50 protein-coding genes (1 of these 50 running past the window's edge) are annotated in these 57,671 nt (G+C 39.5%); 30 read left to right on the plus strand and 20 right to left on the minus strand.

The window, feature by feature from the left end; translation table 11 throughout:
* The 3 genes from MTP09_RS07940 to MTP09_RS07950 all read right to left on the minus strand — a co-directional run.
* On the minus strand, positions 1 to 54 hold the 5' end (the start) of the coding sequence (locus MTP09_RS07940; RefSeq protein ID WP_243547716.1) for a TolC family protein. The gene continues 1,281 nt to the left of window position 1, outside the view; only the first 54 of its 1,335 coding nucleotides appear in the window; it begins with the start codon at positions 52 to 54; the stop codon falls past the left edge of the window.
* Positions 54 to 650, minus strand: a complete 597-nt coding sequence (locus tag MTP09_RS07945) for a TetR/AcrR family transcriptional regulator (protein ID WP_243547717.1) — start codon at positions 648 to 650, stop codon at positions 54 to 56. Before MTP09_RS07945 ends, MTP09_RS07940 begins: the two co-directional genes overlap by 1 nt.
* A gap of 194 nt (positions 651 to 844) precedes the next feature.
* Positions 845 to 1,057, minus strand: a complete 213-nt coding sequence (locus MTP09_RS07950) for a T9SS type A sorting domain-containing protein (RefSeq protein ID WP_243547719.1) — start codon at positions 1,055 to 1,057, stop codon at positions 845 to 847.
* Between the two features lie 250 nt (positions 1,058 to 1,307).
* Between MTP09_RS07950 and MTP09_RS07955 the strand changes: the two genes are divergently transcribed.
* A complete protein-coding gene (locus MTP09_RS07955; RefSeq protein ID WP_243547721.1) occupies positions 1,308 to 2,261 on the plus strand; it encodes a helix-turn-helix domain-containing protein in 954 nt (317 codons plus the stop codon).
* 145 nt (positions 2,262 to 2,406) lie between these two features.
* Here the strand turns inward: MTP09_RS07955 and MTP09_RS07960 are convergent, their stop codons facing one another.
* Positions 2,407 to 3,051 (minus strand): DUF6266 family protein, encoded by a 645-nt coding sequence (locus MTP09_RS07960; RefSeq protein WP_243547723.1) that lies wholly within the window; start codon positions 3,049 to 3,051, stop codon positions 2,407 to 2,409.
* A 618-nt stretch (positions 3,052 to 3,669) separates the two neighbouring features.
* Here MTP09_RS07960 and MTP09_RS07965 point away from each other — a divergent pair.
* From MTP09_RS07965 to MTP09_RS07985, 5 genes are all read left to right on the plus strand, one after another.
* Entirely contained in the window at positions 3,670 to 3,975 is a 306-nt protein-coding gene (locus tag MTP09_RS07965; protein ID WP_243547725.1) for a helix-turn-helix domain-containing protein, read from the plus strand.
* A gap of 189 nt (positions 3,976 to 4,164) precedes the next feature.
* Positions 4,165 to 5,379, plus strand: coding sequence for a hypothetical protein (locus tag MTP09_RS07970; RefSeq protein ID WP_243547726.1), 1,215 nt, complete (start codon positions 4,165 to 4,167; stop codon positions 5,377 to 5,379).
* A complete protein-coding gene (locus tag MTP09_RS07975) occupies positions 5,379 to 5,876 on the plus strand; it encodes a hypothetical protein (protein ID WP_243547728.1) in 498 nt (165 codons plus the stop codon). Before MTP09_RS07970 ends, MTP09_RS07975 begins: the two co-directional genes overlap by 1 nt.
* A 41-nt stretch (positions 5,877 to 5,917) precedes the next feature.
* A complete protein-coding gene (locus tag MTP09_RS07980; RefSeq protein WP_243547730.1) occupies positions 5,918 to 12,592 on the plus strand; it encodes an RHS repeat-associated core domain-containing protein in 6,675 nt (2,224 codons plus the stop codon).
* A gap of 9 nt (positions 12,593 to 12,601) precedes the next feature.
* The gene (locus MTP09_RS07985) at positions 12,602 to 13,060 is read left to right on the plus strand and encodes a hypothetical protein (protein ID WP_243547731.1); all 459 of its coding nucleotides are present in this window, start codon (positions 12,602 to 12,604) and stop codon (positions 13,058 to 13,060) included.
* 61 nt (positions 13,061 to 13,121) lie between these two features.
* On the opposite strand, the gene MTP09_RS07990 is transcribed toward MTP09_RS07985, so the two are convergent.
* Together MTP09_RS07990 and MTP09_RS07995 are read right to left on the minus strand one after the other, a co-directional pair.
* Positions 13,122 to 14,339 carry an IS4 family transposase gene (locus tag MTP09_RS07990; protein WP_213188435.1) on the minus strand — a complete coding sequence of 406 codons (1,218 nt, stop codon included), beginning with the start codon at positions 14,337 to 14,339 and terminating at the stop codon, positions 13,122 to 13,124.
* Between the two features lie 166 nt (positions 14,340 to 14,505).
* Positions 14,506 to 14,841, minus strand: a complete 336-nt coding sequence (locus MTP09_RS07995; protein ID WP_243547732.1) for a helix-turn-helix domain-containing protein — start codon at positions 14,839 to 14,841, stop codon at positions 14,506 to 14,508.
* Between the two features lie 155 nt (positions 14,842 to 14,996).
* On the opposite strand from MTP09_RS07995, the gene MTP09_RS08000 reads away from it, so the two are divergent.
* The 5 genes from MTP09_RS08000 (at position 14,997) to MTP09_RS08020 (ending at position 21,570) form a co-directional block, all read left to right on the plus strand.
* Positions 14,997 to 17,351, plus strand: coding sequence for a CHC2 zinc finger domain-containing protein (locus MTP09_RS08000; protein ID WP_243547733.1), 2,355 nt, complete (start codon positions 14,997 to 14,999; stop codon positions 17,349 to 17,351).
* 88 nt (positions 17,352 to 17,439) lie between these two features.
* On the plus strand, positions 17,440 to 18,348 hold the full coding sequence (locus MTP09_RS08005) for a tyrosine-type recombinase/integrase (protein ID WP_243547735.1): 909 nt from the start codon (positions 17,440 to 17,442) through the stop codon (positions 18,346 to 18,348).
* A 13-nt stretch (positions 18,349 to 18,361) separates the two neighbouring features.
* The gene (locus MTP09_RS08010; RefSeq protein ID WP_243547737.1) at positions 18,362 to 19,252 is read left to right on the plus strand and encodes a tyrosine-type recombinase/integrase; all 891 of its coding nucleotides are present in this window, start codon (positions 18,362 to 18,364) and stop codon (positions 19,250 to 19,252) included.
* Positions 19,253 to 20,112: 860 nt separating this feature from the next.
* The gene (locus MTP09_RS08015) at positions 20,113 to 21,102 is read left to right on the plus strand and encodes a hypothetical protein (RefSeq protein ID WP_243547739.1); all 990 of its coding nucleotides are present in this window, start codon (positions 20,113 to 20,115) and stop codon (positions 21,100 to 21,102) included.
* 9 nt (positions 21,103 to 21,111) lie between these two features.
* The gene (locus MTP09_RS08020; protein ID WP_243547731.1) at positions 21,112 to 21,570 is read left to right on the plus strand and encodes a hypothetical protein; all 459 of its coding nucleotides are present in this window, start codon (positions 21,112 to 21,114) and stop codon (positions 21,568 to 21,570) included.
* A gap of 61 nt (positions 21,571 to 21,631) precedes the next feature.
* Here the strand turns inward: MTP09_RS08020 and MTP09_RS08025 are convergent, their stop codons facing one another.
* Together MTP09_RS08025 and MTP09_RS08030 are read right to left on the minus strand one after the other, a co-directional pair.
* Positions 21,632 to 22,849, minus strand: coding sequence for an IS4 family transposase (locus tag MTP09_RS08025; protein ID WP_213188435.1), 1,218 nt, complete (start codon positions 22,847 to 22,849; stop codon positions 21,632 to 21,634).
* Positions 22,850 to 23,015: 166 nt separating this feature from the next.
* Entirely contained in the window at positions 23,016 to 23,351 is a 336-nt protein-coding gene (locus tag MTP09_RS08030; protein WP_243547732.1) for a helix-turn-helix domain-containing protein, read from the minus strand.
* 155 nt (positions 23,352 to 23,506) lie between these two features.
* Between MTP09_RS08030 and MTP09_RS08035 the strand changes: the two genes are divergently transcribed.
* From MTP09_RS08035 to MTP09_RS08090, 12 genes are all read left to right on the plus strand, one after another.
* On the plus strand, positions 23,507 to 25,861 hold the full coding sequence (locus tag MTP09_RS08035; RefSeq protein ID WP_243547733.1) for a CHC2 zinc finger domain-containing protein: 2,355 nt from the start codon (positions 23,507 to 23,509) through the stop codon (positions 25,859 to 25,861).
* An 88-nt stretch (positions 25,862 to 25,949) separates the two neighbouring features.
* Positions 25,950 to 26,858 (plus strand): tyrosine-type recombinase/integrase, encoded by a 909-nt coding sequence (locus MTP09_RS08040; protein WP_243547735.1) that lies wholly within the window; start codon positions 25,950 to 25,952, stop codon positions 26,856 to 26,858.
* Positions 26,859 to 26,871: 13 nt separating this feature from the next.
* Positions 26,872 to 27,762: a tyrosine-type recombinase/integrase gene (locus MTP09_RS08045; protein WP_243547737.1), complete on the plus strand. Its 891-nt coding sequence runs from the start codon at positions 26,872 to 26,874 to the stop codon at positions 27,760 to 27,762.
* 860 nt (positions 27,763 to 28,622) lie between these two features.
* Positions 28,623 to 29,630 carry a hypothetical protein gene (locus MTP09_RS08050; protein WP_243547741.1) on the plus strand — a complete coding sequence of 336 codons (1,008 nt, stop codon included), beginning with the start codon at positions 28,623 to 28,625 and terminating at the stop codon, positions 29,628 to 29,630.
* Positions 29,627 to 30,148 carry a hypothetical protein gene (locus tag MTP09_RS08055; protein WP_243547743.1) on the plus strand — a complete coding sequence of 174 codons (522 nt, stop codon included), beginning with the start codon at positions 29,627 to 29,629 and terminating at the stop codon, positions 30,146 to 30,148. The genes MTP09_RS08050 and MTP09_RS08055 overlap by 4 nt, the downstream gene beginning before the upstream one ends.
* 125 nt (positions 30,149 to 30,273) lie before the next feature.
* Positions 30,274 to 31,644 carry an RHS repeat domain-containing protein gene (locus MTP09_RS08060; protein WP_243547745.1) on the plus strand — a complete coding sequence of 457 codons (1,371 nt, stop codon included), beginning with the start codon at positions 30,274 to 30,276 and terminating at the stop codon, positions 31,642 to 31,644.
* Positions 31,645 to 31,654: 10 nt separating this feature from the next.
* Positions 31,655 to 32,137 carry a hypothetical protein gene (locus MTP09_RS08065; RefSeq protein WP_243547747.1) on the plus strand — a complete coding sequence of 161 codons (483 nt, stop codon included), beginning with the start codon at positions 31,655 to 31,657 and terminating at the stop codon, positions 32,135 to 32,137.
* Between the two features lie 66 nt (positions 32,138 to 32,203).
* Complete coding sequence (locus MTP09_RS08070) at positions 32,204 to 33,139, plus strand: hypothetical protein (RefSeq protein ID WP_243547749.1); 936 nt, start codon at positions 32,204 to 32,206, stop codon at positions 33,137 to 33,139.
* Between the two features lie 3 nt (positions 33,140 to 33,142).
* Complete coding sequence (locus MTP09_RS08075) at positions 33,143 to 33,505, plus strand: hypothetical protein (RefSeq protein WP_243547751.1); 363 nt, start codon at positions 33,143 to 33,145, stop codon at positions 33,503 to 33,505.
* A gap of 72 nt (positions 33,506 to 33,577) precedes the next feature.
* On the plus strand, positions 33,578 to 33,904 hold the full coding sequence (locus MTP09_RS08080; RefSeq protein ID WP_243547753.1) for a hypothetical protein: 327 nt from the start codon (positions 33,578 to 33,580) through the stop codon (positions 33,902 to 33,904).
* Between the two features lie 183 nt (positions 33,905 to 34,087).
* The gene (locus tag MTP09_RS08085; protein WP_243547755.1) at positions 34,088 to 34,483 is read left to right on the plus strand and encodes a hypothetical protein; all 396 of its coding nucleotides are present in this window, start codon (positions 34,088 to 34,090) and stop codon (positions 34,481 to 34,483) included.
* Complete coding sequence (locus MTP09_RS08090) at positions 34,477 to 34,749, plus strand: hypothetical protein (protein WP_243547757.1); 273 nt, start codon at positions 34,477 to 34,479, stop codon at positions 34,747 to 34,749. The genes MTP09_RS08085 and MTP09_RS08090 overlap by 7 nt, the downstream gene beginning before the upstream one ends.
* Positions 34,750 to 35,089: 340 nt before the next feature.
* Here the strand turns inward: MTP09_RS08090 and MTP09_RS08095 are convergent, their stop codons facing one another.
* The 6 genes from MTP09_RS08095 to rsmG all read right to left on the minus strand — a co-directional run bounded on the left by MTP09_RS08095 (position 35,090) and on the right by rsmG (position 46,586).
* Positions 35,090 to 36,199, minus strand: a complete 1,110-nt coding sequence (locus MTP09_RS08095; protein WP_243547759.1) for a serine hydrolase domain-containing protein — start codon at positions 36,197 to 36,199, stop codon at positions 35,090 to 35,092.
* Positions 36,200 to 36,424: 225 nt separating this feature from the next.
* Positions 36,425 to 37,525, minus strand: a complete 1,101-nt coding sequence (locus tag MTP09_RS08100) for a serine hydrolase domain-containing protein (RefSeq protein WP_243547762.1) — start codon at positions 37,523 to 37,525, stop codon at positions 36,425 to 36,427.
* 320 nt (positions 37,526 to 37,845) lie between these two features.
* Positions 37,846 to 42,504, minus strand: coding sequence for a DNA polymerase III subunit alpha (dnaE, locus tag MTP09_RS08105; protein WP_243547764.1), 4,659 nt, complete (start codon positions 42,502 to 42,504; stop codon positions 37,846 to 37,848).
* Positions 42,505 to 42,688: 184 nt separating this feature from the next.
* Complete coding sequence (locus tag MTP09_RS08110; RefSeq protein WP_243547765.1) at positions 42,689 to 45,418, minus strand: PD-(D/E)XK nuclease family protein; 2,730 nt, start codon at positions 45,416 to 45,418, stop codon at positions 42,689 to 42,691.
* Positions 45,419 to 45,479: 61 nt separating this feature from the next.
* A complete protein-coding gene (locus MTP09_RS08115; RefSeq protein ID WP_243547767.1) occupies positions 45,480 to 45,896 on the minus strand; it encodes a hypothetical protein in 417 nt (138 codons plus the stop codon).
* A 54-nt stretch (positions 45,897 to 45,950) separates the two neighbouring features.
* Positions 45,951 to 46,586 carry a 16S rRNA (guanine(527)-N(7))-methyltransferase RsmG gene (gene rsmG, locus MTP09_RS08120; protein WP_243547769.1) on the minus strand — a complete coding sequence of 212 codons (636 nt, stop codon included), beginning with the start codon at positions 46,584 to 46,586 and terminating at the stop codon, positions 45,951 to 45,953.
* A gap of 102 nt (positions 46,587 to 46,688) precedes the next feature.
* Between rsmG and MTP09_RS08125 the strand changes: the two genes are divergently transcribed.
* The gene (locus MTP09_RS08125; protein WP_243547771.1) at positions 46,689 to 47,888 is read left to right on the plus strand and encodes a pyridoxal phosphate-dependent aminotransferase; all 1,200 of its coding nucleotides are present in this window, start codon (positions 46,689 to 46,691) and stop codon (positions 47,886 to 47,888) included.
* Between the two features lie 63 nt (positions 47,889 to 47,951).
* On the opposite strand, the gene MTP09_RS08130 is transcribed toward MTP09_RS08125, so the two are convergent.
* Positions 47,952 to 48,731 carry a zinc ribbon domain-containing protein gene (locus MTP09_RS08130; RefSeq protein WP_243547773.1) on the minus strand — a complete coding sequence of 260 codons (780 nt, stop codon included), beginning with the start codon at positions 48,729 to 48,731 and terminating at the stop codon, positions 47,952 to 47,954.
* A gap of 3 nt (positions 48,732 to 48,734) precedes the next feature.
* On the minus strand, positions 48,735 to 49,832 hold the full coding sequence (locus MTP09_RS08135; protein WP_243547775.1) for a Nif3-like dinuclear metal center hexameric protein: 1,098 nt from the start codon (positions 49,830 to 49,832) through the stop codon (positions 48,735 to 48,737).
* A 128-nt stretch (positions 49,833 to 49,960) separates the two neighbouring features.
* Between MTP09_RS08135 and MTP09_RS08140 the strand changes: the two genes are divergently transcribed.
* Positions 49,961 to 50,800, plus strand: coding sequence for an ion transporter (locus MTP09_RS08140; RefSeq protein ID WP_243547778.1), 840 nt, complete (start codon positions 49,961 to 49,963; stop codon positions 50,798 to 50,800).
* Positions 50,801 to 50,866: 66 nt separating this feature from the next.
* Here MTP09_RS08140 and MTP09_RS08145 read toward each other — a convergent pair whose 3' ends face one another.
* The 3 genes from MTP09_RS08145 to MTP09_RS08155 form a co-directional block, all read right to left on the minus strand.
* Positions 50,867 to 51,919 (minus strand): peptidylprolyl isomerase, encoded by a 1,053-nt coding sequence (locus MTP09_RS08145; RefSeq protein ID WP_243547780.1) that lies wholly within the window; start codon positions 51,917 to 51,919, stop codon positions 50,867 to 50,869.
* An 84-nt stretch (positions 51,920 to 52,003) separates the two neighbouring features.
* Positions 52,004 to 52,513: an FKBP-type peptidyl-prolyl cis-trans isomerase gene (locus MTP09_RS08150; RefSeq protein ID WP_243547783.1), complete on the minus strand. Its 510-nt coding sequence runs from the start codon at positions 52,511 to 52,513 to the stop codon at positions 52,004 to 52,006.
* A gap of 219 nt (positions 52,514 to 52,732) precedes the next feature.
* Positions 52,733 to 53,806, minus strand: a complete 1,074-nt coding sequence (locus MTP09_RS08155) for a branched-chain amino acid aminotransferase (RefSeq protein ID WP_243547785.1) — start codon at positions 53,804 to 53,806, stop codon at positions 52,733 to 52,735.
* Between the two features lie 84 nt (positions 53,807 to 53,890).
* Between MTP09_RS08155 and mnmD the strand changes: the two genes are divergently transcribed.
* The 4 genes from mnmD (at position 53,891) to MTP09_RS14555 (ending at position 55,711) form a co-directional block, all read left to right on the plus strand.
* On the plus strand, positions 53,891 to 54,568 hold the full coding sequence (gene mnmD / locus MTP09_RS08160; RefSeq protein WP_243551617.1) for a tRNA (5-methylaminomethyl-2-thiouridine)(34)-methyltransferase MnmD: 678 nt from the start codon (positions 53,891 to 53,893) through the stop codon (positions 54,566 to 54,568).
* Between the two features lie 142 nt (positions 54,569 to 54,710).
* Entirely contained in the window at positions 54,711 to 55,127 is a 417-nt protein-coding gene (locus MTP09_RS08165) for an NUDIX hydrolase (RefSeq protein ID WP_243547786.1), read from the plus strand.
* 52 nt (positions 55,128 to 55,179) lie between these two features.
* Positions 55,180 to 55,434 (plus strand): hypothetical protein, encoded by a 255-nt coding sequence (locus tag MTP09_RS08170; protein WP_243547788.1) that lies wholly within the window; start codon positions 55,180 to 55,182, stop codon positions 55,432 to 55,434.
* A 61-nt stretch (positions 55,435 to 55,495) separates the two neighbouring features.
* On the plus strand, positions 55,496 to 55,711 hold the full coding sequence (locus MTP09_RS14555) for a type II toxin-antitoxin system RelE/ParE family toxin (protein ID WP_396022253.1): 216 nt from the start codon (positions 55,496 to 55,498) through the stop codon (positions 55,709 to 55,711).
* A 123-nt stretch (positions 55,712 to 55,834) separates the two neighbouring features.
* On the opposite strand, the gene MTP09_RS08175 is transcribed toward MTP09_RS14555, so the two are convergent.
* The gene (locus MTP09_RS08175; RefSeq protein WP_243547790.1) at positions 55,835 to 56,536 is read right to left on the minus strand and encodes a DUF4294 domain-containing protein; all 702 of its coding nucleotides are present in this window, start codon (positions 56,534 to 56,536) and stop codon (positions 55,835 to 55,837) included.
* 57 nt (positions 56,537 to 56,593) lie between these two features.
* Here MTP09_RS08175 and MTP09_RS08180 point away from each other — a divergent pair, with 57 nt between their 5' ends.
* Positions 56,594 to 57,670 carry a M42 family metallopeptidase gene (locus MTP09_RS08180; protein WP_243547792.1) on the plus strand — a complete coding sequence of 359 codons (1,077 nt, stop codon included), beginning with the start codon at positions 56,594 to 56,596 and terminating at the stop codon, positions 57,668 to 57,670.
* Position 57,671: the final 1 nt, after the last annotated feature.

Raw genomic sequence — 57,671 nt, forward strand, 5'->3', positions numbered from 1 at the left:
CTGCGCCTGAAACAGTCCTCCGCAAAGAACAAGACCGATTAATAATTTCTTCATTATTTTAAATTATACTTTTTTAATTCTGTTTTGCCTTTTTCGGTGGTAATGGCGTTCATATAAAAATCCATTACTACCATTCTGAACTTTTCCATACTGATTTCGGCCGTATCGATAAACATCGAATTATGATAGGACATCATGACCTGAAAGAAAACCGAGGCATATACTTTTGCATCAAAATCTTTGCGGTAAAATCCCTGTTCGCGGCCTCTTTGCACATTATGCTCTAATACCGCAACAAATTTGTCTGCAAAAGCCAGCATGTGACTATTGAAAATCGCCGGATAATATTTTATGAGTTGCTTTATGAGCAGCGAATTGTTGGATTCTACGGCTCTTTCGATATGTTCGTCGCGGCAGAACATTCTTTCGATAGCGTTCTCCACTTTTATATCGAGTTCGGCAATTTTTTCGATGATATTATCGAGGTTGTATTTCAGGACGTCTTCCAGAAGCGCTTCTTTATTGGCGTAGTTCTGATAGAGCGTTTTTTTGGAAATACTGAATTCCCTTGCAATCTCGTCCATCGTAAGGGTTTTTGCACCGTTTTCGATGAAGAGTTCTGATACTTTATGTAAAAAATCTTTATCCATCTTAAAGTTTTATGGGTGCAAATATAAAACATTGGAAACTAATAAACCAAAAACGTTTCCAAGTTTATAGTTTTTTAATATATGTTTTGCATAGCACCTTATTCATATTTCTAAATAATCGCGTAATCCAACCGGTTTAGAAATAAAAAAACCTCCAAAGAATTTCTTCCTGGAGGTTAGCTAGATTAAAAAAACTATTTCTTGATGATCTTAAAAATCACACTTCCAATTTTAAGGATGTACATCCCTGCAGACATCGTGCTAAAATTCGTTTCGTTTTTTCCTTTACTGATTTTCATGGTTTTTATCAAATGTCCGCTTGCGCTGTAAATCTCGGCGTTTGTGATCCCGCTGCTTCGATATATAGTTAAGTCTGCAATATGATTTGGATAGATGGTCCAAATCAATACATGATGTCTTTCATCCCTATCTACAGTTTCAAGAGAAACCGCTCTTTTTCACGATTCTTTTTATTTTGAGTTTTCATGGTTATCATCGTTCGTTAAATAGTTTTTCTTTTTTCTCCACAAAGTTCTACTTCATTAGTATAAAGTTGTTATTCAATACACATTATTTTTTAATCAAAACGCATTAACCTACATTTTTAATTAAATTTGTAAAAAATAAATCCTGGAAAACGTTTTGGTCATTGAAGAAATGCAGGATATCCCCTACTCTGAGATCATCAGAAAAAATTGTGAGGACGAAATGCAGATCTTCAATTCTGATCTAATCGGCAAAGGAGAAACTGCGGTGATCCCGCTAAAGGAAGATATTACGATGATTTATTCTTCCGGTGTCCCCGCACAATCGTACCGGCTTCTGTACAGCCATTATTATTATGACAAGATCATGCTCTGCATCTGCCTTACTGGACAAGTACAACACGACAACGGCGAATGGCTGCACACGAAAATAGGAAATGGGCAATCGTTTATGTATGGTGTGGAACGGGACCGAACCTATGTGCAGATGGAAAAGGGCAAAAAATACGAGCAGGTGTCGCTTGTTTTCGGAAAGAAAAACTTCTACGAATGCCTCGACCGTTTCTTCGATGAGTTCTCTAAAGAGGAAAGACAAATCTGCATCGATGCCTTTTTCTCAAAAAATACCACTGGCAAGCTGTTCGACATCTCTAACGAAGTGCGTGTGATTTGCCGACAGATCCTGAATTGTCGCCTCACCAGGAATTACCGACGTGTTTTTCTGGAATGCAAACTTTTCGAAATCCTCGCCTACTATTTCCAGAGTATTACTCAAACTCCCACAAAACAACTGGTTTTTTCTGCCGACGATGTCGCAAAATTGCAGCAGGCAAAAAGACTTCTTAACGAGCAAACACAAATCCTGAATTTCACTGTTGACCAGCTCTGCCGCGAAGTTGGGTTGAACCGTTTCAAATTGAACTTAGGTTTTCAGTCGATCTTTAATACCTCAATCATCAAGTTTTACCGTAGCGCAGTTTTGGCAAAAGCCCATAATGAGCTTCTTTCCGAACAAGACAAAAGCATCGAGGAAACAGCACTTAACTATGGGTACGGAAGCGTACAGGCATTTTCCAACGCTTTTTTTAAGGAATATGGTTACCGTCCGAGTAAGTTGAAGGGGTAGGTTTTTCTTGCCATCTGACCAACAGGAATTTGTTTTCCTTACGGAGTTACCACAAGCGACAATCGTGCAGTAGTAGCGAAACAAAAAGATCCGGCAAAATGAGTTCAATGCTTTTGCCGGATCAAGGGGGCTGTACACCGCCCTACTAACTTACCACCACGCTGCCCGCATAGATGGAGTTGGATACCGCAGAATCGTCGTCTGCAAGGAAGGCGAGCCAGACGTGCACGGTCTTTCCGGACCAGTCGGGAGTGAGCGGCGCTGTAAAGGTGCCCTCGAGCCGGGTTGCGACATTCTCCATGAAGACCGATGTGTTTTCGCCCTCGGCAGCATAGAGGATCTGTGCGCGGTCGGTCTGCAAGACAGGGTTGCCACCGGAGTTGTCCATCCACTGCAGCGTGAACGAGTTTGCAGCAGCGGAAGTGAGCCCTGTGGCGATTGCCTGCGTTCGGCTACCCCTTGCGAAACTGATGTCGCCATAGACAGGGACGACCTGCATCAGTGTGTAGTCGAGTTCGAACGCGTTGAGCAGATTCGCCATCGCCATGTTGTAGGGCGACTTCATCCCGATCTTTCTTCCAAAGTACTTCGTGGCGAAGTGCTTGTAGGAGGTTAGAAAACTGTACGCCTCCCTCATCCTCTGCTGTACGAGCAGCTGTCGGGGGTTGGTTGTCTGCCCCTGCTTTCTGGGGCGGTGCCGGAGGATTTCTGTACCTCCCACGTTGGCTACAACTAAACGGCCGGTGCGGCCGTAGGAGCCGGATAGTAGTGAGTTAGATAATTTTCCCATCTTTTTAAATTTTGGGAGTTAATACTGGGGTAAAGGTAGGGCGGCAAGTTGCGGGTTTCTTTCCTCTTTCCGCTTTTTTCCGAAACTTTCCATTACGTGTCAGTATATTGTTGATTATCAATAGATTTCTATACTTTCTATTGTTTTTCTTTATCCTTTGCTTATCCCTTGCTTATGCTTTGTTTATCCTTTGTATATCCTTCCGCTATCTTTCCGCTATGGTTTGTATATCCCTTCGCTATTTTTTTCTATGGGAAATTGGGAGGGATTGAAATGGATTGGAATAGATTGGAATAGATTGAATGCGCCTCGTGGCGCATTCGTACAGAGGTTTTACAGATTTTTTGGGATATTGTGGGGATAATGAGAATATTTTTTGGGGGGGTGTTCGCGGATGAAGATGTTGGTTGAATGCGCCTCATGGCGCATTCGTACAAGATTGGTGGAAATTTTTTGGGATTATGGGGATAAGGAGGATGTTTTGGGGGTTGGGAATTGGGTTGTGGATGGATTGAACGCGCCTCGTGGCGCATTCCCACAAATGGATGAAAATACCGTTAAAAGACGGTGGTTTCGTGTGGATAAAGTCCTTAATTTCGAATGTTCAAACTAACGACCATGGAGACCATGATATCATTTAGCGTGACGCAGCTTGAACAATTGCGCAGGGAGCAGGAACTGCTTTTGCGGAGGATTAGCAGTGGGACCTTCCCCCTGGATGAGACAATGATTGTTGACGAAATAGAGGTTGCCAAATTCCTGAACGTAACCGACCGGACGATGCGTACCTACCGAAAGGAACGCTTTTTCCGCTATATCAAGATCAGGGGACGGATCCTCTATCTGAAGCCGCTTCTTTTTGAGGATTTGGTGCGGCTGAGTATGACAGCCGGAAGCCCCGCAGACTCCAAAAGGCCGCATTAAAATGACCAAATACCGCGTATTGCATACAAAGTGTCTATCCATCGGTGTTTCAGCGATTTAACATAAAATTAATGTTAAAATATTTGTGGGCATCAAAAAAAGTACTGTTATTTGCCACCATATTTATTAACATTTCTTTAAGATAAATTTCGCTTATCGAATCTTTAACATCCACTATATAATTAATTTATGAAGAGAATTTTACTATTATGCTCGCTCGCATTTTCCACGCTGTATTATTCGCAAATTCCAACAGGGACGAGGAATGATGCAGGACTGCAAGGCGACGCGGGGGCAACCAACGGCTTTTTTGAGACTAATAAGCCAGTGAACTACCCTGAAGGGGCTACAGACTGGTGGCACCTGCTCGACGTAAGGCACAGCAACCCATCCAACAACCACGCGATGCAGTTGGCTGCTGCTTTTTGGGGGCAAAACCTCTATTTCAGAAATACGAACAACAGCTCATCCACCCCGTGGAACCGTGTACTGACAGAGGACAGCGAGGGAAAGGTTAGAATCGGTGGAAGCACCACGGTGGACAAGGTTGCCATCACCGGTTCGCACACAGAGTCCACCGTCCTGCTCCAGGCGAATAACGGTGGAAACCCCAATGCCTACCTCACCCTTTGGGCATCCGAACCGGGGGCGAGCTACACAGGGACGGGGATCGGGAACAATGTAAGGAACTACTACAACGGATCCCCCTTTCAACGGATCGCCACCGACCGTAGGGGATCCTTCATGCGACTCCTGGACAACCACATCAGCTTGGGCATCGTGCCGCAGAGCGGGATCTATAAGGAGGCACTCAATCTGGGACCCGACGGTGCCGGTTTCTCGGGGAATATTCATTCCGTGGAGGGGCACCTGCTCTCCAGCAAGACCACCAACGAGGGCGGATCGCTTGTCCTGAGCAACAACAATAAGACAGGGCAGCAGTACCGGACATGGATTATGTACAATATGACCGGACCCTATACCAACTCCCTGCAGTTTTGGAACTACTCGGCAGACGGAACGAAATCTGTACCACGTCTAAAGATATCCGATGAGGGGGATATGGCGCTTTACGGAAAGTTTGAGGCGAAGGAGGTGAAGGTTACGGCATCGCCTACCGCGGACTTCGTTTTCGCGGACGGCTACCCGCTTCCCAAGTTGGATGAGGTTGAGCAATTTATCAAGAAAAACAGACACCTCCCCGAGGTGGCGTCCGCAAAGGAAATGGAGCGGGACGGCGTGAACGTGGGCGAGTTCCAGATCAAGCTGCTTCAGAAGATCGAGGAGCTCACGCTCTACACCATCGAGCAGGGAAAGATGCTGAAGGAGCAGCAACGAAAGCTTGAGGAGCAGCAACGGAAGATCGAAGCTATGGAGAAACTCGTTGACCAAAGTAAGGAGTGATGGGAAAGAGACAATTATTATTGACGCTTGGTCTCTGCTGCGGACTACTCGGCGCGCAGATCAAGCCCACCGGCATCCCGCAACCCACGGGGGGCAACGTCTTCAGATACGACGATGCGGGAAACCAGGTTTTCAGGGGGTACGTGTGTTCCAACTGCCCTATGGGAAATAAGGGTGGTGAAACCGAACCCTCCGCCCAACCAGAAGCCACCGCAAGCAGCAACCCCGACGAAGACCTTTGGAGCGAAATCCAGGTCTACCCCGTTCCGGTCAGGGACATCCTCACCATCGCTTGGACCGACCTTGCCGACCAGCTGATTGACGAGGTGGGCATGTATGAACAGAACACGGTACACTGGAAGTTCCAGCAGAAAAACCTCCCCAACCTTAACAGACAGGTACAGGTCGACATGACCCACTACTATATGGGCGTGTACGTGCTTACCTTCCAGCTGAAGGACGGCAGGACGATATCGCGGAACATTATCAAGCTTTAGCCCGGGGGAAACCTACCCCCTAACTTTTCAACCCAAAATCCATGAGGAAACTATACCTTCTTTTCTATACGTTGGCGTCACTGCCCTATTTTTCACAGACCATCCTGAACCAGCAGGAGACGGCGAGCAGAACCGTTGAGGATCCCAACGCCGTGGTTCTTGCGCAGGGGTTCCGTGCCACCTCCGCCACCAGCAACCCCTTTGTGGCGAAGATTGGCACTCCCGCAAATCCGGGCGACCAGCCGGTGGATTCGGGAGCGGGAAGCGGAAATCCTTCGGGACCGGCAGGAGACATCGCATTAAAATTTCATGATACCCAGGGGAATATCGAGGTGAACGGCGGCGGGCAGCTGCAGTTTACCCTACCCATTGCATTGCCGCCGGGCGTAAAAAGTGTAGCGCCGCAAATTAATTTGGTTTACACCAGTGGTTCGGGAAACGGAATTGCAGGATATGGATGGAATATTTCGGGGATCACTGCAATTTCGCGCATAGGCAAGAATATTGAAAAAGATGGCGCGATAAGGGGAATCCAGCTGGATTACAGTGACTATTATAGCTTCAACGGGCAGCGGCTGATCCTGAAATCCGGCGAGTATGGTAAGGACGGCGCGGAGTATGTGACGGAGAAGTTTTCGAATGTAAAGATTAGGAGCGTGGGGGCTGTTTCCGGGCAGCAATGGCAGGGGCCGGAATATTGGGAGGTGACCTTTGAGGACGGATCGCAGGCGTGGTATGGGGCGACTCCTAATGGAGGTTATGTTTCTGCGAGAACCCCTGTGGAATATAATATCGTGAAGTGGAGGGATGCGCAGGGGAATTATATTAGCTACAGCTATACACAGGCCAATAATGTGGCGGTAATTTCGAACATACAGTGGGGAGGAAATGAAACGCTTGGGAAGGGACATTTCAATGAAATTCAACTCGCTTATACTGGTAGAGATTTTAAAGAAGAAAATTATGTAAACGGTATATCACTTATCCAGCAAAGGATACTTACAAGTATTACGGTGAATGCTAATGGTAGCCCATTTAAAAAATATGAAATTGATAATACTTTTAAAAATGGTACCAATTATAATTTTGTAAAATCAATTACTGAATATAATTCAAATAATGAGGCTGCAAATCCTGTAACTTTTAGCTTTCCAAATAACACCCAACCAAACCCAGAGGTAATTACTATTCCTAATGCTGATGCTTTTGACGGGGTGAAATTTACAGGGGATTTTAATGGAGATTCTTATCTTGATTTTGTAATGTCAAACGGATTAGTAAAGTTAGGTGCTTTTGACGATAATTTCGTCAGTATTTCTACTGGCAAGCATTTTAATAGTGATGCAGTAGTCGTGAATACCTTATTAGATGAAGAAGGACAAATATACAATGGAAATGGTATTGTTCAGTATGAATCAGGGAAAATAGTTGGATATATTTTTAGGAATAACAACTTTGTAAAAGTATTTGAAAAATTGGTTTACAATCAATCTGATTGCCAGTATCAAGGTGGTGGTGTTGGTTGTAGAATATATAGTACATTAAATGAAGGAGATATAGATGGTGATGGAATTTCTGATATTTTTTTGACTTTAGAAAGGGAAGAGTGTAATTGGGTTTATATCCCAGGATGCGAAGAAAAAACTAATGAGATTGATAATAAATCAGTACCTCCTTGTTATGAATTGCGATGTGATACCTACCCTATTGGAAATTTTATAATAGATTTAAAAAATTCAAACAATTCTATATCAACATTTACAGTCGCATCTGGAGTGCCGAATGCTTATTATGCAACACAAAAATATATGGATATAGACGGAGACGGTAAAGTTGACATAATCAACATTTCTAACACGTCTTATGTGGTTTTAGAATATACAAAAGTAGCAGCTAATCAATATCAAAAGAATGTAAAGTTTTCAGGTAACCTAAATGAAGTAAAAGATACTGCATTTCCTGTTTTATTTGGTGATTTTAATGGTGATGGAAAATTAGATTTCGTCATTCCTATTACAGAAAACAAATCGAGTGGTAAAGATGATTGGAGATTTTATATAGGAACGGGAATAGGTTTTAAAACCTATGTGAAGCAGGATTTTATGTGGTATCATAAACCTTATACTGATTGGAATAATGGTTATGCTTTAATTTTTAGAGTTCACCACTATTCAATTAGCGATCTTAATCATGATGGAAAATCTGATATTATTCATACCATGTCAAAAAGTAGTGCTGATATTTACACAGGTACAAGAAGATATTATTCATACGTAATTGAGGCAAGACAACAAAATGGCATTGATAATTTGGGCAATATTAGTTTTCTTTCACCTCCTTTGAAAACCTATCAGGGAATAGTGAACGACATTTATGATTTAACGCAATTTACACCTTTAACCGCACCAATAAAATCTGGTAATAACCAATATGATATGTATTTGTATTGGAAAAATACAGTGGTGAGGTATAAATCTGAAACTCCTGTAATAGAACTATCAAGAATAAACTCAATTCATCAATCGGGAAACAATACTTATGTTGAATATAAGGAATTACTAGCTGATTTCTATAAAAATCCTGTAAAAATGAACTATCCTTACTTTTCTTTTGAAAGGATAGATCAATCTTTTGCAGTTTCCCAGTTAAGACAACTTCTTCCTGCCGGAACCCGCAAACAAGATTTTCGTTACCGAAGCATGATCACCCATCTCCAAGGAAAAGGCATGATCGGTTTCCGCCAAACTGCACGATCTTCCTGGTATACCGATGATCTGGCCAATACCAAGATATGGAGCGGTGTGGAGATCGACCCCTTGAATGACGGGGTTCCCATCAAAGAATGGAGCATCAAAAACTATACAGAATCTTCAATTTTTCCGTTGGATATCTCTGAAAACAATTCCCAATTATTGTCCTTTAAATCTACGCAATATCGCTTTGACAAGTTGCTTAATGGAAATGTTGTAGACATCAACACCCTTTCCACAGCAGATAAAGCCAGAGTTGTTTCTGCAACGGTACCCGTAAATTCCATAAGCAAGGACATCATGAAAGATATCCGTTCGGAGAGTGTGATTACCTATGACAATTATTACCTACCCATACAAACCACTACGAATGTTAATTATGGATTTGCCATTTCAACCACCCAACTCAATTACTACCCCCCTAATCTTACCGGAGTTGGTAAAGATTACCATGTAGGAAGACCGCAGTCCAAAAACGAACAGATGCAGGTATATGGTGACACCAAAGGAGCCAAAGAAGATTACACTTACGAAAACAACCTCCTGAAAACCAAAAAAAACTGGAACAGGGACAATACCGGCTGGGTTATGGAGACCTACTCCTACGACGGATTTGGGAACATCACCCAGAAAAAGGTTACCAGCAGTATTGACGGAAATTCTAAAACCGACAAGGCAGAATTTGAAAGCAAGGGAAGGTTTGTGACCAAGAAGATCGACAACCTCGGTTTGGAGACCTCTGTTGAATATAATGATTGGGGACAAGTGACCAAACAAACCGACCCTCTAGGGAATATCCTAACCAATGAATATGATTGGTGGGGCAAGCTCTTAAAATCAAAAACCAATCTTGCTGGAACCACCACCTATACCTATGAGAAAAACACCAATAGAGATGCCGTCGTCACCGAATACAGTGCGGATGGGGATGTAAAGATATCCTATACCAATAAGCTCGGGCAAAATTATTTATCTACCACAAAAAAATTCGGGCAGGGCCAGTATATCTCTTCACAAATTTCGTATGACGGACTCGGTAGAAAAACAGGAACATCCGAACCCTATTCCGGAGGATATCCTAGCCAATGGAACCTCATAAAATATGATGATTACTCCCGACCGATAAAGGCCACTTCGTTTACCGGAAAAATAGTGGAATCGGTGTATAATGATTCTCAAAGATCGGTAACCGTCACCGAAAAAGACACCAAACCCAATAACGGAACAACCGACCGCTTCAAAAAACAAACAACAGATCCTCTGGGAAATATAAGTTCTTCCGAAGACTTGGGAGGTATTATCTATTTCAAATACAATGCGGCAGGAGAAAACACGGAAGCCAACTATGAGGGCAACATCGTGAAGACCACCTACGACGCGTGGGGAAATAAGACCCGCTTCGAGGATCCCTCCAACGGGGTGTACCAATACGAGTACAGTGGCTTTATGGGCGCGCTTTCGAAGTCCAAGAGCCCGAAGGGCGAGAAGACCTACACCTACAACGGCAAGGGGCAGCTTACCGAGCAGAGGGAGAAGAGCAAGACAGGCAACGCCACCGACAAGGTCATCAACTTTACGTACAACGACAAGGGGCTCATCACCAAGAAATACGGCACCTCCCTCGGGAAGCCCTACGGCAGCGGGATCGCCTACGACCAGTACGGCAGGGTGCTGAGCTCGTACGAGGAAAGCAACGGAAGGTATTTTATGAAAAAGGGCATCACCTACGACGACAAGATGCGGGTGACCTCCTACGAGAAGTCCCTCTACTCCTCCGGCGTGCTTACCAAGGTGACGATCGAGAACGAATACGACGGCTGGAGCGGCGCACTGTACAGGGTAAGGGAGAAGCCCACCGGGAAGATCCTGTGGGAGCTGAAGGAAACCAACGACCGGGGTCAGGTAAAAAAAGCCCAGTTAGGGAATGTACATATCGAGAACGAATATGACGGCAGCGGCTTTTTAGATTTTGTGGACCACACTTCTAATGCAAACCAATCCACCGTACTCTATATAGACTACACCTTCGATGCCGTAAAAAATGAGTTAAAGGATCGCAAAACCTTTGGAGACTTCAACATCATCGAGCAGTTTGAGTACGACGGCAATAACCGGCTGGTTAACTGGACGGACCCGGTGACCGGGGCGTTTGCGCAGAACCAGAAGCGCAACCTGTACGACAACAAGGGGCGCATCACCCAGAACGACCAGGTGGGAAGCTTCGCCTTCTCCCCCGGCACGAAAAAGTACCAGCCAATCGGTATGGTGCTGAACGCGGCGGGAAACATGAACTATACCAACGACCTGCTGCAGAAAATATCCTACAACGAGAACAACGATCCCGTGTATATCGACGGATTGAAGGGCGACGTGCGATTTGAGTACGGATTGACAAGCATGAGGCAACGGGTTACCTATGGAGGAAATTTCCTCCCCCCTACCCCCTCCGAAACAGGGACAGAGGAGGGAAGGTTCACCAAGTACTACAGTGAGGACGGCAGCTATGAAATTATCAGAAATAACCAGACCGGGCAGGAAAAACATCTCATATATATTGGAGGAACGCCATACGAAAGCAATATTGTTTTCGTTAAAGGATATACGGAGAGCGGCGGTTCATTCAAATTTTTGCATAAGGATTATTTAGGTTCGGTTTTAGCCATTACGGATGAAGCAGGCAATAAACTGGAGCAAAGACACTTTGATGCTTGGGGCAACCTGACACACCTGAAGATTGGCAATGGAGCAATCATTACAGATAAAACCCAGATTAGTGATTATCTCGCAAACGGCAACCTTCTTGTAGATCGTGGTTACACTTCTCACGAGCATTTTGTGGAGGTCGGGTTGATCCACATGAACGGAAGGTTGTACGATCCTCTTCTGAAAAGGTTCCTAAATGCTGATGAAAATATACAGGATCCGCACAACACGCAGAACTACAACAAGTATGGGTACGTGCTGAATAATCCACTGATGTATAATGATCCGAGCGGGGAGCTGTTCTGGTTTGCGGCATTGGCAGTTGCTTTAAAAAGTGTATTTTGGGCTGGAGTAGTTGCTGGGGCGATAGGTGGAGCAATCATAGGAAGTGCACTTTATTTAGGACAAGCTGCTATTACGGGTAACTTCTCTTGGGGTGGTTTTGCGAAATCATTTTTTATGGGAGCTTTAACAGGGGCAGTCGCAGGAGGTCTAGGACAAGTTTTTAGTGCGGGCGGATTTTGGGCAACTGTAGGCAATGGTGCTTTGGCGGGAGCTGGTAGTGGCGGAGTAACTTCTCTAATAAATGGAACAAATTTCTTAGAAGGATTAGCAACAGGTGCTGTTATCGGTGGAGCAATTGGTGCGGTGAGTTATTCAATAAATTTCTATTCAAAAGGTGGCGGTAAGGAAGCGGGTGCTAGATTCTGGAGTGGAAAAGCCAAATTAGATTTGTCAAAAGGATATGGTGCACACGGTGTTGATACAAAAGTATTAAATTCTGAAATTGATGCTACTTATGTAGGAGAATATAAAGGTGTCAAAGTATATGAGTCATCTGTTGGTTTCGGAAAAGGTGCTCAATCAGGAGGATTAACCTTGCCTCCTAACAAAATGGTGGTAGGAAAAGGTGCTTACGCTTTAAGAGATATCTTTGGAGATTCAGGAACTTATGATCTTTTTACCCACGAATTTGGACACATCCTACAAGCAAAAAAGGTTGGTGAGGCTGCATTCTATGATATTATTGCTCCAAGCAGTGGTTATAGTGCAACTGTAAATTCATACAGAGGTCATAATCAATTTTGGACTGAAACTTGGGCTAATCAATTATCTTATGATTACTTTACCAATAGAAATTTACCCTTTAATCTTTTAGAGAATATTGCTAAACCGCTTTCACAGAAGTATATTGATATTTTCACTAAATACCTTTCAATAAGAGGTTTCAGCATTCCTACATCTTGGAATAAAATCCCATAAAAAAAACATATGAAAAATATATTATTAATTAATTTCCTTCTTATTATTTCTTGCACTTCAAGAATCAAGGATGGCGCCAATTTGACCGTCTATAATGAGACTCCATCTGATATCTATATAATAGATAGATACACAATAGACAAAAAAACAAAAAAAAATATAGATATCTTTGACAATGGTTTTAGTAGTGATAGAAATAAAAAAATAATTCATTTAAAAGATAATTTAATCACTATGTACACTAACAAGACAATTTTTTTTCCTTTGAAAGATTATGAAAATAATAAGATTTATAACTCTCTAATATTTTATTTTATAAAAAGAGAAGATTTAGGGAAAACAAAACAAGAAATATTTGAAAAAAAACTGTATGATAGTATACGTATAAATTTAGATAAATTTCATCAAGAAGGTAGTGATAATCATCTTTATATAGAAGAAAATAAATCCGAGTTTAAAAATAATTGAACAAAAAAAGGCTGTCGTTCGACTAGTCATGGTCGGAAGAAAATTCCGGCCATTTTTTATGTTAAGTTTTAAAAACCTTGTCGGGATTTCCTCCAGCAAAAATGATTAATATAGCGGTAATCATATCCCGAATTTCCATTGCAATACGTCTTTTGGCGGTTTTGTATCCCAAATCGTTTACTTTTTTATAAATCAGAAGTAGCATAGAAGCAATCATGGTCATATAAATCATTACTTCGATTCCGTTTTTGTTCATTGATACCAAATGACTTAGATTGAGTTCCTGCTTTAGGAATCTAAAAAACACTTCAATATCCCAACGTTTTCTGTAATAATCTGCAATTTCTTTTGCCGAAAGTTCAAATTCATTGGTCAAAAACCAAAATTCTTTGTCTTTTTTTTCGTTTTTGATGACTACTAGTCGGAAACAAGTTTCTACTTTTTCTTCACGATGATGAATATTCCCACGTTTATTCAAAACTGGTTTTCCAGTGTAAAGCTTTACTTTGCTGTCTTTCATCACTTCCCAGTCATCCCATTTTTGAGATTTTTTTCCATCAAGAAAAGATTCTATTTCTTCAAATTTGCGGTTTTCTTTACTTCGGATAATGAATTTTACCGATTTTTCATCAAAATCTTTCATCACTCTTGTGGATTGCAAACCCCTGTCTATCACGTAAATATTCTCGTGATGTTCTTCTTTTTTTACTTGTTTCAGAATAGCTTCGGGAAGTGCGGCTTCCTCTGACGAATATTTTTGTCCAGTAAAGACTTCGACACCTGAAGGCAAAATTCCATCAAATGAAAAACTGAATTTCACCAGTTTCTTCCCACTTTTCTGGTCGATTCCTTCTTTGAGTTTGGCGCAGGTATCGGCAACAATGGTGCTGTCAACCCTGATTAGGTTGTACTTTTCGATTTCGGTCTTCGAATAAAGTTCAGAAAACCTTCCGTACATCTGCTCGTAAATTTCTTTAAAATAATTGGAATCGATTTTGGAAAGCCTTTCAGAGATAGAACTTCTGCGTACTTTTTCCTCTTCACCCAAACCAAACAAGGCTTTGAAACCACTGCTGTTAAAGGTGTCTTCTAAGGTTCTTTGGCTTAATTTTTCATTATCAAAAATACAAAATAAAAGCAAATAAAACATTTTCTTACCGTGAAGCACTTTGCTATAGTGGTCTACTTTAGAAGTTGCAGAAAGATGGGTTAAAAGCGCTTCGGGAATAAACTCCAAAACTTGCTTGAGGGAGATTTTGTGGTCTTTAAAAACTGACATAATTAATTGATTATCAGCTATAAAGATACGAAATTAAATTCAAATAAACAAGTTAAATAATTGATAATCAACCTGTTAAATCACTTCATCTTCACAACAAAAAAAACAAAAAAGTCGGAAGAAAAATCTTCCGACCATGACTAGTCGTTCGACAGTCTTTTTTGTATTATAGAGCAGCAATATTTTTAAGTTTTGCGGCTTTGATAAAAGCGTCGATGGTAGCGAAGATGTGGCTTTTGGTGTCGTTGTCCAGTTCTTGTATCGCCTTTAGTTTTTTCAGGGTGTCGTTGTCAATCTGCTCATATTCTCCGTCTTTTACGAGATAATCCAGCGTTACGCCAAGAGCATCAGCAATTTTTGTAGCCACTTCAATAGAGGGAACATTTTCCCCACGCTCATATTTTCCTATAATGTCTCCAGAGGTTCCAATGGTTTTGCCAAGGTCGCTCTGCTTTATTTTTTTTTGTTTTCTGGCAAAAGCCAATCTGTCTGCAAAAGCCATAAATAAGTCGTTTTTATGAGTTATAAACTAAAGATTAGCAAATATAAGCAACTTATAAGTTAGATAAAAATAAAATAATACTTGCATATAAAAGTTAAATGAGTTAGATTTGTGAGGTATTTGTCAGATAAAATATTTTCAAAAATTTTTAGTCTATGGAAATCTCCGAAATCAAAAATCGTTTAAGCCTCTCCGAGGTTCTACACCATTACAATCTACAGCCTAAAAACAATATGCTGAAATGTTTCCACCACGAAGACAAGAAACCAAGTATGCAGGTGAATTTGGAGAAGAATTTTTATAAATGCCACAGTTGTGGGAAAACAGGCGATGTCATCCAGTTTATAGAAGATTTTGAAAACTTAGATAAGCATAATGCAATTTTAAAAGCACAATCTTTAATTGGTTCAGAAGTTCCAACAATGATAAAACCGAAAATTGAAAATAAAAGTCAGTCCGACACGGTATTTTTGGAAAAAATTTTTAAAACGTTCCGAAAAGGTATCTACAACTCCAATCCAGCGAAGGAATATGCGGAAAAGAGAAATCTAAAAGTAGCATTGGGAGAAAACAAGGAGGGGCTGGAAATCGGCTTCAACTCGGGACAATTCCACCACGGAGAACGGAAAGACGAGGAACTGATTAAAAAATCTTTGGAAGCGGGATTGTTGATTGACAAAGGAATTTTGGGAAGAACAGGGGAAAAAGCGTTTGGAATTTTTGCGAATAAATGTCTGATTTTTCCTTTAAGGAATAAAGAAAACGAGATTGTAAGCTTTTACGGAAGAAGTATTTTTGAAAACAAGGAAGCGAAACACTTCTATTTGAGAAACCGAAGCGGAATTTATCCAGCTTATCCAAAAAAGGAAACGAAGAAACTTATTTTAACAGAAGCGATAATCGACTGTGCAAGTTTACTGCAAATACGACAAATAAAGGAAAATTACAGTTTAATCAGTTGCTTTGGAACAAACGGTTTAAACGAAGAGATTTTACAAGCAATAAAAGAACTCAAGAATTTAGAAGAAATTATTTTTTGTTTTGATAATGATAAAGCAGGAAAAACCGCAGTAGAAAAATATGCCAATCAATTATTAATGGTTAATTATAAATTGTTAATTACAAATGTGGAACTTCCTAACAAAGATATAAACGAAACTCTGCAACTCCACAGTGAAGAAATATTTTTGGAACTTTTAGAGAACCGAAAAGATATTTTTCTTTCAAATGAAAATAAAAAAATTATTGTTACCGAAGCAGAACCAAGAGCAGAACCAAAAAATAATATTGATTTTTTAAAGCAGAAAAATTTACTGCAGGAACTCAATAAGCTCATAGAAAAAGCGGGAATCATCGGGGAAGAAAACAGCAGATTATTACTGTTTTTGATTACAATCAGTTACCTAAACAAAAGTCCGCTACACGGAATTGTGCAGGGAAGTTCGGGAAGCGGAAAAACCCACATTATCTCAAGGATTGCGGACCTGATGCCACAGGAAGATGTCTTAAGATTTACAAGAATTACGGAGAGTTCTCTTTATAATTGGGGAGAATTTGATTTATTTCAAAAAATCATAATTATTGAAGATCTGGACGGATTAAAGGAAGATGCACTTTATGCGTTAAGGGAATTTATCTCCAACCAAGTTTTAAGAAGTTCGGTAACCATCAAAGATAAAAAGGGAAACAACAAGTCTTCCCACAAAATCGTGAAAGGACAGTTCAGCAGTTTATCTGCGACAACCAAGGGCGAATTATACGAGGACAATATGAACAGGAGCTTTATCATCGCCATCAATGAAAGCGAGGAACAGACGGAGAAAATAATATCCTACCAAAACCGCAGAAATGCGGGAGAAATCGACAGAAACGAGCAGGAAAAGGCGATTGGTTTTATTCAAAAATTGGTAAGAAATCTAAAGCATTACGAGGTGGTAAATCCTTATGCAACACAGATACAGCTACCTAATAATGTAAAAAATAAAAGACGTTTAAATGAAATGTTCCAATCGACTATTAAGCAAATAACCCTATTACACCAATATCAGAGAGAAATATCCTCCTCCAGCTCCTCCAAAGGAGGAGAGCAATATTTGGTTACGGAAATAGAGGATGTTGAGAATGCCGTAGAAATCTTATTTGAAAGCATCATTTTAAAAATAGACGAACTGGACGGAAGTTTAAGACAGTTTTTTGAAAAATTGAAGAAAGCCTTTACGGACAATCATTTTACACGGTTTGATGCAATGGGAATTACGGGGTTTAAAAAGACACAGTTGCAGTTTTATCTCAATGAATTGGTACGATTGGAATATTTAAAACAGATTGGCTTTGCGAACAAAGGATTTAAATATAAAGTTTCTTATAGCGACAATATCCAGAAAGTTAGGAAAGATTTAAAAGAAGCTTTTACGAAACAGCTGGAAGAACTTAAACTGAACGCTACCGAACACAAGCGAACGCCAAACGGAAGCGAAACGAACGCTAAAGCACAACCTATGACCATCTAAATCTCTTATTATCAAATCTTTATTAGTTACAATTGGTTATCGTTCGGAAAAATCGAAAATATTACAAAAGCAAAAAGGCCATATGTGAATGGAAAATGAAGTTTTAACGGAATACCGACACTATTTAAAATCCCTTGGCTACAAAGAAGATGCGGTTATAAAAAGAATAAAGTCGGTCAGAAAATTTTTAGATTTTGCACAAAAACACTACGCTGAAATCACCTCGGAAGATTTAGAAAAATATTACCAATATCTACAAGAAAAGCCCAACAGGTTTAAGGCTGAAAAAGGCATCAAGCAAAGCACCATTTTACAGTATATCCGAAACGTGGAGCAGTTTTACGAAATGCTCGCAGAGTATGGGAAACTTGGGGAACCCATCACGATAAATCCTGAAGCTAGAGAAGATGATATTTTTGTAAGAGAAATTTTGTCTCAAGAAGAAATCCAAAAACTTTACGAAGTAGCAGGAGAATTACAAGAAAAAATCATTTTACACCTTGCCTACGGATGCGGACTGCGTGCAGGAGAACTGGTAAAAGCGAATAAAGAAGATGTCTATCTGAAGGAAAATCTTTTAATCGTTCCGAGGGGAAAGTTTAACAAAAGAAGAATAATCCCACTTACAGAAACCATAAAAAATGATTTGGAACTTTTTATTTCAATTGAAAGAAAAGATTTTGAAGAGAAAACACCGCTTTTACTTCATTCCAAAGGCGGAAGAATACAAGAGTGGACATTGAATAGAATTTTAAAAAAGATGCTCAAAAAAATAAAAATTAGCGATGAAATCGACGAAGGAGATTCGCCGACCTCGTGGAGGCAAAGAATAAAGAAAATATCAATCCACAGTCTACGCCACAGCATAGCCACGCACCTTTTAGAAAACGGAATGGCGATGGAAAAGGTAAAAGAGTTTTTGGGACACAAGAATTTGGAAACCACGGAGATTTATACAAGAATATCTAAAAAATTATTAAAAGATTTAAGGATTTAGAAATTAGGAAATTATGCATAATAATGGAAAAGTCCCCTTTGGGGATTTAGGGGCTTATATCGAAAAAAACTACAGGAATAAAAGTTTATTCACCACAATACGGCACTATTTAAGTTACCAAAGAAACGCAGAAACCGCCCAACTAAAAGACATCTTACAGTATATTGAATACTTACGGAAACAGGACCTGAATCCTAAAACCGTCAGAAACCATCTCTTTGCAGTCAAAATCTACTATAACTATCTACAGGAAACAGGGCGGAGAAAAACCCACCCCTGCAAAAAATTACAACTCAAAGACCAACTCAACACGAGTGTAGCCACAGAAAAACTATACACATCGGAAGAATTGGAACAGTTTTACCAAAACTATAAAAGCAGAGAAAAAGAATTGCAGACCAGAAACAAGGTAATCATCAGTTTGCTTGTCTACCAAGCCTTACAGGTTACGGAAATCACGAAATTACAACTGCAGGATATTGATTTAGAGAAAGGAGAAATTATCATCAACAAAGAGAAACTAAACTCTAAAAAATCTTGGGGAAACAGCAGGATATTACCGTTGAAAGCCAACCAGATCCTACTTTTTTACCAGTACTTAAAATGGAGGGAAACATTGTTGGAAAATTTAAACAAAGAATCTGAAACCTTTATACTGACAAAACAGGGAAATACTTTAAACCCCCATTTAATCAGCAATTTAATCAATGAAGAAAAAGGGCAAAGATTTTTACCGTTGAAAATAAGGCAGTCCGTCATTGCAAATTTGTTGAAGGAAAAGAACGATTTACGTTTGGTCCAGGTCTTTACGGGACACAAGAAAAGTTCCACCACGGAAAGATACCGACTCACGGAATTGGAGGAACTCCAAAATGCGGTAAATAATTTTCACCCGATACAATAGTCCACCGCTTGCATTTTGAATTAAATATCCCGCCCTCCGAATAAAAAAGCCATTTTCGCCGACACCTTTTCCAACGCTTCCCGACGCATTACCGCCACAGCAAGTTACATAATCAAAATTATGGTCAAACTGCCCACGCAAACCGTTGTTCTCCACTCCGCAGGCTCCGCTCCGCACAAACCAGCCGCATCTTCGCCCATAATTTGGGATTATGTAAAATGCCTTCCTTTGCTCCGTTTTTGAAAAAAACTCCGCTTCCAACGCTTTTAGCCAAACACTTTCCCGAAACCTTTTCCAGCCCGAGAAAAAGACTTTTTTGCCAACGCTTCCCACCCTTTTTATAGGAAAAATGCTCCCACGCTCTGAAAGTTCTTCGGTAGAAAATTTGGAAATAGAAACACGGAAATATTAAAATGTGGATAAATCCCCAGCGAAATCCACCGATATTTTACCCACATTTTAATATTTACAACAGCGACAACAGCGGAAATTTTTACAACTAAATTTTTTCTTTTATCTGAAAAATTAAAGCGGAGGGAAAACCACCTTTGCAGAAGAAAAAAGGCGGTTGGAAAAAGCATTTTGTATAATGTTCCGACGGCTTTCTGCAGTGGCGACCGTTACGCAAAGAATTTTCGGAGCCATTGCATAAAACCGAATTATACGAAGTGGTTTGTTTGCGGTGGGATTTTCTTCTGCAAAGGTGGTTTTTGCGTTGGACTTTCAGGGACTGAATTTATTTTTTTCAATTGAAAGAAAAATGAGTAAATTTGAGGAAAAGAAAAGGAGTTCTTTGCTGAAAAAGAAAGCCCTCGCGCGAGGAAAAAGTTGTGCAGGAGTATGTTCTGAATAATCCACTGATGTATAATGATCCGAGCGGGGAGCTGTTCTGGTTTGCGGCATTGGCAGTTGCTTTAAAAAGTGTATTTTGGGCTGGAGTAGTTGCTGGGGCGATAGGTGGAGCAATCATAGGAAGTGCACTTTATTTAGGACAAGCTGCTATTACGGGTAACTTCTCTTGGGGTGGTTTTGCGAAATCATTTTTTATGGGAGCTTTAACAGGGGCAGTCGCAGGAGGTCTAGGACAAGTTTTTAGTGCGGGCGGATTTTGGGCAACTGTAGGCAATGGTGCTTTGGCGGGAGCTGGTAGTGGCGGAGTAACTTCTCTAATAAATGGAACAAATTTCTTAGAAGGATTAGCAACAGGTGCTGTTATCGGTGGAGCAATTGGTGCGGTGAGTTATTCAATAAATTTCTATTCAAAAGGTGGCGGTAAGGAAGCGGGTGCTAGATTCTGGAGTGGAAAAGCCAAATTAGATTTGTCAAAAGGATATGGTGCACACGGTGTTGATACAAAAGTATTAAATTCTGAAATTGATGCTACTTATGTAGGAGAATATAAAGGTGTCAAAGTATATGAGTCATCTGTTGGTTTCGGAAAAGGTGCTCAATCAGGAGGATTAACCTTGCCTCCTAACAAAATGGTGGTAGGAAAAGGTGCTTACGCTTTAAGAGATATCTTTGGAGATTCAGGAACTTATGATCTTTTTACCCACGAATTTGGACACATCCTACAAGCAAAAAAGGTTGGTGAGGCTGCATTCTATGATATTATTGCTCCAAGCAGTGGTTATAGTGCAACTGTAAATTCATACAGAGGTCATAATCAATTTTGGACTGAAACTTGGGCTAATCAATTATCTTATGATTACTTTACCAATAGAAATTTACCCTTTAATCTTTTAGAGAATATTGCTAAACCGCTTTCACAGAAGTATATTGATATTTTCACTAAATACCTTTCAATAAGAGGTTTCAGCATTCCTACATCTTGGAATAAAATCCCATAAAAAAAACATATGAAAAATATATTATTAATTAATTTCCTTCTTATTATTTCTTGCACTTCAAGAATCAAGGATGGCGCCAATTTGACCGTCTATAATGAGACTCCATCTGATATCTATATAATAGATAGATACACAATAGACAAAAAAACAAAAAAAAATATAGATATCTTTGACAATGGTTTTAGTAGTGATAGAAATAAAAAAATAATTCATTTAAAAGATAATTTAATCACTATGTACACTAACAAGACAATTTTTTTTCCTTTGAAAGATTATGAAAATAATAAGATTTATAACTCTCTAATATTTTATTTTATAAAAAGAGAAGATTTAGGGAAAACAAAACAAGAAATATTTGAAAAAAAACTGTATGATAGTATACGTATAAATTTAGATAAATTTCATCAAGAAGGTAGTGATAATCATCTTTATATAGAAGAAAATAAATCCGAGTTTAAAAATAATTGAACAAAAAAAGGCTGTCGTTCGACTAGTCATGGTCGGAAGAAAATTCCGGCCATTTTTTATGTTAAGTTTTAAAAACCTTGTCGGGATTTCCTCCAGCAAAAATGATTAATATAGCGGTAATCATATCCCGAATTTCCATTGCAATACGTCTTTTGGCGGTTTTGTATCCCAAATCGTTTACTTTTTTATAAATCAGAAGTAGCATAGAAGCAATCATGGTCATATAAATCATTACTTCGATTCCGTTTTTGTTCATTGATACCAAATGACTTAGATTGAGTTCCTGCTTTAGGAATCTAAAAAACACTTCAATATCCCAACGTTTTCTGTAATAATCTGCAATTTCTTTTGCCGAAAGTTCAAATTCATTGGTCAAAAACCAAAATTCTTTGTCTTTTTTTTCGTTTTTGATGACTACTAGTCGGAAACAAGTTTCTACTTTTTCTTCACGATGATGAATATTCCCACGTTTATTCAAAACTGGTTTTCCAGTGTAAAGCTTTACTTTGCTGTCTTTCATCACTTCCCAGTCATCCCATTTTTGAGATTTTTTTCCATCAAGAAAAGATTCTATTTCTTCAAATTTGCGGTTTTCTTTACTTCGGATAATGAATTTTACCGATTTTTCATCAAAATCTTTCATCACTCTTGTGGATTGCAAACCCCTGTCTATCACGTAAATATTCTCGTGATGTTCTTCTTTTTTTACTTGTTTCAGAATAGCTTCGGGAAGTGCGGCTTCCTCTGACGAATATTTTTGTCCAGTAAAGACTTCGACACCTGAAGGCAAAATTCCATCAAATGAAAAACTGAATTTCACCAGTTTCTTCCCACTTTTCTGGTCGATTCCTTCTTTGAGTTTGGCGCAGGTATCGGCAACAATGGTGCTGTCAACCCTGATTAGGTTGTACTTTTCGATTTCGGTCTTCGAATAAAGTTCAGAAAACCTTCCGTACATCTGCTCGTAAATTTCTTTAAAATAATTGGAATCGATTTTGGAAAGCCTTTCAGAGATAGAACTTCTGCGTACTTTTTCCTCTTCACCCAAACCAAACAAGGCTTTGAAACCACTGCTGTTAAAGGTGTCTTCTAAGGTTCTTTGGCTTAATTTTTCATTATCAAAAATACAAAATAAAAGCAAATAAAACATTTTCTTACCGTGAAGCACTTTGCTATAGTGGTCTACTTTAGAAGTTGCAGAAAGATGGGTTAAAAGCGCTTCGGGAATAAACTCCAAAACTTGCTTGAGGGAGATTTTGTGGTCTTTAAAAACTGACATAATTAATTGATTATCAGCTATAAAGATACGAAATTAAATTCAAATAAACAAGTTAAATAATTGATAATCAACCTGTTAAATCACTTCATCTTCACAACAAAAAAAACAAAAAAGTCGGAAGAAAAATCTTCCGACCATGACTAGTCGTTCGACAGTCTTTTTTGTATTATAGAGCAGCAATATTTTTAAGTTTTGCGGCTTTGATAAAAGCGTCGATGGTAGCGAAGATGTGGCTTTTGGTGTCGTTGTCCAGTTCTTGTATCGCCTTTAGTTTTTTCAGGGTGTCGTTGTCAATCTGCTCATATTCTCCGTCTTTTACGAGATAATCCAGCGTTACGCCAAGAGCATCAGCAATTTTTGTAGCCACTTCAATAGAGGGAACATTTTCCCCACGCTCATATTTTCCTATAATGTCTCCAGAGGTTCCAATGGTTTTGCCAAGGTCGCTCTGCTTTATTTTTTTTTGTTTTCTGGCAAAAGCCAATCTGTCTGCAAAAGCCATAAATAAGTCGTTTTTATGAGTTATAAACTAAAGATTAGCAAATATAAGCAACTTATAAGTTAGATAAAAATAAAATAATACTTGCATATAAAAGTTAAATGAGTTAGATTTGTGAGGTATTTGTCAGATAAAATATTTTCAAAAATTTTTAGTCTATGGAAATCTCCGAAATCAAAAATCGTTTAAGCCTCTCCGAGGTTCTACACCATTACAATCTACAGCCTAAAAACAATATGCTGAAATGTTTCCACCACGAAGACAAGAAACCAAGTATGCAGGTGAATTTGGAGAAGAATTTTTATAAATGCCACAGTTGTGGGAAAACAGGCGATGTCATCCAGTTTATAGAAGATTTTGAAAACTTAGATAAGCATAATGCAATTTTAAAAGCACAATCTTTAATTGGTTCAGAAGTTCCAACAATGATAAAACCGAAAATTGAAAATAAAAGTCAGTCCGACACGGTATTTTTGGAAAAAATTTTTAAAACGTTCCGAAAAGGTATCTACAACTCCAATCCAGCGAAGGAATATGCGGAAAAGAGAAATCTAAAAGTAGCATTGGGAGAAAACAAGGAGGGGCTGGAAATCGGCTTCAACTCGGGACAATTCCACCACGGAGAACGGAAAGACGAGGAACTGATTAAAAAATCTTTGGAAGCGGGATTGTTGATTGACAAAGGAATTTTGGGAAGAACAGGGGAAAAAGCGTTTGGAATTTTTGCGAATAAATGTCTGATTTTTCCTTTAAGGAATAAAGAAAACGAGATTGTAAGCTTTTACGGAAGAAGTATTTTTGAAAACAAGGAAGCGAAACACTTCTATTTGAGAAACCGAAGCGGAATTTATCCAGCTTATCCAAAAAAGGAAACGAAGAAACTTATTTTAACAGAAGCGATAATCGACTGTGCAAGTTTACTGCAAATACGACAAATAAAGGAAAATTACAGTTTAATCAGTTGCTTTGGAACAAACGGTTTAAACGAAGAGATTTTACAAGCAATAAAAGAACTCAAGAATTTAGAAGAAATTATTTTTTGTTTTGATAATGATAAAGCAGGAAAAACCGCAGTAGAAAAATATGCCAATCAATTATTAATGGTTAATTATAAATTGTTAATTACAAATGTGGAACTTCCTAACAAAGATATAAACGAAACTCTGCAACTCCACAGTGAAGAAATATTTTTGGAACTTTTAGAGAACCGAAAAGATATTTTTCTTTCAAATGAAAATAAAAAAATTATTGTTACCGAAGCAGAACCAAGAGCAGAACCAAAAAATAATATTGATTTTTTAAAGCAGAAAAATTTACTGCAGGAACTCAATAAGCTCATAGAAAAAGCGGGAATCATCGGGGAAGAAAACAGCAGATTATTACTGTTTTTGATTACAATCAGTTACCTAAACAAAAGTCCGCTACACGGAATTGTGCAGGGAAGTTCGGGAAGCGGAAAAACCCACATTATCTCAAGGATTGCGGACCTGATGCCACAGGAAGATGTCTTAAGATTTACAAGAATTACGGAGAGTTCTCTTTATAATTGGGGAGAATTTGATTTATTTCAAAAAATCATAATTATTGAAGATCTGGACGGATTAAAGGAAGATGCACTTTATGCGTTAAGGGAATTTATCTCCAACCAAGTTTTAAGAAGTTCGGTAACCATCAAAGATAAAAAGGGAAACAACAAGTCTTCCCACAAAATCGTGAAAGGACAGTTCAGCAGTTTATCTGCGACAACCAAGGGCGAATTATACGAGGACAATATGAACAGGAGCTTTATCATCGCCATCAATGAAAGCGAGGAACAGACGGAGAAAATAATATCCTACCAAAACCGCAGAAATGCGGGAGAAATCGACAGAAACGAGCAGGAAAAGGCGATTGGTTTTATTCAAAAATTGGTAAGAAATCTAAAGCATTACGAGGTGGTAAATCCTTATGCAACACAGATACAGCTACCTAATAATGTAAAAAATAAAAGACGTTTAAATGAAATGTTCCAATCGACTATTAAGCAAATAACCCTATTACACCAATATCAGAGAGAAATATCCTCCTCCAGCTCCTCCAAAGGAGGAGAGCAATATTTGGTTACGGAAATAGAGGATGTTGAGAATGCCGTAGAAATCTTATTTGAAAGCATCATTTTAAAAATAGACGAACTGGACGGAAGTTTAAGACAGTTTTTTGAAAAATTGAAGAAAGCCTTTACGGACAATCATTTTACACGGTTTGATGCAATGGGAATTACGGGGTTTAAAAAGACACAGTTGCAGTTTTATCTCAATGAATTGGTACGATTGGAATATTTAAAACAGATTGGCTTTGCGAACAAAGGATTTAAATATAAAGTTTCTTATAGCGACAATATCCAGAAAGTTAGGAAAGATTTAAAAGAAGCTTTTACGAAACAGCTGGAAGAACTTAAACTGAACGCTACCGAACACAAGCGAACGCCAAACGGAAGCGAAACGAACGCTAAAGCACAACCTATGACCATCTAAATCTCTTATTATCAAATCTTTATTAGTTACAATTGGTTATCGTTCGGAAAAATCGAAAATATTACAAAAGCAAAAAGGCCATATGTGAATGGAAAATGAAGTTTTAACGGAATACCGACACTATTTAAAATCCCTTGGCTACAAAGAAGATGCGGTTATAAAAAGAATAAAGTCGGTCAGAAAATTTTTAGATTTTGCACAAAAACACTACGCTGAAATCACCTCGGAAGATTTAGAAAAATATTACCAATATCTACAAGAAAAGCCCAACAGGTTTAAGGCTGAAAAAGGCATCAAGCAAAGCACCATTTTACAGTATATCCGAAACGTGGAGCAGTTTTACGAAATGCTCGCAGAGTATGGGAAACTTGGGGAACCCATCACGATAAATCCTGAAGCTAGAGAAGATGATATTTTTGTAAGAGAAATTTTGTCTCAAGAAGAAATCCAAAAACTTTACGAAGTAGCAGGAGAATTACAAGAAAAAATCATTTTACACCTTGCCTACGGATGCGGACTGCGTGCAGGAGAACTGGTAAAAGCGAATAAAGAAGATGTCTATCTGAAGGAAAATCTTTTAATCGTTCCGAGGGGAAAGTTTAACAAAAGAAGAATAATCCCACTTACAGAAACCATAAAAAATGATTTGGAACTTTTTATTTCAATTGAAAGAAAAGATTTTGAAGAGAAAACACCGCTTTTACTTCATTCCAAAGGCGGAAGAATACAAGAGTGGACATTGAATAGAATTTTAAAAAAGATGCTCAAAAAAATAAAAATTAGCGATGAAATCGACGAAGGAGATTCGCCGACCTCGTGGAGGCAAAGAATAAAGAAAATATCAATCCACAGTCTACGCCACAGCATAGCCACGCACCTTTTAGAAAACGGAATGGCGATGGAAAAGGTAAAAGAGTTTTTGGGACACAAGAATTTGGAAACCACGGAGATTTATACAAGAATATCTAAAAAATTATTAAAAGATTTAAGGATTTAGAAATTAGGAAATTATGCATAATAATGGAAAAGTCCCCTTTGGGGATTTAGGGGCTTATATCGAAAAAAACTACAGGAATAAAAGTTTATTCACCACAATACGGCACTATTTAAGTTACCAAAGAAACGCAGAAACCGCCCAACTAAAAGACATCTTACAGTATATTGAATACTTACGGAAACAGGACCTGAATCCTAAAACCGTCAGAAACCATCTCTTTGCAGTCAAAATCTACTATAACTATCTACAGGAAACAGGGCGGAGAAAAACCCACCCCTGCAAAAAATTACAACTCAAAGACCAACTCAACACGAGTGTAGCCACAGAAAAACTATACACATCGGAAGAATTGGAACAGTTTTACCAAAACTATAAAAGCAGAGAAAAAGAATTGCAGACCAGAAACAAGGTAATCATCAGTTTGCTTGTCTACCAAGCCTTACAGGTTACGGAAATCACGAAATTACAACTGCAGGATATTGATTTAGAGAAAGGAGAAATTATCATCAACAAAGAGAAACTAAACTCTAAAAAATCTTGGGGAAACAGCAGGATATTACCGTTGAAAGCCAACCAGATCCTACTTTTTTACCAGTACTTAAAATGGAGGGAAACATTGTTGGAAAATTTAAACAAAGAATCTGAAACCTTTATACTGACAAAACAGGGAAATACTTTAAACCCCCATTTAATCAGCAATTTAATCAATGAAGAAAAAGGGCAAAGATTTTTACCGTTGAAAATAAGGCAGTCCGTCATTGCAAATTTGTTGAAGGAAAAGAACGATTTACGTTTGGTCCAGGTCTTTACGGGACACAAGAAAAGTTCCACCACGGAAAGATACCGACTCACGGAATTGGAGGAACTCCAAAATGCGGTAAATAATTTTCACCCGATACAATAGTCCACCGCTTGCATTTTGAATTAAATATCCCGCCCTCCGAATAAAAAAGCCATTTTCGCCGACACCTTTTCCAACGCTTCCCGACGCATTACCGCCACAGCAAGTTACATAATCAAAATTATGGTCAAACTGCCCACGCAAACCGTTGTTCTCCACTCCGCAGGCTCCGCTCCGCACAAACCAGCCGCATCTTCGCCCATAATTTGGGATTATGTAAAATGCCTTCCTTTGCTCCGTTTTTGAAAAAAACTCCGCTTCCAACGCTTTTAGCCAAACACTTTCCCGAAACCTTTTCCAGCCCGAGAAAAAGACTTTTTTGCCAACGCTTCCCACCCTTTTTATAGGAAAAATGCTCCCACGCTCTGAAAGTTCTTCGGTAGAAAATTTGGAAATAGAAACACGGAAATATTAAAATGTGGATAAATCCCCAGCGAAATCCACCGATATTTTACCCACATTTTAATATTTACAACAGCGACAACAGCGGAAATTTTTACAACTAAATTTTTTCTTTTATCTGAAAAATTAAAGCGGAGGGAAAACCACCTTTGCAGAAGAAAAAAGGCGGTTGGAAAAAGCATTTTGTATAATGTTCCGACGGCTTTCTGCAGTGGCGACCGTTACGCAAAGAATTTTCGGAGCCATTGCATAAAACCGAATTATACGAAGTGGTTTGTTTGCGGTGGGATTTTCTTCTGCAAAGGTGGTTTTTGCGTTGGACTTTCAGGGACTGAATTTATTTTTTTCAATTGAAAGAAAAATGAGTAAATTTGAGGAAAAGAAAAGGAGTTCTTTGCTGAAAAAGAAAGCCCTCGCGCGAGGAAAAAGTTGTGCAGGAGTATGTTCTGAACAACCCGCTGATGTACAATGATCCGAGTGGGGAACTATTTTGGTTTGCGGCTTTGGTGCCGATAATTGGTAAATTTTTCGCAGCAGTTGTAGCTGGAGCTATAGGGGGAGCTATTATAGGAAGTGCATTATATTTGGGACAGGCGTTCATCACTGGTAATTTTTCCTGGGGCGGTTTTGCGAAATCTTTTTTTGTAGGAACTTTGACTGGCGCAATATCAGGCGGATTGGGACAGGTCTTTAGCGCTGCAGGGTTCTGGGCGACAGTTGGCAATGGTGCTTTGGCTGGAGCGGGAAGCGGAGGTATCACTTCTTTAATTAACGGCACAAATTTCTTCGAGGGATTAATAAAAGGTGCGGTAATTGGTGGAATTGTTGGAGGAGTAAGTTGGGGTATCAGAAATATGACTAATAATAAAGTGACTTCAGACCATGGGATAGAAGTTGATTCTCAATCACAAAATAATCCGTCCCAATCTGCAGATGCAAATGATGCTAAAGAAACATTCAACAAAAATTGGAAAAAAGCATATGAAAGTACTGAAAATGTTAAAAAAACATACTTAATGAAAAAGGGAAGTATTCCAAGCGGGTATAAAGTAGACCCGCAGACTGGAGCCTTCATTAAAGATGGTAATAGTTATAATGGAGTAGCACGAACAACGTATGCAAGTGGAGAAACAGGAGCTAAAGCTCTATACACAAAAATATACCTTGCAGACTCTGCTTATTCTTCAGTTGGTCAGTTGAATTATACAATGGGGCATGAATTAGGACATGCCGTAATAAATAACAATTTTGGATTCAATAACGAATATAATAAAATTATTTCTGAAATAAGCTTATTAGACACTCAAGCTCATAGAGCAATTCAGTTTACTGGACAAAAATTTCTAAATTTGAATAGTTGGCAAAGTTTAGGAATAACCGGTGCTTATAATAATAGTTTTTTAGGAGGTATATATCCAGAAAATAATTTGATAAGATTATTGAAACCACTAATTATAAAAATAAGATGAAAATATTTATCTGCCTTTACATATTATTACTAACAAGTTGTATTAATAATAATCAAATTTTTGTAAGAGAAATTGCAAATAATAAAGATACTAACATTATGGTGTTTGAGATAGAAAATAACTCTAAATGTAATTTTTATCTTTTCAATCCTGAATTATATTTGATTAACAATAAAAATCAAACGATACGAACAGAAGTTATTGCACCCACTTTAAAAAAAAACCATCAAATAGATAGTTTGATATGTAAAATTTACGATTATGAATTTTGTGAGAAAGATAGTATTTTTACAAAAGCACTATTATTACCTGCGAATCAAAAAAATATATTGAAATTTAAATATTTTTTAAATAAAAGAGATAAAATTAATAATTATACAATAATTTTCCCCTACAATGAAAACTTAAAAGATAGTAAAAATCGAATAAAAATCAGAAAACTTAAAAATAAACTATCTTTATTAAATATATTTCCCTCTTATGAACTTTTTATTGATAAAATCAACAAAGATTTTTAGTTAATTTTTAGAAAAGAAATTTAAAAAGAAAAATTAAATTAGTGGAATATTCCAAAACGCTAATTTACTTACATAAAGAATTAATAAACGGAAATTAATAAAAGAGCAGCGGTTCATTCAAATTTTTGCACAAGGACTACCTTGGAAGTATCTTGGCCATAACGGATGAGCAAGGCAATAAACTGGAGCAACACCATTTCGATGCGTTAGGCAACCTCACGCACCTGAAGATCGGCAATGGCGCAATCATTACGGACAAGGAGCAGATCAGAACTTATTTATCTGACGGCAACCTTATTGTAGATCGTGGTTACACTTCTCACGAGCATTTTGTGGAGGTCGGGTTGATCCACATGAACGGAAGGTTGTACGATCCTCTTCTGAAAAGGTTCCTAAATGCCGACGAGAACATACAGGATCCGCACAACACGCAGAACTACAACAAGTACGGGTACGTGCTGAACAACCCGCTGATGTATAATGACCCGAGCGGGGAGATATTTTGGTTTGCCGCACTCGTCCCGATCATGGGCAAGTTTTTTGCCGCTGTTGTGGCGGGGGCAATCGGGGGTGCCATCATAGGAAGTGCGATGTACTTAGGACAGGCGGCCATAACGGGTAATTTTTCCTGGGGAGGTTTTGCGAAGTCGTTTTTCATGGGTGCTTTAACGGGGGCCGTCTCCGCCGGTTTTGGACAGGTCTTCAGTGCTGCGGGGTTCTGGGCAAGCGTAGGGAATGGTGCTCTAGCGGGAGCGGGAAGCGGCGGGGTTGTCTCGCTTATCAACGGGACAAATTTCTTCGAAGGAGTTTTAACAGGTGCTGTGATTGGTGGAGTTATAGGGGGAGTATCATATTCCATTAGACATTTAGTGTATAATAAATCTTATAAATATAAAGGAGTGAGTAGTGATGATTTGAAAGAGCTCGCAGATAGTAACTACGATTCAGGAGTAAGTGAACATGAATTGGAATGCAATATTTCTGAGACGAAAAATGAGCTTTTTTCTTCAACTAAAGAAAGTTTTGGAGTTGAAAAGTATGGTTTAGGCAAGTCTGCTGCGAATGGTTATTTAGATATGGGTGAAAATGGGACTAAAAAATTTCTAGCATATACCGCAGAAAGGAATTATTGGACTGGGAAATCAAATGTTTTGATTTCAAATAGAGGGGCAGGAGACAAATATTTATTAAAATATCTAATGCTTCATGAGACTGGACATGCTTGGGAAAATGCAAATTTTATTGGAACATTAAATATCAATTACGCTGGAAAAACAATGTTTGATGTGCGCTTGGACACCACATCTCATTTAGCATTGTCTTCTTTGGAACATGATATTGCAAATAAAAATCTAATGAACTTTAGACCAAGCAATTATTTTATTAGCCAATATAATATTCAGCAAACTATATTCAATTTAAATAGTTCTGAATTAAATAGTTTCAACAGTCTTCATAAGTTATTCACACCTATTTTTAATAGAATTATTAAATGATATGCAAAAAATGAAATTTTTATTGATATTACTATTTTCAATGAATTATTCACAAAATTTAGAATTTACAATAGATTCTAAAATATATTTTGAAAAGGAACTTATTGAAAACATTCTGTATAATAGTAAGACTGGGGTTTATCAAGAGGCTAATTTTGATAGATATACTTTTATAGATACATTAAACTTAAAAAAAGAAGTTTTTACCGCTAATATTTATTTAAACCCAAAACAACGAAAAAAAATTGATAGTTTATTTTATAAGAGTAGCTTATGTAAAAATAGAGCTATTCTAAATTCTATGGGGCAAACATCTTATTCGGATACTAATATTAATTTCTATTACAAAAATAAAAGAATTAATAACAATGCAGAAAAAATGAATGCTTTTGAATTAGAAAAATTTAGAATAATACTAAATGAAATTCTAAATTGTGTAAGAAACAGTGATGAGTACAAAAAAGTTTTTTTTTGGAAATATGAAAAAAAATAACAGATATTTATAAACGATACCGTATGGTATTCGCACAACACCCAGAATTACAACAAGTATGGTTATGTGCTGAACAATCCGATGATTTATTCGGATCCGAGTGGCGAGTTCATTTGGTTCGTTGTTGGAGCGGTAATTGGAGCTTATGTTACGGGGGCAAAAGCTAACGGTTCATTTAATCCCTTAAAGTGGGACTGGAAAGCAACGGGCGGACAGATTTTGTTAGGAGCTGCCTTTGGAGCAATCAGTGGCGGAGTGGGCGCCATTGCAGGTGGCTCAGCTGCAGCTTTTGCCGCATCCTCATTAGGTATACAGGGCGGTATCTTAGGTGGTGCGATTGCGGGCTTGGCGGGTGGTGCAGTAGGCGGTGCCATAGGTGGATTAGGAAATTCAATGGTATTTGGAGAAAGTATTGGTCGGGGAATAGTGAGAGGGATGGTTGCGGGCGCGATTGGAGGTGCAGTAATTGGTGGAGTTTTGGGTGGTATTCAAACAGGATTGCAAAATCCTAAACTACCTGCAGGTGAAAAATTAAATATGATGACTGGCAACAAGGTTGCCGAAGGCAGAAGTGTTTGGGCTTTAAATAATACACCGAAACACATTGAGAATCCCACAACGACAATTGGGCAAGTGCCTAAGGTTGGGAAATTAGATGTTGGGGAAATGACAGGTGAATTTGAGAGAACTGTTGGATACAAAATAAATCCACAGACTGAACAATTTGAACCGATTTCAAGTTTCGAAAATCAAAATCCATTTATAGTAACACAAGATGGCGTGGTACTTCCAAGAAATGCATTTATACCGGAAAACTACATTGAAAATCCATTTAGAAACAATAGTTATGGAATTTTTAAGGATGGAAAATTTATTGAAAAAATTAGGATTGATCAAGGTACACTTCCTGGCTTTAAAGGACCAAATTCTAGTCATTTCCATATTGATGGCTCGAAAAAGCATATCTTCGATCCTACAAAATGGCCATTTTATAAAAAATAAGCAATGAACATACAAGATCTAGATTGGCATGATAGCCAATTATTAAGTGTTTTTATTAATAGGAAAAATCCTGGATTAATAGATGATATTGTATTTGAAATTAATTTCACTGAAGATGATACAAAGCAAATAGTTTTTAAAAACGTTTATTGGTCATCATTTGAGATGAATTTTGGTGTGATTGGAGAGGACTCTATTTTATATTTTAAGAAAAGTTACGACGATCCTAATATTTTGAGAATTAAAGAAAAATGGAAGGGATTGATAAATGACGTTGATTTGATTTCATATACTATACAGCTTAATTCAACCGCAAGTTGTATAAGAGTTATTTCTAAATCTGTTGAGATAAAAGATATATTATAGTATGATTAGCAGAATCTATTATTTGTCGAAGCGCTTGTTGAGTTAAAAAGTGTGACTGAGAAAGTGAATTGATTGGAATACGGCAACTTCCATTCAAGTTTTTATGAAAGAGGGATGGGTAAGAACTGCTTTCCCTTTTTAAATTATTTTATCATGGTAAAAATTTCAGATTTTATAAAAGAAGAAATCAATCATTTTACAGCCAATTTAATAATTGAAAAAGTTGATTTGGGCAAGAAATCGGGAAAATGTCAAGAGGAAATTATTTTCAATAGATATTCTTTAGAGATTTATTTTCTTAAGAATATTGTACTTATTTATGACGATATTTTTAATGAGGAAGAAGAGTTAAGTTTAGACTTAGAAAAGTTCATTAAGATCATTGAATGTTATAAATAGAATCCATTTTGATAAGGTCGTCTTTTCCTAATAGAAGCATTAAGCATTGTGTAGATAGTTTGTTTTTCCTCTGTTGCGCAAGGCAGAAGTGTTTGGGCTTTAAATAACACACCGAAACACATTGAGAATCCCACAACGACAATTGGGCAAGTGCCTAAGGTTGGGAAATTAGATGTTGGGGAAATGACAGGTGAATTTGAGAGAACTGTTGGATACAAAATAAATCCACAGACTGAACAACTTGAGCCGATTAGTTCCTTTGATTCTGGAGCTAAATCTTCATTAAATGGTTTTAGGTTAAATCAACATTATTCACAGTTAGAAAAATATGGAACAGCAGGCTATAAGGATTTACAAAACGGTAGAATAAGATATTATGGTGAATCCACAGTTAATAAATTTAATGATAATTATTTTAGAATGGTAAGAGAATGGGATCCTTCAACTAACTTAAAAAGAACTTGGTTTGAAACTCTAAATTCACAAAAACAAATAATACAAGTAAGACCTGAATTTGGGAATGGAGTTAAAATACATTACCGATTTGATAATAACGGAAATTATATTGGAAAATGGTAGTAAAAATTGAAGATGTTAAAAATGTCTACAGAAATATTATTTCTGGTTTAATTACATTGGAAGAAGCTGACAGATGGGCATGGAAATTAATCACAGAAAATGATAAAAATAATTTGTTTTATGATGATTTAAATGATGAAAAAATCATATGGAAAATGGTCATTTATCTCTATGGTATTGATATACCCGATCTTCAAACTAATATTCCACAAAGGACTAAAGAAGATATCCTGTTTTTTTTAAAATCAAATAATATTATCATTTAACAGGTTAACATTCTCGCTGCTTCTTGGGGTAAATCATTTCAGTATGGATAAGATGAAATTAATCTCACATTAAAGCCAAGATCGTATATTGACCGCTTTGGATCAGAAGGTGGAAAATTCGTATCACCAGCTGCAAAGTCTCCCGACTTTTGAGCCAACAAAAAAATCTCTATCTTTGAGCAAAGCAATGCCATGAAAGAGGGATACATTATCAGAGATCAAGAAAAACCGCACTTCATTATGTAAGTCTCCCTATTCGTTGGACAGGTTTATATCCTTTGTTTTTGTGAAAGAAAATATAAAATATTTCATTGTGGTGTAAAACCAAAAAAAGAAGTCCCTATTTCAAAAGCTTCACAATCTTACGATAGAAATTATCCGGCAGATTGTCTTGATTTTGGTAGTTATACGCGATCACGATTGTTGCACCAGTAGTCGGATTGTGCATCATGATGGAGCTGTAGCCGAAGAGTTCGCCGGTATGTCCCCAATATCCATCACCGAAAGTCAGCATTCCCAATCCATAAGTTGTTGCATGCTTGTCGGGAATTGGCAACCCGGTAAATCGTTGCGCTTGAATTTCACGGCTTAGAAGAGTTCCATGTACCAGATTCTCCACCCAGGTTTTCAGGTTTCCGGCATTGGAGATTATTGCTCCAGCCGCTCCTGCGTAAGACGGATCGAAATAGGTGCTTACATCAAAATCGTAAACATTGGGGTCTTGGTCGGTTTCGTAACCGTGAATATAGCTAAACGGCATGGATGGTCCGCCGGGAAAAGCCGTATGCCTAAGACGCAGCGGAGAAAGTATTCTGGACTGGTAATTTTCCGTAATTGTTTTTCCGGTTACTTTTTCTACAATCGCCCCTAAAATAATGGTGTTGCTGTTGCTGTAATACCCTTTCGTACCGGGTGTAAATTGAAGTTCTTCATTTTTTATTAAACCGATGATTTCTTCCGAAGTCCACTTGTGGAGCGGATCGCTATTGAAGATGCTTTGGAATCCTGGAGTTGCGGTATATTCCTTGATTCCACTGGTCATGTTGGCAAGATTCCTTATGGTTATTTTGTCGCCATTATGAAATTCAGGAATGAAGAGGGAGAGCTTGTCTTCAAGCTTCAACTTATTTTCATCTACCAGCTGAAGAATCATGGTGACCGTAAACGTTTTCGTGTTGCTTCCCGCCCGAAAAACAAACTCCGGCTTCACGGGGCTTTGTGTAGAAATATCGGCAATCCCTTTTCCTTTGAGATAAGTCAACCTTTTTTGTGGAGCCCAAACTCCGACTACCATTCCCGGCAGTTTTTGGGTACTAAGGATGGAGTCAGCCATTAAATCAATCTTATTGGCAAGCTGTATGTTTTCGTAGGGTATTTCGGCGCGGTTACAAGCTGAAAGCAGCAATACAGTGAATGAAGCGTACAAGAGGAGTTGTTTGAGGATTTTCATGGTTTTTAGTATTTTTTATTGAGGACTCATTGTGATTTATTTTATTGAACTGGTCATTTGTGCAGTAGTGGTGATTGCTTCGGTCCTCGCAATGACAAACATGATTAATAGAGTAAATTCTTGAATCATTCTCTTTTATAAGTTTGCAAAGTTTTTTCGACTAATCCAAATTAATGAACCGTTCGCGTGATCAGTGGATTTATCCGCAATCTTTGCGTTTTTTAGCTATTTTAAAAGCGGGACTATCTTTTGGTAAAGCTGATCCGGAGTTGCGGCAGCATTTTGCCAATTGTAAAAAATCACCACGGTATCTCCGCTTTTCGGATTATGCATCATGATTGAGGTATATCCCGGCAAACCGCCATTGTGCCCCCAAAATCTGTCATTGTTTGTAAAGTTTCCCATCGCATACACTGCGCCTCCGTCTTCACGGGGATGACCCACAAATCTTTCCTGCTGCATTTCTTTGGAGTTGAGCTTCCCACCGATCATGCTTTCCACCCAGGTTTTGACATCAAAAATGTTGGAGACCACCGCGCCCGAAACTCCCGCCCAAGACGGATCAAGATAGCTCGTGTAATCCTCTGTCGGTTTGTGGGTGGACTCATTAAGCCAATATCCGTGAACGCTGTTTGGAGGCAGTTTTTCGTCTGTAGGATAAAAGGTATGCTTTAGTTTCAGTTTTTTGAAGAAACGGTTTTCTAGTTCCTGAGAAGCTTTATTGCCCGTCACTTTTTCGATGATTGCTCCCAAAAGAATCGTGTTGGTGTTGCAGTAAAAAAGTTTTGTTCCGGGTTCGAACATCAACGGTTGATTTTTTACATAACCGATCAGTTCTTCCGTCTTCCATTTTCTTAGCGGGGTTTTCACCATCTGGTCTTGGAAATCGTCCAACATGGTATACGACGGGATTCCACTCGTCATGTTGCCCAACATTCTAAGCGTTATTTTTTCGCCATTCGGATAATCCGGAAAATACTTTGACAGCCGGTCGTCAAGCGAAAGTTTTTTCTCGTCGCTAAGCTGCATGATCGCCGTCACCACAAAAGTCTTCGTATTACTGCCGATGCGGAAGTATTGTTCCGGAGTCATCGGTTTCCGGTTTTCGGTGTCGCTCAGTCCCTTTCCTTTTACGTAGGTCAGCTTTTTTCGGGGAGACCAAACTCCCACCAACATTCCGGGAAGGTCGGTATTCGCGAGTACGGAATCTGCAAGTTGATCAACTTTCGCCGCAATCTGGTCGGATGAAAGTGATTTTGGAGTGTCCCTTAGTTTTTGCGAATAAATTGTGGAGGTGCTGCATCCAAGCAAAATCGAGATCGCCATGAACAGCGGTTTACTTGATTGTTGAACGCAATTATTGATACGAACAAATTGAAGCAATTGAGTTTTCATGAAAAAATTATTAGTGGTAACAAAGTTATGCTTTTTCAGAAAAAAGACGATTAGCCGAACAAAAAAGTTAATCTTAGATTCTATATTTGAAACAAAAGAAATACTATATCAGAAATTTTCTTTACCCGCCCCTAAACGGAGGAAAATTTCTCATGGAATATATCTATATGTACGTGCTTTCCTGCGGATAACCAGGTTTAAGGATGGTGTTATTCAAATTTAGGTTTATTTTAAATATCTGAAACAAACCATTAATTCAAAAACACCTTATACTTCTGCAGTTCGTGGAAAATTCCCAGCAAATCACCATTGATGTCGATATGCTGCTTCATCGACATGAGTTCGAGTACCGACTGGTCTTCAGGATTTCGCACGTAGAAATTCAGCTTCTGCTCTCCCTTGTTTTTGGCGAAACTGCTGATGAAGAAATCCAGGTCTTGTTTTCGAAGATCATTAATATCAACAACCACCGTCATTTTCTTGGCAAACTTCTCGAAGGCGTCTTTCAGATCGATAATATCCGCAACATTTACGAACACTCTTCCGTCATTCGATTGGGAAAACTTGATCTTGAAAATAACGAACCGCTGCAGGTCAACCTTATCGCGAAGCCGCATATAGTCGCGGTCTCCCAAACGGAAACTATAACTGCCGCTGTAATCTTCGAGGGTTACGAATGCGATTTTCTCGCCGCTGTTTTTGCCGTCGCGCACCGTGTATTCGGTCACCATTCCTGCGACCATATATTCGGGAGTATTATTTTTAAGCGCCTGTTTCTCCTTCCACGAAAGTTTATCGTTGTTGAAAAGGTCGGGCTGATTCGGGAAAGCGGATTCCTTGAAAGCATCCACCTCATCCAGATTCAGAAAATTGAAAGCTCCTTTCGGCTCTGCCTTTTTAGTCGGCTCATCGATCATTGCTTCTTCCCCATCCAAATCTTCGACTGCGATATCCACTATCTCGTCGTCGGAATCAGAAACATCTACCGGGAGGACTATTTTTTCAAGCTCTTCACCGCCGTGCTTCTTCCCTTCCAGGATTTCCTTTTTGCTTAATGCACCTTCGATAAACTGGTACTGGAATTTATACTCATCCAGCGGATGTGCCGAAAGATAGAACCCGATGATTTCCTTTTCACGGTTGAGTTTGTGCATATTCTGCCATTCCGGAGCGGGGTTTATTTTGGGCTGCTCGATTTGCACTTCCTCGGCAAAATCGGCAAACAGCGAGTTTTCTATTTCATTCTTGCTGTCCTGAAAGCTTTGACCATAACGAAGGAGACGCTCGATATTGGTTCTTCCCGCATTGTCGATGTCGAAATATTGTGCGCGGTGGTATTTATCAACCTCGTCGAAAGCACCTGCAATCACCAAACTTTCGGCAACCCTTTTATTGATTTGAGAATATGGAACTTTCTCGAAGAAGTCGTAGATATTTTTGAATCTTTCCGTTTTTCGTGCCTCTACAATGGCTTCACTTGGACCTTCGCCAATTCCCTTGATGGCGCCCAATCCGAAGCGGATCTGTCCTTTATCGTTCACCGCAAATTCATACTGCGATTCGTTGACGTCGGGACCCAAAACATCCACACCAATACTTTTGCAGTCCTCCATAAACATCGTGATCTGCTTGGTATTGTTAATGTTGTTGCTCATCACACTCGCCATATATTCTGCGGGATAGTTTGCTTTAAGATAGGCAGTTTGGTAGGCGATCAGCGCGTAACAGGTGGAGTGCGATTTGTTGAAGGCGTATTCCGCAAAAGCTTCCCAGTCTTTCCAGATTTTGTTCAGCTTCTCTTCATCCAGGTTGTTGGATTTTCCACCTTCGATAAACTTCGGGTACATCTTGTCCAGCACGTCTCTCTGTTTCTTACCCATCGCCTTTCTCAGGTTGTCGGCTTCGCCTTTGGTAAAGTTGGCGAGCTTCTGCGAAAGCAGCATTACCTGCTCCTGATAAACGGTAATTCCGTAGGTTTCGCCGAGATATTCTTCGGTTTCCGGTAGGTCAAAGAGCGTTTCTTCAATCTTATGCTTTCTGTTGATAAAGGAAGGGATATACTTAATCGGACCTGGTCTGTACAGCGCGTTCATTGCAATTAAATCTGCGAATTCGGTCGGTTTCAGTTCCCGCATATATTTCTGCATTCCAGGACTTTCGTACTGGAAGATTCCTACTGTTCTCCCCTCCTGAAAGAGTTGGAAGGTTTTGCTGTCGGTGAGCGGAATCTTGTCCGGGTCGATGTCGATTCCGTGTCTTTGCTTAATAAGTTTGATGGCGTGCTTGATGATGGTCAAAGTCCTTAAACCCAAGAAGTCCATTTTGAGCAATCCCGCGTTTTCCGCAACAGAGTTGTCAAACTGCGAAACCAAAATGTCGGCATCTTTAGCAGCTGTGGTAATCGGTACCAGGTTCGAAATATCTTCTGGCGTAATGATCACTCCGCATGCGTGGATTCCGGTGTTTCTGATGCAGCCCTCCATTTTCTGTGCAGAGGAAAGCACTTCGTATCTTCCGTCGTCGGGATTGGCGAGGATGTCCTTCATTTCCTGAACAAGCACTTTGTCTTCGGGAGCGAGTTTCTCAAACTTCGAAAATGCTTTCGCGATATTCATTCCGGGAATTGAGGGAACCAGTTTCGCGATATTGTTAGTTTCGGGAATCGATACATCCAAAACTCTTCCTGCATCTTTAATCGCAGATTTCCCACCAAGAACTGAATACGTAATAATCTGCGCCACATTGTTTTTTCCGTATTTGTCAACCACCCATTTGATGATTTTGTCGCGGCCTTCATCGTCGAAATCGATATCGATATCGGGCATGGAAACCCTTTCCGGATTCAGGAACCTCTCAAAAAGGAGGTCGTATTTGATGGGGTCCACATTGGTAATCCCGGTACAGTACGCCACCGCAGAACCTGCAGCAGAACCACGACCCGGACCGACCCAAACCCCCATCTTTCGCGCCTCGTTGCAAAAATCCTGTACAATCAAAAAGTAACCGGGATATCCGGTATTGGCAATAACCTCCAGTTCGAAGTCGAGCCGTTCCCTGATTTCAGCGGTGATTTCGGAATATCTTCTTGCAGCGCCTTCGTAGGTCAAATGTCTCAGGTAAGCATTTTCACCGCGTTTGCCGTTGTCGGCTTCATCCTGCTCATCTTTAAACTCTTCTGGAATCGCAAACTCCGGAAGCAGCACGTCACGCTTCAGCGTGTAGCGTTCAAACTTCGCCAGGAACTCGGTATATGCCTCAAAAGCGTCGGGATAATTTCTAAAGGTCTGCTTAAGCTCTTGTTCGTCTTTAATATAAAATTCGTTGGTCGGAAGTGCTCTGCGTTTTCCGAAACCTTTTCCGACCGGGGTTGAAAGTTTCTCCCCATCCTTGATGCAATACAGGATGTCCTGAATATTGGCATCGGCTTTTTCTGTATAGAAGGTTTCGTTTTGTGCCAGAATCTTCACTCCGTATTTGTCGGCAAACTCGAGCAGCACGTCGTTGAGGTGTTCCTCCTCTTCCACCTCGTGGTTTTGGATCTGTACGTAGAAGTCTTCGCCAAAGGTTTCTTTCCACCATTTGAACACTTCCTCCCCTTTCTGCTCACCGAATTCGAGAATCGTATTGGGTACGTCGCCCGCAGTTCCGGCCGTCAATGCGATCAAGCCCTCCTTATATTCGGCAATCATTTTTTTAGAGATCCTGGGAACGCCGAAATAGAATCCGTTCACGAATCCAAAACTCGACAGTTTCGCCAGGTTTCTGTAGCCGTCGAAATTCTTTGCCAGTAAAACCACATTGGTTCTGCGGTCGGGATCGTCTTTGGTAAACTGCTTCTGTTCGGGGCGGTCCGAAAGATAGAACTCGCAGCCGATTACTGGGATGAAGTCGTGTTTCTTGCCGAGGAATTTTTCTTTATTTTTAAGAAAATCCTTTTCCTTGTCGGGAGTTCTTTCTACATCTTTTTCCTGCTCATAGGTTTCGTTGAACTTCTTGCAGTCTTTGTTCCATGATTCAATTTCGGAAACAAACTTAAATGCGCCCATCATATTTCCCAGATCCACCAAACCGACGGCGGGAAAATTGTTGCGCTCCGCCTTTTCGAGCAGTTCGTGGAGGTGCGACGATGCCTGCAAAGACGAGTAAATACTGTGGTTGTGGAAATTGAAATAGTCGCCGATTTCCACCTCGTCGGTATCGCCGAAATCGACGGTCTTTTTCTCCTTCGATTCGGCAACCTGTCTTCTGATGACGATTCCGAACGGTTTAATCGGATTCGGATGTGCTTTGATAAATTCCTGAAGCTCGCTTTCGGTGATCTTTAAGCTCGATGCAGGAATAATCCCGATTCGCATCATCTCGAAGAAAATCTGTGCGGTGGCGTTCACATCGGCGGCGGCGTTGTGTGCCTCGTCAAATTTCTCGCCATAGAGTTTTTGGTACAGTTCCTCCAGTTTTGGGGATTTGTACTTCCCTCCTTTTCCGCCGGGAAGTTGGCAGAACTCTGTCCCGAGTTCCATGGTATCGGCGGTAGGAATTGCTTCTAAAGTGTTTTCGATCTCTTTTCTAAAAAACTCTGCACCCACGATTTTGTAGTCGAAGTCGATATTGTGACCGACCACGACCTGCACTTTTTTCAGCACCTCTCTGAATTCTTCGAGCACTTCAGCCAAGTCTCGCCCTTCCTCCATCGCTATTTTGGTAGAAATTCCGTGGATTCTCGCAGCATTGAAAGGAATATCGTAACCTTCCGGTTTAATGATATAGTCCTGGTTTTCGAGCAGGTTTCCGTCCTTATCATGGAGTTGCCAAGCGATCTGCACCATTCTTGGCCAGTTTTCGGAATCGCTCAGCGGCGCGTTAAAGTTTTTTGGTAAACCCGTGGTTTCCGTGTCGAAGATTAAAAACATAATGTGTTAAAAGAGCCAAGTCAAAAGAGCCAAGAGCCAAGGTGAAAGAACCAAGTAATTCCAATAGCTATCGGAATAGCTAAAGCAGAAAAGGTTACGAGTTGATCGGTTCCTGTTTACTTTATTTTTTTGCTCGTGTAAAAATAGTTTAAAATATCAGGAAAAAAAAGAAATCGCGAAGGAGTTATCCCCAACTTTTCTGAACCTTTTCTTCAAACTCAATTTCTGGATCCAGGATTTCTTTGATAAGGTTTGAAACCGATCTCATCGGGATTTGCAGTGAATCAGTTGAAATTTCATCCGTTCCGAAAAGCTGAAGGTTCTGCACTCCTTTCCCCACTTCTGCGAAACTCCAGATGCCGCACTGCACAAAATTGTCTGGATACATTTTCCCCTGAAGAACCGAATACGCATAAATGCTCAGCTGCATCGCCTGCTTGTAATCGTCGCGGAAGAAAAGCATTTCTAATTTTTCAACGTCCTCTTCCTTCTTGGGAACGGCGACCGAAAGGTTTTTCGTCTTGGCGGTTTTATAGTCGATGATTCTAAGATTTCCGTTGAGGCGGTCAATTCGGTCGATGAATCCGTAAAATTTCACCGCATCAATCGTTTCTTCATTAATAATGAAAGGAATATCTTTAAAATTTCCTTCCACGCTCAGAATTTCCAGAGTGTTTCCACTTTCCACCAGTTTTCGGTCAACTTCCAAAACATTTCGTACTACTCTTTCAGCGATGGTTCGGTGAATGTAGTTCATTCCTTTTTCATAAAATTCAAGCTGGAATTTTGACTCAATTATCGCTTCATCAACATATTGACGTATCGCTTCATTTGAAAGTGATAAATCAATTACATTCAGATTTTTACCGATGAATTTTTCATAAATAAGCTGTAACGCCAAATGGACCAAAGTTCCGTAACTGCGTTGTGAAAGTTCTTCCTCGATTTCCTTTTCTTCCCGAGTTCCCAAGATTTTCGTCATATAAAAATCAGTCGGATTATAGAGATAAGTGCTCAAATGCGAAGCCGAAACCCGCTCCTTCCATTCCTGCAGTTTTTCCAGAACGACAGGAGTTTTCTCAATCTTCATCAGTTCCTCCTGAATCGGGTCTGAAGTGTTTTCAATAATAATCTTTTCTATTTCATGGTAGGAATCCTCAATCTCAAGCTGGGTGATGAAACGGCTCTGTTCACCAGTATTTACACCGGAACTTAACACATTGAAAAGCAGATGAACCTGTTTGGAATCCTGAATCAACCGGTAAAAATGGTATGCATAAATACTGTCGTTTTCAAGGAAAGTGTGCAGTCCAAAATGCTTGCGGACATCAAAAGGAATGTAGGTATTCTGCGAATTTCCGAGCGGAAGTTTACCTTCGTTGGCGGAAAGGAGAATGATGTTCTCAAAATACAGAAGCCGAGTTTCGAGCAACCCCATTACCTGTAATCCTTGAAGTGGTTCGCCTTGAAAATCAATCGTTTCCGAATTAACGAGTTGGTTGATCAGCACCTCCAAAGTTTCCATTTTGATTGGGAATGAATACGGAGAAATCTGATTCTTAATGATTTTAAAACTTCTCTCGAAATGTGAAATATTCTCAAAAAGAATATCGTCCAGATCCCGAAACTTCAACTGGTAACAGAAATTGGTAAGCGAATCGAGAAATGAAACGGAGTTTTCGGGTTTAATGAGAAGGTTATAGTAAGAAAGTTCCTCAAGCATTTCCGCAAACTGTTTCTTGGAGATGTAAACAATGTTCCGCTCCTCAATTTGGGATTTGAAATGGTCAACAATTTTTCGGTCGGCTTCGTCATTCGGAAGTTCTTCCAAGATCGAAAGCAGATCATTGTAATAATAAGAGGAATCCTTTTTCTCCAACTGTTTCTGAAGATAGAAAAGCTTCTTCATCGCATTGCTGAAACTCAGATTTTTCAGCGGAAATCCCATGGTGATATTGAGATGTTTCACCGAGCTCAACGCGTCCAAACTTGCGGGAAGCAGATTTTCATCCAGCAAAACTACAGCGGTTTTGGAAAGATCTTCGTCATTGATTTTTTCGAAAATCGTCGGTAAAACTTTTGTTTGCGTGATGTTTCCGGAAACTTCGTAAACCTTGAGTTCTTTCGGCTGCGCAAAATCATTCTCGATCCAGCGAAAACTTCGGCTGTCATTGAATTCCTTCCATTTTTTTATTCCTCTCAAGAACTTTCCTGATTCCTGTTTTTCATCATTGATGTAATATTCATCTGCCTGGAAAAAACACTGTGCTTTGTCCCATTGCAAAAGCGTTCTCACCAATTTTTCCTCAACCGGAGTAAAGGCATTGAAACCACAAAACACAAATTTTTTGTCCGTTTGAAGAGCGAAATTCTCGATTTTGTCTCTCGCAGATTCGTGGATCATTCCTGCAGTTGCCCAGTTTTTCTCATTGAGTTTCTGTTTTAGCAGCGGAAGGAACAAATTCATTTTCTGCCAGAAATTCAGGAACTTCTTTCTGGGATTATCCTCGGTTTCGCCCAAATTTTCCGACCAGTTTTTGATCCTTTCCTCGTCGAACATATATTCCAGAACGGCTTTGTCGCTTTCGGCAAACTTCAGAATATCGTCCCAATCTTTCAAAACAGTGGGAAACCATTTCAGGAAACTGGCAAAATCTTCCGACGGCTGTATTTCCCGATACACTTCAAACGCAAAAAGCCAAAGCGAAATTCCCTGTACTGCCCGTTTTCCGGAGATTTCTCGAATCAGATCTTCTACCGTAAAAAAATCGGGAAGAAAACCCGAATACTGCTTTTCTTTCAGAATCTGCTTAATAAAGACAATCGGTCTTTTTCCCGGAAGCACAAAGGTAAATGCCGACAAATCCTGCTGATTCTGTAACAGTTCGGATATTATTTTATTTAAGAATTTCATAGTTTAGTCGTTAAAAAAAAGCACCAATTTCTTGATGCTTCTATAAGTTTTCTTATCGGTTTTACTGCACCACGATATTTTTTTCTAGCCAAATATTTTGTCCGGCGCTGTCTTTACCGTTCCAGAACTTAAAGGTGAAAGTTCCCTTTTCCTGCGGACGGAAATTGATCTGTGAAGCTCTTGCAACCACATTTCCGCAAGTTGCTGATGTTTTGAATTTATAGGAAACCACCTTCCTTTCCAATAAAGCGGAATATTGATAATCATATCCGTAAAAACCTTCGCAAGCACTGCTGTAATTGGAATAAGTCTTAATCGGCAATACAGTGAGAACCGAAATGGTATCTTTTTCCACCACAATACTGTCGATTTTCACGGGATCGACGCTTTGAACTTCGTCACCGTCGTGTCGGTCATTGCAGCTCGTCAAAAACAAAAAAGGAACTGCGAGCAAAAAGATATTTATTAAATTTTTCATAGGAACTGCTTCTTTTTAATTGAACGTCAAACATATCTGTTTTATTCGAAAGAATCAGGAATTAAAATTTCCTTTTGATAAATATACTACTTTTTTTGTTTCGAAAAACTCGCTGTCGAAATAATTTTTAAGGTCGAAAACTTCCACTTTCAGTCCTGCAAGTTCTTCCGCCAAATCGCCACCTTTCAGATAAAGTACGCCGTTGTGTTTTGGGTTGAATTGTTCTTTTTCAAACTTTCCCTTTAACCATCGCAGGAAAACCGGCATCTGTGTTACCGCGCGACTTACCACAAAGTGGTATTTTTCGTTCAGTTTTTCAGCTCTTTCGTGAATTCCTTTGACGTTTTTCAATCCCAAACTTTCGGAAACTGCGTTGACCACGGTTATTTTTTTTCCAATAGAGTCAACAAGCGTGAACTGAACTTCAGGGAAGAGAATCGCCAATGGAATTCCGGGGAAACCTCCACCTGTACCGATGTCGAGCACCTTTGTTCCGGGTGCGAATTCCATCACTTTTGCAATTCCCAATGAATGCAACACGTGTTTCTCGTACAGCGAATCCATGTCTTTCCGGGAAATGACGTTGATCTTCTCATTCCAATCTCCATAAAGTTCCTCCAATTTTGAAAACTGGGATTTCTGTTCATCACTAAGATCCGGAAAATATCTTTCGATCAGCGCTGCACTCATTTTCGATAAAGGTTTGGCGCAAAAATAGAAAAATGAATCCAAAATCTTACGCTTTGAAAACTTAAAAAAACCGATTACCTTTGATCAATTTTAAAAATAAGAATGGAAAAATTTTCAGACCGGCTGAACCGGATGAGTTTCTCGCAGACTTTTGTGATGAGCAACAAAGTGCGACAAATGAAAGCAGAAGGACTCGACGTGATCAGCTTGACTTTGGGCGAACCGGATTTCGATGTTCCCGACAATATCAAGGAAGCTGCTTTTGCGGCGATTAACAACAATTTCAGCCATTACTCCCCTGTTCCGGGGTTCCTCGATTTGAGGGAGGCGGTTTGTGAAAAACTCAAACGCGACAATAACCTCGATTACAAACCAACGCAGATCTGTGTTTCCAACGGTGCAAAACAATCTATTCTAAACGTTCTCGCTTCAATTATTAATGACGGCGACGAGGTGATTCTTCCCGCTCCGTATTGGGTGAGCTACGACGAGATGGTGAAAATGATGGGCGGAAAATCGGTATTCGTTGAAACTTCCATTGAAACCGAATTCAAGATGACCGCCGAACAGCTTGAGAAAGCGATCACCCCGAAAACAAAAGCACTGTTATATAGTTCACCGTGTAATCCATCGGGAAGTTTCTATACCTACGATGAACTCGAAAAAATCGCCAATGTCATTGCAAGACATCCGCAAATCACAATTATTTCCGACGAGATTTATGAGAAAATCAACTACGATGGGAAACATACTTCGATTGCGGAATTTCCGCAGGTTTACGAACAAACAGCTGTGATTAACGGAATGTCGAAAGCGTTTGCGATGACCGGTTGGAGAATTGGTTATTCCGCTTGTCCGGATTGGTTGGCGAAAGCGTGTGAAAAAATCCAGGGACAGATGACGAGCGGTGCAAACACGATGGCGCAAAAAGCTTCGGTAACCGCATTAAAAGCCGATCCGACCACTTACGATTATATGATTAATGAGTTCAGGAAACGTCGCGATATTGTTTATAACTTACTTAAAGACGTCCCCCATTTTAAAGTCAATTACCCGAAAGCGGCGTTTTACTTTTTTCCCGATATTTCCTTTTACTGCGGGAAAACTTTGAACGGAACCTTCATCAAAGATGCCGATGATTTTGCAATGTTCCTGCTCGACCACGCACATGTGGGAACGGTTGGCGGAACTTCGTTCGGGAATCCTGGCTGCATCCGGTTTTCGTACGCAGCATCGGAAGAAGAACTTACAGAATCGATGAGAAGGATTCGGGAATGTCTTGAAAAAGTGGAGATCAGCTAAAACTGGGCAACAAAAAACCGTTTCAGAATTTTTGAAACGGTTTTTTTTTATTTGCAAATGGTTTTAGAATTTGATCACTTCCGCCATTTTTTCGTTTTCCTCGTTTACCAGATCGTCGTCCACAAGGATTTTTCCTGAATGCTCGTCGATGATGATTTTCTTTCTCTGCGCGATTTCCATTTGTTTTTGTGGCGGAATTGTGAAGAAAGAACCTTTCGGCGCACCTCTTTCCAGACCAACTACAGCAAGTCCGTTCAGCGAGTTAGTGCGGATTCTTTGGTAAGAAGCCAGTAATCTTTCGTCGATGTTTTTAGAGAACTCTTCAGATTTTTTCAAAAGGTATTCTTCCTCTTTCTGAGTTTCTGCAACCAATGAGTCCAGTTCCTCTTTTTTGAATTTCAGGTGCTGCTTCAAATCTTCGATTTTAGCATTCAGTTCATCAAGCGTTTCCTTCTTGTGGCTGATTCTTGCACCGAATTCTTTAATTCTTTTTTCAGCCAGCTGAATCTCAAGATCCTGAAACTCGATTTCCTTACCTAAAGCTTCGAATTCCTTATTGTTTCTTACGTTGTCTTGTTGGGCTTTATATTTTTCGATCAAAGTTTTTGCGTGGTTGATCACCTCGTTTTTGGTATTGATCTCGTCGTTTTGCTCCTTGATTTCGCTTTGGAATTTCTCGGCTCTTTTTTCAAGTCCTTCGATTTCAATTTCCAGATCTTCCACCTCGATTGGCAATTCGCCTCTCGTATTGCGGATTTCGTCTAATCTTGAATCGATGATTTGAAGGTCGTAAAGCGCTCTTAACTTATCTTCAACAGAGATTTCTACAGTTTTTTTAGCCATATTTTACAGAAAATAATTTACAGGGTTGGTTTTCTCAATGGATTTTGAGACTGCAAAGTTAGTAAATTTTTGCGACAAAATATCCACCAGTTGCTGAGCGACAAATTGTTCCGATTCGAAGTGGCCGATATCGCAGATCAGCATTTTGCCCTCGCTTTGGAAGAAGTCGTGGTATTTCACATCTCCCGTAAGATAAGCATCACAACGATTCGCAATTGCGGCTTTAATTCCGCTTGCTCCGCTTCCGCCCAAAACGCCTACTCTCTTGATTTTTTTTGAGTTGAGGTTGGAATGTCGAATTACTTTCAGATCAAATTTCTCTTTTACCATTTTCAGAAATTCCTGTTCATCCATTTCATTTTCCAGATCGCCGAACCTTCCCAATCCAGCATATTGGTTTTCATTGTCGAGGGAAATGATTTGATAGGCAACCTCTTCGTAAGGATGTGAAGCTTTCATTGCGGAAACAATTCCGTTTTGTTTAAAGTTTTCAAAAATCACGGAAATAACTTGTTCATCACTGTTTTCACGGATCCCTGTTTCACCTTTAAAAGGATCGGAACCATCGAGCGGACGAAAAGTTCCTTTACCCGAAACCGAAAAACTGCATTCGTCGTAAAAACCGATATTTCCGGCTCCTGCATCAAAAAGGGCTTCTTTTACTTCTTCCACATTTTCGTTGGGAATATATACTTCCAATTTTTTTAGATTCGAAGTTTTGGGCATCAGTATTTTTTGGTTCTTCAATCCGAGTTTCCCGCATATACCAAAGTTTACCCCGAAATAATCGTTGTCAAAAGCCGTGTGTACCGCATAAATTGCGATTTTGTTTTCGATGGCTTTGATGACAGCTTTTTCAACATAATTTTTTCCTGTCAAGGATTTTAACCCAGAAAAAATAATAGGATGGAAAGTGAAGATCAGGTTTTGTTTATTGTTAATGGCTTCATCGACCACATTTTCCAACGCATCGTGACAAACCAAAACACCTGTAATTTCACGCTCTGGATTTCCGCACAGCAAACCGACATTGTCGAAATCTTCTGCCTGTTTTGCGGGAATTAATTTTTCAAATTCGGAGATAAATTCACTGATCTTCATCTTTCAAAAATATTTGAACGAAGATAAAACAATAATCTCTGATGATAAAGCCAGCGCAAAAAATCGCGGTTTTTCTTTCTGCATTCATTTCAGTTTTAATAAGTTTGTAGTTTATTTCTGAATCACAAATGGAACAGCACAACGAAGAGGAACATAATTATATATCGGAACGCACAAAGTGGAAACGGCAGCTTTACCGGATTATCTTCAAATCCGACACGAAGCTCGGGAAGCTTTTCGACATCATCCTGCTTGTACTTATTTTGCTGAGTACCTTTATCGTCATGATGGAAAGTGTGAAGGTGATCGATGCCAAACTACACATTCTTTTCATCGTTTTGGAGGTGATCATCACGATGTTCTTTACTATAGAATATATTCTGAGAATTCTGGTGATCCGCAACAAGCGGAACTATATTTTCAGTTTCTTTGGGATCATCGATTTCTTGGCGATTCTTCCGTTTTATCTGAGTTTGTTCTTCCCGATTACCAAATATTTCCTGATTATCAGGATGCTGAGAATGTTGAGGATTTTCAGGATTCTTAACCTGATGGACTTCATGAACGACGGTTACCTGATTGTTCGAGCACTGAAAAACAGTTCCAGAAAAATCTATATCTTCCTTCTGTTTCTGATCATTTTTTCGGTAATTGTGGGCTCGATGATGTTAATGGTTGAAGGTCACCGGGAAGGTTTTGAAAGTATTCCGCAAAGTATTTACTGGGCAGTCGTTACGGTTACTACGGTTGGTTACGGTGATGTTTCGCCGGGAACTCCGCTCGGGAAGTTTCTTTCGGTACTGCTGATGCTTGCGGGTTACTCGATTATCGCAGTCCCGACAGGAATTGTAACGGCTGAGATGCGCAACAAGCGGCAAAATTTCGAACTGGTTTGCCCGCGCTGCGGAAACGACGATGTGGATGACGACGCGCGCTACTGCAAAAAATGTGGCGAAAAAATTCTGTAATAGAGAGAGAGATTAAAAAAATAAAGCACTTCATTCCAGAAGTGCTTCATTCTTATTTCGAATTGATTATTTCACTGCGTTGCCGCTTACTTTCACCAGCTCCACATCGAAAACCAACCATGCATTTGGCGGGATCACTCCTCCAGCTCCTCTTGCTCCGTAACCCAATTCAGATGGAATCAGGAGTGTTGCAGCTTCGCCTTCTTTCAAAAGCATGATTCCTTCGTCCCAACCTTTGATTACCTGTCCCTTTCCGATTGGGATTTCGATCGGCTGGTTTCTTTTGAATGAAGAGTCGAACTCACTTCCGTCAACCAATTTTCCTGCGTAATGTACTGAAACCATATCGCCTGCTTTTGGAGCGGCGCCGTTGGTTGTCTTGGTGATTTTGTAGAAAAGTCCGCTCGGAGTTGATTGCATTCCCTGTTTCAAAGCGTCCACCAACTTTTGCTGGTTTGCTGCGAATTCCTCTTCTTTTCTCTTTTTCTCAGCTTCCATTTTTTCAATGATTGCTTTGTTGTTCTCCTGGATTTTCGATTTTCCTTCAGTGAAAACTTTTGCAGCGTCGTAGTTTTTGTATTCGTCACCTTTGCTGAAAATGGAAACTTTTTCAAGGACTACATCGGTTTTCGGTTTGTCCTGTGCTCCTTTTTCAACGGTTGCAATCTCGTCGATCACGTTTTGTCCTTTCACAACTTCACCGAAAATGGTGTGTCTTCCGTCCAACCAAGGTGTTGCAACTTCGGTAATGAAAAACTGTGAACCGTTCGTATTCGGACCGGAATTCGCCATAGAAAGAATTCCTTTTCCTGTGTGGTGAAGGTCGTTCTTTTCATCATCAAATTTATATCCTGGATCTCCCATTCCTGTTCCTTTCGGATCACCGCCCTGAATCATGAAATCCTTGATCACTCTGTGGAAAATGGTTCCGTCATAGAAAGGAACGCCTTTCGCTTTTGCGGTGTTGTCGATTTTTCCTTCCGCTAATCCGACGAAGTTGGCAACGGTAACCGGCGCTTTTTTGTCCTCGAATTTCACGATCATGTTTCCTTTGGAAGTTTGCAGATTTGCATAAAGACCGTCTTTCAGCCCTTCATAAGTTTCTTTGTCTACGTTCATTTTTTTATAGATTGGGGTACAACTTGTTAAGGTGATTGCCGCGACTGCAGCTAAAAAACTCTTTTTTATCATGGATATAAATTATTATTGAACTTTAATTTTAATGATTAAAGGCATATCGTTCGGTATTTTGTCATTGTCGCCATAAGTTCCGAAAGCGAGAACGGAAGGCACTAAAAGTGTTGCTTCCTGATTTTTGTCGAGATATCTCAGCACATCTTCCACCGCTTTGATGTCTTCGAACTTTCCAAACTCTACGTCGACTTTTTTCGTGGGTTCATCATATAGTTTAACCTGGTCAAAATCGTAGAGGTCGTATTGATAAGAAATCTTTTCACCGTTTTTCTTTTTTCTCTTGGAATTCAGTTTTTCAATATTTACCCAATAGTTTAAACTCATCGGATAAAATTTTTCGTTTTGGTTCCTGATCCAGTCCTCGATTTGGTTTCTTTCTGTTTGGTTCAGATTTTTCGCCCTGTTTTTTGAGATATTCAGATCCTGCTCGCTCAGAATTCCTCCAACGGGAGGATGAACCGGAGCTGGCTGCTTACAGCCGACTAACATTAAGACCGATAAAATTGCAATTTTTTTCATAAAAAACTTCTGCGAAAATAAGCATTTCCGATTATATTGGAAAACGAAAAATCCAGCAAAAGATTCTGCTGGATTTTCATAATTTTTATTGTTAATGAAAATCTAAATTTGATTACCCCGTCCCTAAAAGGAGGAAATTTAGGTTTATTTTAAAGGAAATTTTCCTCCCTTTAGGGTTTTGGGGTAAAGAAAATTTCCGATAATATTATCTCTTATTCGTTAAACCGTTTCCAAAATATTATTTTCTACCAGAACTCTCCATCCGAAAGGATCTTCAGCTTGGTTCGTTTGGATGTCGACCAAATCTTTCTGCAAGGTCAAGGCAAAGCTTTCTTCCTGTGAAAGTTTCGGAAGCTCCAGTTTTTCACCGTTATATCCGATTGCCTGGAAAACGCTGGTCACCACTGCAGTTCCTACTCCCCAAACTTCTTTCAGTGTTCCGTTCTTCTGCGCCTCAACTACTGCTTTTACGGAAACGGGCTCTACATTTACTTCGATTCCTCTTCTTTTTGCCAATTGGATGAAGCTATCTCTGGTTACTCCATCGAGAATTTTCTCAGAAGTCGGCGGTGTGTAAATCGTATCGTTAATTCTTACAAAAACGTTCATCGTTCCACTTTCCTCGAAATATTCATGGGTAGAATCGTCGGTCCAAATGATCTGCTCGTATCCTTCTTCAATTGCTTGCTGCGTCGGATAAAACGACGCCGCATAATTTCCTGCCGCTTTCGCAAATCCAACTCCACCGTTTGCAGCTCTGGAATAATAGTCAGAAATTTTCACAGAAACCGGCGCAGTGTAGTAGCTTTTCGCGGGAGTTGCGACAATGGCGAACATATATTTATTGGCAATTCTTGCCTTCAACGCTTCTTCGGTCGCGAAAATCAGCGGACGGATGTAAAGCGACATCCCCTCTCCTTCAGGAATCCATGCACGGTCAAGATCAACCAGCGCCTTCAATCCGTCAATGAACATTTCCTTGGTTACTTCAGGCATTGCAAGTCGTGTTGCAGATTTGTTGATTCTCGAAAAATTCTTTTCGGGTCTGAAAAGAAAAACCTGTCCGTCTTTATCTTTATATGCCTTCATTCCCTCGAAACATGCCTGTCCGTAATTCACGCCCATCATTGCAGGGGTAAAAGGAAGCGGGCCGTATGGAACCAGTTTCACATCGCCCCATTTTCCGTTTTCGTATTCGCAAATTATCATATGGTCAATAAAGGTGTTTCCGAACGAAAAGTTGTTGGGATCGAACTGTGAAATTCTTGGATTGGTAGATTTCTGAATTATCATTTTTAAAATTTTTTTTGGTCTTCCACAAATTTAATATAATTTTTCTAATATTAAAATTTTAAATTAATTTTGAAAAAAATTATCGTGAAAAGGGAGATCAGAACCACTTCGGACGGAAGCAAGACTTTATATATCAATGATTTAAATGAAAACTATCATTCACACCACGGTGCATTGCAGGAAGCGAAACACGTATTTATCGATAATGGACTAAAACTGAAAAATGATTGCGAAATCAATATTTTAGAACTCGGTTTTGGAACAGGTCTTAATGTTTTGGTAACAATTGATGAATTTTTGAAAACTGACAAAAATCATGTCATCCATTATTTTACACTTGAGAAATATCCCGTAAATGAACCCGAAGTTAAGGAATTGGCATACGACTCGTTTTTTGATGAACCCGATATTAAGGAATATTATCAAAAGTTACATCAATGTGAATGGAACAAAACTACCGAGATTTTTCCCAATTTTTTCTTCACCAAGTTTGAATGCGATTTCTTTGAATTAAAAAACCTGAATTTGCCAGAAATTGACCTTGTTTATTACGACTGTTTTGGAGCCAGGGTTCAACCCGATTTGTGGGAAAAACCCCTTTTCGAACTCGTCGCTGAAAAAATGAAGCGTGGAGCGCTTCTCACCACCTATTCTTCCAAAGGTAGCGTGAGAAGGATTTTGGAGGAGCTGAATTTCACCGTCACCAAGAAACCTGGACCACCGGGAAAAAGGGAGATGATTAATGCTATGAAGAATGAATAGGGAATAATTAAGAATTAATAATTGCTGGTGAATAGTGAATTAGCTGCGCTGTGAATGGAGAATTCTTGAAACTTGGAACCTGGAACTTGAAACTTTAAACCCACTTGATTTTTTTCTTACATTTGATTTTTAAATTTTTGTGATGATCGACAAAATAAATGTCAGAGTTTATGCGGCTGCAATCCGAGACGGGAAAGTTCTCGCGCTGCACGAGGAATATGCAGGTGAACAGCTGATGAAACTTCCCGGAGGCGGTTTGGAATTGGGGGAAGGTTTACTCGACTGTCTCCATCGAGAATTCGAAGAAGAACTCAACTGCAAAATCAAAATCCTTGGACACCTTTATACTCAGGAAGATTTCTTGGTTTCCCGCTTCCGCGAAAACGAGCAGTTGCTCACCATTTATTATATGGTCGAAATTTTAGACAACGATGAATTCCTGATCCTTGATCCCTGCATCGAGAAAATTGAATGGATCCCGATCAATACCGCAGAAAACCCTTTTCAGCTGCCGATCGATAGGATTGCGTTTGAGAAGTTGAGGGAGCGGTTTTTGTAAGCGTGGAACAATTGCAAGTGGTTTTTATAAATTTGAAAAAGTATTTTTGAAAATGGAAATTACAATTAGGGATATTGAAAACAATTCGAAGACGCTGCCGAAAAGTTTATTTCAAAGCGTCAATGACTATATCGAGTTTTTAAAACTCAAATATCGTGAAGACAACGTTGATTGGGCAGATCAACTTTCAGAATCACAGCTGCGTTCGATTGAGAATGGAATTTCTGATATTAAGAATGGAAACACCCTCACTCACGAAGAAGCCAAACAGAAAATCAGAGACTATCTGAAATCTAAAACCTTATGAAATAGAAGTTGTTTGGTCTCAGCAAACCTTGGAAAGCTACCTGAAAGTTTTAGATTATCTTTTGCAAAACTGGTCGATCAAAGAAATCGAATCTTTTGAGAACAGATTCGACACTTTACTAGAAAGACTGAAAGACCATACCTTAATTTGCCCCAAGTCGAGACTGCTCAATTACCGAAAGTGCCTTATTGACAGGAATAATTCTTTGATTTATCAGGAAGTTAACAACAAGATTTTTCTGATCACAATTGTTGATAACAGAAGTAGGCACATCTAATTAAAAAATCCACTCATGCTTGTGAGTAGATTTTTTTATAAAGTTTTGAAAGCATTTTTTGGTCTTATCATTTTTTAACTAAATCCTAGAAGCAATTGTGCAGTATCTGGAAAATTAATCTAACTATTTCTTCACTTTAAAATCTCGATAACCTGGATATGGAGTCAGGTAACCCGCATTCCAGTTGCTTTGCAGAAGTGATTCTACGAACTGGTCGGTTCTGTCGCGATGCGGATCATAAGGATCTTTAATACTCACATCGGCAATATTTCCTTTCACATTCCACCAGAAAGCGCTCCAACCACCCCGAAGTTCTCGGATGATTTCGTAAACCGTTTTTCCTGTGGCGCGGTTCATCAGCTTTGCAAAAACACGTCCCTCGGAAGTGGTTAAATCCCTAATCTGAGCTTCGTATTGCGCGGCAAGCTCTTTCTGTCTTTCGTTGATTAATTTTTTCTGGGCAGAACGGTCGAGGTTTTCGGTATCTTTCTGGATATCACGATATTGCTGTAACGCGGTCAGGAAAAGCGGATAAACCCGGTTCAGCTTTTTATTAAGGAAATAATAGTAATTGTGGTCCAGCTGGTTATTGAATCTTGGTTTGTTCAAAAGCACCAATTCATCCATTACCACAACATTTTCGCCGTTGATCTCGTAGATTTTGGCTTTCTGCATTTCGTCGTAGTAATATTTGTTCCCAAACTCGTCTGTTTTCAGGAGTTCGGGAGGATATTCACTGAGTGGTTTCATCTGCCTTATTTCCTGCGCATTCAGAGAAAATGCCGTAAATAAAAGAAAAATGACAACCGATATGTTAAATTTCATTATTTTTACTTCGAATTAAATCAAACTTTTTTCCAACAAAATCCGTTCCTTTCTTATATGAAATTCGAAAAAAAATCAATTAAATTTTTAGAAGAATATTTAAATACTGCTTCACCCACCGGTTACGAACACAACGGCCAGAAAGTGTGGATGAACTACATCAAACCTTATGTCGATAAAATCGAGTTCGACCATTACGGAACCTGCTATGGAATCATCAATCCCGAAGCAGATTTCAAAGTGGTTATCGAAGCTCACGCCGATGAAATCTCATGGTACGTGAATTATATTACCGATGACGGTTTAATCTATGTCATCAGAAACGGCGGTTCCGACCAGATGATCGCTCCATCGAAAATTGTCAATATTCATGGTGAAAAAGGAATTGTGAGAGGAGTTTTTGGTTGGCCTGCAATCCACACTAGAATCGGTGCCGAAAAAGAAACTACGCCAAAAATCGAGAATATCTTCATCGACTGTGGTGCGAAATCCAAAAAAGAAGTTGAAGATTTGGGGATTTTTGTGGGAACGATGATCACCTATCCCGACGAATTTTTCGAGCTTAACGATCGATATTTGGTTTGCCGAGCTTTAGACAATCGCATCGGTGGATTTATGATTGCAGAAGTTGCCCGACTTCTAAAAGAAAACAAAAAGAAAATTCCGTTTGGTCTGTATGTGACCAATTCGGTGCAGGAAGAGGTCGGACTTTACGGCGCCGATATGATTGCAGATACCATCAAACCGAATATCGCGATTATTACCGATGTGACGCACGATACTTCCACGCCGATGATTGAGAAGAAAAAGGAAGGCGACCAAAAATGTGGCGACGGTCCCGTAATTTTCTACGCACCAAGCATTCACCACAATCTGCGCGAATTGATTGTAGATACTGCAAAATCCAAAAAAATTCCTTTCCAGAGAGCAGCTGCAAGCAGAGCGACAGGAACCGATACCGACGCTTTCGCCCATGCCAACGGCGGAACTCCTTCAGCTTTGATCTCACTTCCGTTAAGATATATGCACACCACCGTAGAAATGGTCGATAAACAGGACGTTGCAAATGTAATCCAACTGATTTACGAAACGCTCCTGAAGATTAAACCTGATATGAATTTGAAATACCATTAAG

Source organism: Chryseobacterium suipulveris (genome assembly GCF_022811685.1).
In the GTDB taxonomy this organism is placed as follows: Bacteria; Bacteroidota; Bacteroidia; order Flavobacteriales; family Weeksellaceae; genus Kaistella; species Kaistella suipulveris.

Excerpts from the sequence above, each read along its gene's own strand:
- MTP09_RS08090 (WP_243547757.1), top strand. The coding sequence starts at position 34,477 with ATGGTAGTAAAAATTGAAGATGTTAAAAATGTCTACAGAAATATTATT.
- MTP09_RS07955 (WP_243547721.1), top strand. The coding sequence starts at position 1,308 with ATGCAGGATATCCCCTACTCTGAGATCATCAGAAAAAATTGTGAGGAC.
- MTP09_RS07990 (WP_213188435.1), bottom strand. The coding sequence starts at position 14,339 with ATGTCAGTTTTTAAAGACCACAAAATCTCCCTCAAGCAAGTTTTGGAG.
- MTP09_RS08125 (WP_243547771.1), top strand. The coding sequence starts at position 46,689 with ATGGAAAAATTTTCAGACCGGCTGAACCGGATGAGTTTCTCGCAGACT.
- MTP09_RS08000 (WP_243547733.1), top strand. The coding sequence starts at position 14,997 with ATGGAAATCTCCGAAATCAAAAATCGTTTAAGCCTCTCCGAGGTTCTA.
- MTP09_RS08155 (WP_243547785.1), bottom strand. The coding sequence starts at position 53,806 with ATGATAATTCAGAAATCTACCAATCCAAGAATTTCACAGTTCGATCCC.
- MTP09_RS07975 (WP_243547728.1), top strand. The coding sequence starts at position 5,379 with ATGGGAAAGAGACAATTATTATTGACGCTTGGTCTCTGCTGCGGACTA.
- MTP09_RS08165 (WP_243547786.1), top strand. The coding sequence starts at position 54,711 with ATGATCGACAAAATAAATGTCAGAGTTTATGCGGCTGCAATCCGAGAC.
- MTP09_RS08045 (WP_243547737.1), top strand. The coding sequence starts at position 26,872 with ATGCATAATAATGGAAAAGTCCCCTTTGGGGATTTAGGGGCTTATATC.
- MTP09_RS07985 (WP_243547731.1), top strand. The coding sequence starts at position 12,602 with ATGAAAAATATATTATTAATTAATTTCCTTCTTATTATTTCTTGCACT.
- MTP09_RS07965 (WP_243547725.1), top strand. The coding sequence starts at position 3,670 with ATGGAGACCATGATATCATTTAGCGTGACGCAGCTTGAACAATTGCGC.
- MTP09_RS08085 (WP_243547755.1), top strand. The coding sequence starts at position 34,088 with ATGACAGGTGAATTTGAGAGAACTGTTGGATACAAAATAAATCCACAG.
- MTP09_RS08015 (WP_243547739.1), top strand. The coding sequence starts at position 20,113 with ATGTATAATGATCCGAGCGGGGAGCTGTTCTGGTTTGCGGCATTGGCA.
- MTP09_RS08030 (WP_243547732.1), bottom strand. The coding sequence starts at position 23,351 with ATGGCTTTTGCAGACAGATTGGCTTTTGCCAGAAAACAAAAAAAAATA.
- MTP09_RS08100 (WP_243547762.1), bottom strand. The coding sequence starts at position 37,525 with ATGGCGATCTCGATTTTGCTTGGATGCAGCACCTCCACAATTTATTCG.
- MTP09_RS08135 (WP_243547775.1), bottom strand. The coding sequence starts at position 49,832 with ATGAAGATCAGTGAATTTATCTCCGAATTTGAAAAATTAATTCCCGCA.
- dnaE (WP_243547764.1), bottom strand. The coding sequence starts at position 42,504 with ATGTTTTTAATCTTCGACACGGAAACCACGGGTTTACCAAAAAACTTT.
- MTP09_RS07970 (WP_243547726.1), top strand. The coding sequence starts at position 4,165 with ATGAAGAGAATTTTACTATTATGCTCGCTCGCATTTTCCACGCTGTAT.
- MTP09_RS08175 (WP_243547790.1), bottom strand. The coding sequence starts at position 56,536 with ATGAAATTTAACATATCGGTTGTCATTTTTCTTTTATTTACGGCATTT.
- MTP09_RS07960 (WP_243547723.1), bottom strand. The coding sequence starts at position 3,051 with ATGGGAAAATTATCTAACTCACTACTATCCGGCTCCTACGGCCGCACC.
- MTP09_RS08010 (WP_243547737.1), top strand. The coding sequence starts at position 18,362 with ATGCATAATAATGGAAAAGTCCCCTTTGGGGATTTAGGGGCTTATATC.
- MTP09_RS07945 (WP_243547717.1), bottom strand. The coding sequence starts at position 650 with ATGGATAAAGATTTTTTACATAAAGTATCAGAACTCTTCATCGAAAAC.
- MTP09_RS08180 (WP_243547792.1), top strand. The coding sequence starts at position 56,594 with ATGAAATTCGAAAAAAAATCAATTAAATTTTTAGAAGAATATTTAAAT.
- MTP09_RS08035 (WP_243547733.1), top strand. The coding sequence starts at position 23,507 with ATGGAAATCTCCGAAATCAAAAATCGTTTAAGCCTCTCCGAGGTTCTA.
- MTP09_RS08140 (WP_243547778.1), top strand. The coding sequence starts at position 49,961 with ATGGAACAGCACAACGAAGAGGAACATAATTATATATCGGAACGCACA.
- MTP09_RS08020 (WP_243547731.1), top strand. The coding sequence starts at position 21,112 with ATGAAAAATATATTATTAATTAATTTCCTTCTTATTATTTCTTGCACT.
- MTP09_RS08040 (WP_243547735.1), top strand. The coding sequence starts at position 25,950 with ATGGAAAATGAAGTTTTAACGGAATACCGACACTATTTAAAATCCCTT.
- MTP09_RS07980 (WP_243547730.1), top strand. The coding sequence starts at position 5,918 with ATGAGGAAACTATACCTTCTTTTCTATACGTTGGCGTCACTGCCCTAT.
- MTP09_RS08150 (WP_243547783.1), bottom strand. The coding sequence starts at position 52,513 with ATGAAAAAAATTGCAATTTTATCGGTCTTAATGTTAGTCGGCTGTAAG.
- MTP09_RS08115 (WP_243547767.1), bottom strand. The coding sequence starts at position 45,896 with ATGAAAAATTTAATAAATATCTTTTTGCTCGCAGTTCCTTTTTTGTTT.
- MTP09_RS07995 (WP_243547732.1), bottom strand. The coding sequence starts at position 14,841 with ATGGCTTTTGCAGACAGATTGGCTTTTGCCAGAAAACAAAAAAAAATA.
- MTP09_RS08075 (WP_243547751.1), top strand. The coding sequence starts at position 33,143 with ATGAACATACAAGATCTAGATTGGCATGATAGCCAATTATTAAGTGTT.
- MTP09_RS08170 (WP_243547788.1), top strand. The coding sequence starts at position 55,180 with ATGGAAATTACAATTAGGGATATTGAAAACAATTCGAAGACGCTGCCG.
- MTP09_RS08025 (WP_213188435.1), bottom strand. The coding sequence starts at position 22,849 with ATGTCAGTTTTTAAAGACCACAAAATCTCCCTCAAGCAAGTTTTGGAG.
- MTP09_RS08145 (WP_243547780.1), bottom strand. The coding sequence starts at position 51,919 with ATGAACGTAGACAAAGAAACTTATGAAGGGCTGAAAGACGGTCTTTAT.
- MTP09_RS08130 (WP_243547773.1), bottom strand. The coding sequence starts at position 48,731 with ATGGCTAAAAAAACTGTAGAAATCTCTGTTGAAGATAAGTTAAGAGCG.
- MTP09_RS08005 (WP_243547735.1), top strand. The coding sequence starts at position 17,440 with ATGGAAAATGAAGTTTTAACGGAATACCGACACTATTTAAAATCCCTT.
- MTP09_RS08065 (WP_243547747.1), top strand. The coding sequence starts at position 31,655 with ATGAAATTTTTATTGATATTACTATTTTCAATGAATTATTCACAAAAT.
- MTP09_RS08110 (WP_243547765.1), bottom strand. The coding sequence starts at position 45,418 with ATGAAATTCTTAAATAAAATAATATCCGAACTGTTACAGAATCAGCAG.
- rsmG (WP_243547769.1), bottom strand. The coding sequence starts at position 46,586 with ATGAGTGCAGCGCTGATCGAAAGATATTTTCCGGATCTTAGTGATGAA.
- MTP09_RS08055 (WP_243547743.1), top strand. The coding sequence starts at position 29,627 with ATGAAAATATTTATCTGCCTTTACATATTATTACTAACAAGTTGTATT.
- MTP09_RS08095 (WP_243547759.1), bottom strand. The coding sequence starts at position 36,199 with ATGAAAATCCTCAAACAACTCCTCTTGTACGCTTCATTCACTGTATTG.
- MTP09_RS08050 (WP_243547741.1), top strand. The coding sequence starts at position 28,623 with ATGTACAATGATCCGAGTGGGGAACTATTTTGGTTTGCGGCTTTGGTG.